Annotated in this window: 54 protein-coding genes (2 of these 54 only partly in view); 34 read left to right on the top strand and 20 right to left on the bottom strand. The window is 66.4% G+C overall.

Annotation, left to right across the window (positions count from 1 at the left end):
- Positions 1-917 carry the 3' portion of a polysaccharide deacetylase family protein gene (locus tag AC5JDC_RS22450; protein ID WP_495844734.1) on the top strand. 136 nt of this gene lie to the left of the window's left edge, so the window shows 917 of its 1,053 coding nt (coding positions 137-1,053); its start codon lies beyond the left edge, outside the window; it ends in the stop codon at positions 915-917.
- Between the two features lie 6 nt (positions 918-923).
- On the opposite strand, the gene AC5JDC_RS22445 is transcribed toward AC5JDC_RS22450, so the two are convergent.
- Positions 924-1,133: a DUF2842 domain-containing protein gene (locus tag AC5JDC_RS22445; RefSeq protein ID WP_106770254.1), complete on the bottom strand. Its 210-nt coding sequence runs from the start codon at positions 1,131-1,133 to the stop codon at positions 924-926.
- Positions 1,134-1,281: 148 nt separating this feature from the next.
- Here AC5JDC_RS22445 and AC5JDC_RS22440 point away from each other — a divergent pair, with 148 nt between their 5' ends.
- The gene (locus AC5JDC_RS22440; RefSeq protein ID WP_495844732.1) at positions 1,282-2,376 is read left to right on the top strand and encodes a COX15/CtaA family protein; all 1,095 of its coding nucleotides are present in this window, start codon (positions 1,282-1,284) and stop codon (positions 2,374-2,376) included.
- Here the strand turns inward: AC5JDC_RS22440 and AC5JDC_RS22435 are convergent.
- From AC5JDC_RS22435 to speB, 3 genes are all read right to left on the bottom strand, one after another.
- The gene (locus tag AC5JDC_RS22435) at positions 2,366-3,205 is read right to left on the bottom strand and encodes an aminoglycoside phosphotransferase family protein (RefSeq protein WP_495844729.1); all 840 of its coding nucleotides are present in this window, start codon (positions 3,203-3,205) and stop codon (positions 2,366-2,368) included. The two genes, AC5JDC_RS22440 and AC5JDC_RS22435, sit on opposite strands and share 11 nt — an antisense overlap.
- A gap of 105 nt (positions 3,206-3,310) precedes the next feature.
- A complete protein-coding gene (gene argC, locus AC5JDC_RS22430; RefSeq protein ID WP_495844727.1) occupies positions 3,311-4,237 on the bottom strand; it encodes an N-acetyl-gamma-glutamyl-phosphate reductase in 927 nt (308 codons plus the stop codon).
- Positions 4,238-4,272: 35 nt separating this feature from the next.
- A complete protein-coding gene (gene speB / locus AC5JDC_RS22425; RefSeq protein ID WP_495844725.1) occupies positions 4,273-5,274 on the bottom strand; it encodes an agmatinase in 1,002 nt (333 codons plus the stop codon).
- A gap of 172 nt (positions 5,275-5,446) precedes the next feature.
- Here speB and AC5JDC_RS22420 point away from each other — a divergent pair, with 172 nt between their 5' ends.
- The 4 genes from AC5JDC_RS22420 to AC5JDC_RS22405 all read left to right on the top strand — a co-directional run bounded on the left by AC5JDC_RS22420 (position 5,447) and on the right by AC5JDC_RS22405 (position 9,385).
- Positions 5,447-6,466, top strand: coding sequence for a glycerophosphodiester phosphodiesterase family protein (locus AC5JDC_RS22420; protein ID WP_495844723.1), 1,020 nt, complete (start codon positions 5,447-5,449; stop codon positions 6,464-6,466).
- A 196-nt stretch (positions 6,467-6,662) separates the two neighbouring features.
- Entirely contained in the window at positions 6,663-7,898 is a 1,236-nt protein-coding gene (locus AC5JDC_RS22415) for an acyltransferase family protein (RefSeq protein WP_495844721.1), read from the top strand.
- Between the two features lie 153 nt (positions 7,899-8,051).
- Entirely contained in the window at positions 8,052-8,525 is a 474-nt protein-coding gene (locus AC5JDC_RS22410; protein ID WP_495844719.1) for a carboxymuconolactone decarboxylase family protein, read from the top strand.
- Positions 8,525-9,385, top strand: a complete 861-nt coding sequence (locus AC5JDC_RS22405; protein WP_495844717.1) for a sigma-70 family RNA polymerase sigma factor — start codon at positions 8,525-8,527, stop codon at positions 9,383-9,385. The genes AC5JDC_RS22410 and AC5JDC_RS22405 overlap by 1 nt, the downstream gene beginning before the upstream one ends.
- 80 nt (positions 9,386-9,465) lie before the next feature.
- Here the strand turns inward: AC5JDC_RS22405 and AC5JDC_RS22400 are convergent, their stop codons facing one another.
- Positions 9,466-9,981, bottom strand: a complete 516-nt coding sequence (locus tag AC5JDC_RS22400; RefSeq protein WP_495844715.1) for a GNAT family N-acetyltransferase — start codon at positions 9,979-9,981, stop codon at positions 9,466-9,468.
- A gap of 105 nt (positions 9,982-10,086) precedes the next feature.
- On the opposite strand from AC5JDC_RS22400, the gene AC5JDC_RS22395 reads away from it, so the two are divergent.
- Positions 10,087-10,401, top strand: coding sequence for a DUF6916 family protein (locus AC5JDC_RS22395; RefSeq protein WP_106770244.1), 315 nt, complete (start codon positions 10,087-10,089; stop codon positions 10,399-10,401).
- Positions 10,402-10,562: 161 nt separating this feature from the next.
- Here AC5JDC_RS22395 and AC5JDC_RS22390 read toward each other — a convergent pair whose 3' ends face one another.
- The 3 genes from AC5JDC_RS22390 to AC5JDC_RS22380 form a co-directional block, all read right to left on the bottom strand.
- Entirely contained in the window at positions 10,563-11,108 is a 546-nt protein-coding gene (locus AC5JDC_RS22390) for a phage tail protein (protein ID WP_495844713.1), read from the bottom strand.
- Between the two features lie 155 nt (positions 11,109-11,263).
- A complete protein-coding gene (locus tag AC5JDC_RS22385; RefSeq protein ID WP_495844711.1) occupies positions 11,264-11,806 on the bottom strand; it encodes a phage tail protein in 543 nt (180 codons plus the stop codon).
- A gap of 50 nt (positions 11,807-11,856) precedes the next feature.
- Positions 11,857-12,390, bottom strand: a complete 534-nt coding sequence (locus AC5JDC_RS22380; protein WP_495844709.1) for a phage tail protein — start codon at positions 12,388-12,390, stop codon at positions 11,857-11,859.
- Between the two features lie 514 nt (positions 12,391-12,904).
- On the opposite strand from AC5JDC_RS22380, the gene AC5JDC_RS22375 reads away from it, so the two are divergent.
- Positions 12,905-17,386: a beta strand repeat-containing protein gene (locus AC5JDC_RS22375; protein WP_495844707.1), complete on the top strand. Its 4,482-nt coding sequence runs from the start codon at positions 12,905-12,907 to the stop codon at positions 17,384-17,386.
- 105 nt (positions 17,387-17,491) lie between these two features.
- On the opposite strand, the gene AC5JDC_RS22370 is transcribed toward AC5JDC_RS22375, so the two are convergent.
- The 5 genes from AC5JDC_RS22370 to AC5JDC_RS22350 all read right to left on the bottom strand — a co-directional run bounded on the left by AC5JDC_RS22370 (position 17,492) and on the right by AC5JDC_RS22350 (position 20,892).
- Positions 17,492-18,577, bottom strand: a complete 1,086-nt coding sequence (locus AC5JDC_RS22370; RefSeq protein WP_495844705.1) for a D-alanine--D-alanine ligase family protein — start codon at positions 18,575-18,577, stop codon at positions 17,492-17,494.
- A 157-nt stretch (positions 18,578-18,734) separates the two neighbouring features.
- Positions 18,735-19,211: a 30S ribosomal protein S9 gene (gene rpsI / locus AC5JDC_RS22365; RefSeq protein ID WP_106770239.1), complete on the bottom strand. Its 477-nt coding sequence runs from the start codon at positions 19,209-19,211 to the stop codon at positions 18,735-18,737.
- Positions 19,212-19,213: 2 nt separating this feature from the next.
- A complete protein-coding gene (rplM, locus tag AC5JDC_RS22360) occupies positions 19,214-19,678 on the bottom strand; it encodes a 50S ribosomal protein L13 (protein ID WP_106770238.1) in 465 nt (154 codons plus the stop codon).
- 201 nt (positions 19,679-19,879) lie between these two features.
- Positions 19,880-20,395, bottom strand: coding sequence for a 4-fold beta flower protein (locus AC5JDC_RS22355; protein WP_495844702.1), 516 nt, complete (start codon positions 20,393-20,395; stop codon positions 19,880-19,882).
- A gap of 56 nt (positions 20,396-20,451) precedes the next feature.
- Entirely contained in the window at positions 20,452-20,892 is a 441-nt protein-coding gene (locus AC5JDC_RS22350; RefSeq protein WP_495844700.1) for a PaaI family thioesterase, read from the bottom strand.
- Between the two features lie 139 nt (positions 20,893-21,031).
- On the opposite strand from AC5JDC_RS22350, the gene AC5JDC_RS22345 reads away from it, so the two are divergent.
- The 7 genes from AC5JDC_RS22345 to AC5JDC_RS22315 all read left to right on the top strand — a co-directional run bounded on the left by AC5JDC_RS22345 (position 21,032) and on the right by AC5JDC_RS22315 (position 25,694).
- Positions 21,032-21,853 carry an enoyl-CoA hydratase gene (locus AC5JDC_RS22345; protein WP_495844698.1) on the top strand — a complete coding sequence of 274 codons (822 nt, stop codon included), beginning with the start codon at positions 21,032-21,034 and terminating at the stop codon, positions 21,851-21,853.
- A gap of 2 nt (positions 21,854-21,855) precedes the next feature.
- Positions 21,856-22,275 carry a VOC family protein gene (locus AC5JDC_RS22340; RefSeq protein WP_495844696.1) on the top strand — a complete coding sequence of 140 codons (420 nt, stop codon included), beginning with the start codon at positions 21,856-21,858 and terminating at the stop codon, positions 22,273-22,275.
- Positions 22,276-22,292: 17 nt separating this feature from the next.
- Positions 22,293-23,069, top strand: coding sequence for an AAA family ATPase (locus AC5JDC_RS22335; protein WP_495844694.1), 777 nt, complete (start codon positions 22,293-22,295; stop codon positions 23,067-23,069).
- The gene (locus AC5JDC_RS22330; protein ID WP_495844692.1) at positions 23,066-23,587 is read left to right on the top strand and encodes a CoA-binding protein; all 522 of its coding nucleotides are present in this window, start codon (positions 23,066-23,068) and stop codon (positions 23,585-23,587) included. The genes AC5JDC_RS22335 and AC5JDC_RS22330 overlap by 4 nt, the downstream gene beginning before the upstream one ends.
- A 199-nt stretch (positions 23,588-23,786) precedes the next feature.
- Positions 23,787-25,070, top strand: coding sequence for an O-acetylhomoserine aminocarboxypropyltransferase (locus tag AC5JDC_RS22325; RefSeq protein WP_495844690.1), 1,284 nt, complete (start codon positions 23,787-23,789; stop codon positions 25,068-25,070).
- A 52-nt stretch (positions 25,071-25,122) separates the two neighbouring features.
- Entirely contained in the window at positions 25,123-25,470 is a 348-nt protein-coding gene (locus AC5JDC_RS22320) for a cupin domain-containing protein (protein WP_495844688.1), read from the top strand.
- A gap of 8 nt (positions 25,471-25,478) precedes the next feature.
- Positions 25,479-25,694, top strand: a complete 216-nt coding sequence (locus tag AC5JDC_RS22315) for a DUF2442 domain-containing protein (RefSeq protein WP_495844686.1) — start codon at positions 25,479-25,481, stop codon at positions 25,692-25,694.
- A gap of 3 nt (positions 25,695-25,697) precedes the next feature.
- Here the strand turns inward: AC5JDC_RS22315 and AC5JDC_RS22310 are convergent, their stop codons facing one another.
- The 3 genes from AC5JDC_RS22310 to AC5JDC_RS22300 all read right to left on the bottom strand — a co-directional run bounded on the left by AC5JDC_RS22310 (position 25,698) and on the right by AC5JDC_RS22300 (position 28,461).
- On the bottom strand, positions 25,698-26,438 hold the full coding sequence (locus tag AC5JDC_RS22310) for a transporter substrate-binding domain-containing protein (RefSeq protein WP_495844684.1): 741 nt from the start codon (positions 26,436-26,438) through the stop codon (positions 25,698-25,700).
- Positions 26,435-27,700 carry a cytochrome P450 gene (locus AC5JDC_RS22305; protein ID WP_495844681.1) on the bottom strand — a complete coding sequence of 422 codons (1,266 nt, stop codon included), beginning with the start codon at positions 27,698-27,700 and terminating at the stop codon, positions 26,435-26,437. Before AC5JDC_RS22305 ends, AC5JDC_RS22310 begins: the two co-directional genes overlap by 4 nt.
- A 173-nt stretch (positions 27,701-27,873) precedes the next feature.
- The gene (locus AC5JDC_RS22300) at positions 27,874-28,461 is read right to left on the bottom strand and encodes a hypothetical protein (RefSeq protein WP_495844679.1); all 588 of its coding nucleotides are present in this window, start codon (positions 28,459-28,461) and stop codon (positions 27,874-27,876) included.
- Positions 28,462-28,669: 208 nt separating this feature from the next.
- Between AC5JDC_RS22300 and AC5JDC_RS22295 the strand changes: the two genes are divergently transcribed.
- The 4 genes from AC5JDC_RS22295 to AC5JDC_RS22280 all read left to right on the top strand — a co-directional run bounded on the left by AC5JDC_RS22295 (position 28,670) and on the right by AC5JDC_RS22280 (position 32,620).
- Positions 28,670-29,305, top strand: coding sequence for an ATP-dependent Clp protease proteolytic subunit (locus AC5JDC_RS22295; protein WP_106770225.1), 636 nt, complete (start codon positions 28,670-28,672; stop codon positions 29,303-29,305).
- Positions 29,305-29,544: a hypothetical protein gene (locus AC5JDC_RS22290; protein WP_133170041.1), complete on the top strand. Its 240-nt coding sequence runs from the start codon at positions 29,305-29,307 to the stop codon at positions 29,542-29,544. Before AC5JDC_RS22295 ends, AC5JDC_RS22290 begins: the two co-directional genes overlap by 1 nt.
- A gap of 61 nt (positions 29,545-29,605) precedes the next feature.
- Entirely contained in the window at positions 29,606-30,877 is a 1,272-nt protein-coding gene (clpX, locus tag AC5JDC_RS22285) for an ATP-dependent Clp protease ATP-binding subunit ClpX (RefSeq protein ID WP_106770224.1), read from the top strand.
- Between the two features lie 264 nt (positions 30,878-31,141).
- Positions 31,142-32,620 carry a calcium-binding protein gene (locus AC5JDC_RS22280; protein ID WP_495844676.1) on the top strand — a complete coding sequence of 493 codons (1,479 nt, stop codon included), beginning with the start codon at positions 31,142-31,144 and terminating at the stop codon, positions 32,618-32,620.
- 298 nt (positions 32,621-32,918) lie between these two features.
- On the opposite strand, the gene AC5JDC_RS22275 is transcribed toward AC5JDC_RS22280, so the two are convergent.
- Complete coding sequence (locus AC5JDC_RS22275; protein WP_495844674.1) at positions 32,919-34,229, bottom strand: DUF1513 domain-containing protein; 1,311 nt, start codon at positions 34,227-34,229, stop codon at positions 32,919-32,921.
- A gap of 325 nt (positions 34,230-34,554) precedes the next feature.
- Between AC5JDC_RS22275 and lon the strand changes: the two genes are divergently transcribed.
- The 4 genes from lon to AC5JDC_RS22255 all read left to right on the top strand — a co-directional run bounded on the left by lon (position 34,555) and on the right by AC5JDC_RS22255 (position 39,059).
- Positions 34,555-36,969 carry an endopeptidase La gene (gene lon, locus AC5JDC_RS22270; RefSeq protein ID WP_106770222.1) on the top strand — a complete coding sequence of 805 codons (2,415 nt, stop codon included), beginning with the start codon at positions 34,555-34,557 and terminating at the stop codon, positions 36,967-36,969.
- Between the two features lie 199 nt (positions 36,970-37,168).
- Positions 37,169-37,441 (top strand): DNA-binding protein HupB, encoded by a 273-nt coding sequence (hupB, locus tag AC5JDC_RS22265; RefSeq protein WP_106770221.1) that lies wholly within the window; start codon positions 37,169-37,171, stop codon positions 37,439-37,441.
- Positions 37,442-38,035: 594 nt separating this feature from the next.
- Positions 38,036-38,251, top strand: a complete 216-nt coding sequence (locus tag AC5JDC_RS22260) for a hypothetical protein (protein WP_495844671.1) — start codon at positions 38,036-38,038, stop codon at positions 38,249-38,251.
- The gene (locus AC5JDC_RS22255) at positions 38,244-39,059 is read left to right on the top strand and encodes a tetratricopeptide repeat protein (RefSeq protein WP_495844669.1); all 816 of its coding nucleotides are present in this window, start codon (positions 38,244-38,246) and stop codon (positions 39,057-39,059) included. The genes AC5JDC_RS22260 and AC5JDC_RS22255 overlap by 8 nt, the downstream gene beginning before the upstream one ends.
- A gap of 62 nt (positions 39,060-39,121) precedes the next feature.
- On the opposite strand, the gene xth is transcribed toward AC5JDC_RS22255, so the two are convergent.
- The gene (gene xth, locus AC5JDC_RS22250; RefSeq protein WP_495844667.1) at positions 39,122-39,904 is read right to left on the bottom strand and encodes an exodeoxyribonuclease III; all 783 of its coding nucleotides are present in this window, start codon (positions 39,902-39,904) and stop codon (positions 39,122-39,124) included.
- Between the two features lie 138 nt (positions 39,905-40,042).
- Between xth and AC5JDC_RS22245 the strand changes: the two genes are divergently transcribed.
- Positions 40,043-41,530: a nucleobase:cation symporter-2 family protein gene (locus tag AC5JDC_RS22245; protein ID WP_495844665.1), complete on the top strand. Its 1,488-nt coding sequence runs from the start codon at positions 40,043-40,045 to the stop codon at positions 41,528-41,530.
- Positions 41,531-41,627: 97 nt separating this feature from the next.
- Here the strand turns inward: AC5JDC_RS22245 and AC5JDC_RS22240 are convergent, their stop codons facing one another.
- Together AC5JDC_RS22240 and erpA are read right to left on the bottom strand one after the other, a co-directional pair.
- Positions 41,628-43,082 carry an NCS1 family nucleobase:cation symporter-1 gene (locus AC5JDC_RS22240; protein WP_495844663.1) on the bottom strand — a complete coding sequence of 485 codons (1,455 nt, stop codon included), beginning with the start codon at positions 43,080-43,082 and terminating at the stop codon, positions 41,628-41,630.
- A gap of 364 nt (positions 43,083-43,446) precedes the next feature.
- Complete coding sequence (gene erpA / locus AC5JDC_RS22235; RefSeq protein WP_106770216.1) at positions 43,447-43,794, bottom strand: iron-sulfur cluster insertion protein ErpA; 348 nt, start codon at positions 43,792-43,794, stop codon at positions 43,447-43,449.
- Between the two features lie 157 nt (positions 43,795-43,951).
- On the opposite strand from erpA, the gene AC5JDC_RS22230 reads away from it, so the two are divergent.
- From AC5JDC_RS22230 to tatB, 10 genes are all read left to right on the top strand, one after another.
- Entirely contained in the window at positions 43,952-44,266 is a 315-nt protein-coding gene (locus AC5JDC_RS22230; RefSeq protein ID WP_495844660.1) for a hypothetical protein, read from the top strand.
- Between the two features lie 22 nt (positions 44,267-44,288).
- Positions 44,289-45,512, top strand: coding sequence for a deoxyguanosinetriphosphate triphosphohydrolase (locus AC5JDC_RS22225; protein ID WP_495844658.1), 1,224 nt, complete (start codon positions 44,289-44,291; stop codon positions 45,510-45,512).
- A 62-nt stretch (positions 45,513-45,574) separates the two neighbouring features.
- Positions 45,575-47,332, top strand: coding sequence for an arginine--tRNA ligase (argS, locus tag AC5JDC_RS22220; protein WP_495844656.1), 1,758 nt, complete (start codon positions 45,575-45,577; stop codon positions 47,330-47,332).
- Positions 47,333-47,439: 107 nt separating this feature from the next.
- Positions 47,440-50,697 (top strand): SPOR domain-containing protein, encoded by a 3,258-nt coding sequence (locus tag AC5JDC_RS22215; protein ID WP_495844654.1) that lies wholly within the window; start codon positions 47,440-47,442, stop codon positions 50,695-50,697.
- 97 nt (positions 50,698-50,794) lie between these two features.
- On the top strand, positions 50,795-51,814 hold the full coding sequence (gene nagZ, locus AC5JDC_RS22210) for a beta-N-acetylhexosaminidase (protein ID WP_495844652.1): 1,020 nt from the start codon (positions 50,795-50,797) through the stop codon (positions 51,812-51,814).
- A gap of 153 nt (positions 51,815-51,967) precedes the next feature.
- Positions 51,968-52,768, top strand: a complete 801-nt coding sequence (locus tag AC5JDC_RS22205) for a segregation and condensation protein A (RefSeq protein ID WP_495845056.1) — start codon at positions 51,968-51,970, stop codon at positions 52,766-52,768.
- Positions 52,765-53,493 (top strand): SMC-Scp complex subunit ScpB, encoded by a 729-nt coding sequence (scpB, locus tag AC5JDC_RS22200; RefSeq protein ID WP_495844651.1) that lies wholly within the window; start codon positions 52,765-52,767, stop codon positions 53,491-53,493. The genes AC5JDC_RS22205 and scpB overlap by 4 nt, the downstream gene beginning before the upstream one ends.
- Positions 53,494-53,526: 33 nt before the next feature.
- Positions 53,527-54,633, top strand: a complete 1,107-nt coding sequence (locus tag AC5JDC_RS22195; protein WP_495844649.1) for an ABC transporter ATP-binding protein — start codon at positions 53,527-53,529, stop codon at positions 54,631-54,633.
- Between the two features lie 37 nt (positions 54,634-54,670).
- Positions 54,671-54,904 (top strand): twin-arginine translocase TatA/TatE family subunit, encoded by a 234-nt coding sequence (locus AC5JDC_RS22190; protein ID WP_106770210.1) that lies wholly within the window; start codon positions 54,671-54,673, stop codon positions 54,902-54,904.
- 33 nt (positions 54,905-54,937) lie between these two features.
- Positions 54,938-55,484 carry the 5' portion of a Sec-independent protein translocase protein TatB gene (gene tatB, locus AC5JDC_RS22185; RefSeq protein WP_495844646.1) on the top strand. Its footprint extends 188 nt past the window's final position, so only the first 547 of its 735 coding nucleotides appear in the window; its start codon is at positions 54,938-54,940; its stop codon lies beyond the right edge, outside the window.

The following is a 55,484-nucleotide window of genomic DNA, read 5'->3' as shown; positions in this document are numbered from 1 at the left end:
CCCGGCCGCACGGGATGAACCGGCACCTCACCATCGCCCCGGACTTTCTGGACGAGCTGATTACCGGCATGAAGGCGGACGGCTACCGCTTCGTCACCCTGGACGACGCGCTCGGGCACATGGGTGCCGGCGGCGGCAATTTCGCCGTGATGACGGCGGACGACGGCTATCGCGACAATCTCGTCGAAGCCTTGCCGGTCCTGGAGCGCCATGGCGTGCCGATCGCCGTCTATGTCGCGCCGGCGCTGATCGACGGCACGGCATTCCTGTGGTGGGACGTCGTCGAGGAGATCGTCGAGCGCAATGCGCAGGTGAGGGTGCCGACTGCCGCCGGAGAGGTTGTCCTGGATTGCTCGACACCGGCCAAACGCCTGGCGTCGAATGCATGGCTGCACGACCATCTCGGACGGCGGGTGGCGGAAAGGGAAACCCCCGCCTTTCTGAGTGCCCTCGCCAAGCAGCATGGCGTCGATCCGCTCGAGCCGGGCCGCAGATCGCTGATGGACTGGCACGAGATCGGCGAGATGGCCCGGCATCCGCTGGTCACGATCGGCGCGCACACGCTCAATCATCACAATCTGCGTCGCCTCGACGAGGACGAGGCACGCCGCCAGATCGCCGGCGCCGCCGACGTGATCGAGGAGAAGATCGGGCAGCGGCCGCGGCACATGGCCTATCCCTACGGCTACGCCAGCGCGGTGGGCTGCCGCGAGGTGAAACTCGCGCAAGAGGCCGGCTTTGCCTCGGCGGTGACCACCCGGCACGGCGTGCTGCAGGCCGAGCATGCGCGCCACCTGCTTGCGCTGCCGCGCATTTCCGTCAACGGCCGCTACCAGCGCGTCGCGCATATCCGCACCATGCTGTCCGGCGTGACCACGCCGCTCGCCAATGCCGGCAAGATGGTGGTGACGGTCTGACCCGGCTCAGGGTTTCGGCGGCAGCATCATCCATTTGATGATGCCCATGGCCGGCAGGATCCACACCAGCCCCCCCAACAGGAAGAAGGCGAAATGCGCCAGCGGTCCGGATTGCGACAGCTGCGCCACAGCCACGATCGTCGCCACGATCGCATAGACGATGACGAGGGTGACCAGGAGCACGGTCCCGATGAGTTTCTTCAGGCGGATCGGCATTTTCTCTCCTTGCCCGTTCCGATAGTCTGGTGCGGCGGGCAGCGCAACCAGTAGCCGCCCGCGCGACGGCGTGTCGCGCGGCGCGGGCTTGCATGGCATTGACTGCTGGTCCACCACTCGCGGGTTTCTGGAAGCCGGACGTCGACCCATGGCCGCAATAACCGACAGCCGCCCGCCGCTCGCCGAGCGCGACCGCCTGCTGCGCAACCGGGCGCTGGTGCGCGGCTGGCTCTATGTCGTGCTGGTCGTGCTGTTCGCGCTGGTGATGGTGGGCGGCGCTACCCGCATGACCGGCTCGGGCCTGTCGATCACCGAATGGAAGCCGATCCACGGCGTCATCCCGCCTCTCAACCAGACCGAATGGCAGGAGGAGTTCCAGAAGTACCGGCAGATCCCGCAATACGAGCAGATCAACAAGGGCATGACGCTCGACGAGTTCAAGGGCATCTTCTGGTGGGAGTGGGCGCATCGGCTGCTGGCGCGCGGCGTCGGTTTCCTCGTCGCCATCCCGCTCGTCCTGTTCTGGATCTCCGGCCGGCTGGAAAGCCGGCTGAAGCCGCGCCTGTTAGGGCTGCTGGCGCTGGGCGGGCTGCAGGGCTTCATCGGCTGGTGGATGGTCGCCTCCGGCCTGGTCGAGCGCGTGTCCGTCAGCCAGTACCGGCTGGCGACGCATCTGACGCTCGCCTGCATCATCATCATGGCGGTCACCTGGATCGCCCGCGGGCTGGCCGTGCATTCCGAGGCGCCAGCCGGCAGGGGCGTGCGGCGCCTCGCCGGCATCATGGTGCTGCTCGTGCTGGTGCAGATCTATCTCGGCGCCCTGGTCGCCGGCCTGCATGCCGGGCTCTCCTACAACACTTGGCCGCTGATGGACGGCGCCGTCGTTCCCGGCGACCTCTTCGTCGTCGATCCGGCCTGGCGCAATTTCTTCGAGAATCCCAAGACCGTACAATTCGTGCACCGGATGTTCGCCTATGCCCTGCTGGCCGCCGCGCTCTGGCATGCCTTCGCCACGTCGAGGGCGCTGCCGGGGACGACGCATGCGCGGCGCGCCTGGGTTCTGGCGGCGCTCGTGCTCGGTCAGGCGGCGATCGGCGTCGGCACCTTGCTCGCCCAGGCGCACATGCATTGGGCGCTGCTGCACCAGGGGTTTGCCATGGTGGTGCTGATCTTCGCCACCGCCCATTGGCGCGGCTGCGCGGGCAGCTATCCGCTGCCGGGCGAGGCGAGGCTTACAGCCTGACCGCGACCTCGCGGATGGCCCGAGCGATCGCGAGCGTGCGCTGTTCCTCGACGGGTTGGCCGTCCTCCGCGTGCCAGGCGGCGGAGAGGCAGCCATAAGCGAAGGCGTGGTCGAGGATTGCGGCAGGATCCTGCTTCAGCGTCCTCGCGAAAACCGCGGCCATGCGGGCGATCCGCTCCGGATCGAGGCAGAGATCGTCCCTGTCCAGGGGGTTGTAGAAGACGTTGCTGGCGTCGAAGCCGGGGTCGCCGAGCACGCCCTTGGGGTCGATCGCCAGCCAGCCGCGCAGCCCGAACAGGACGTTTTGGTGGTGCAGGTCGCCATGCAGCGGCCGCACCTCCCGCGGATTGGACAAGAGCCGTTCGGCGATATTTGCCGCCTCGACATAGAGGCTCGGCTTGCCGGCGTCGTGATCGATCCTCGCATTCCTGAACAGGCTGCGGAAACGTTCCCTGAGCGGCTGCAGGTCGGCGGGATAGGGGATGTCCGACGGTGAGAGCAGCCGCTCCATCACGTCGGCCACTACCTCGGTGGCGAAGACATCGCCCTTTTCCGCGACATCCTGCGACAGCAGCCGGTCGCCGCCATGCTCGAGCAGCATGCGCTGGCCATCGCGCCCGAGCAGCCGGACCGCGCCTTCGCCGTCTCGCCATGACAGATAGTGAGCGCCGCGCAGCTCGTCCCACACGTCGTTGACCGGCTTCAGGTCCTTGACGATGGCCGGCGTGCCGTCTGCCAGCCGCACCGTCCAGATCCGGCTCGAAAACGTTTCGGTGAGGAGGACTGGCTCGCTGACGTTCCAGCGCAGTGGAAAGACGGGAGAATCCATTCGGTCGTCCATTCTGACAGACCGGCGCCTGCCCGCATCGCCTTGCACGGCGATGGGGCAACGAGCCGGTCGGATCAGCGCATGCTCCAGCGCGACGGGATAGCTCTAGCTTCTCAGCATCAGATCGAGATTCTGCACCGCCGCCCCCGATGCCCCCTTGCCGAGATTGTCGTAGACGGCGACCAGCACCGCCTGAGCCCTGGCATCGTTGGCGAAGACATAGAGCTTCATCTTGTTGGTGTCGTTGTAGCGCTCCGGCTCGAGCTCCGGCACGCGCTCCGTCGCAGCGAAGGGCGCGACCTCGACGTCGCCGCCGTCGATCCCGGCATAGTGGTCGGCGAGCGCGGCATGCAGCTCGGCGCCCGTGGGCACGCGGCCCAGCGTGCCGAGCTGCAGCGGCACCATGGTGATCATGCCTTGCGCGAAATTGCCGACCACCGGCTGCATCAGCGGATCGCGGGAAAGGCCGGCATATGTCTTCAGTTCCGGCACGTGCTTGTGCTGGAAGGTGAGGCCGTAGGGGAAGAATTCGGGCGCGTCCTCGCCCTTGCCCTCATAATCCTCTATCATGGCGCGGCCGCCGCCGGAATAGCCGGAGATGCCGTTCATCGAGACCGGCAGGTCGACCGGCAGCAGGCCGGCCTTGATCAGCGGCCTGAGCGTGGCGATCGGCCCTTGCGGCCAGCAGCCGGGGTTGGCGACGCGCTTCGCCGCGGCGATCGCTTTGCCCTGCTCCTTGTCCATCTCGGCAAAACCGTAAGTCCAGCCGTCGGCGACGCGGTGCGCGGTGGAGGCGTCGATGACGCGGGTGCGATCGTTGCCGATCAGCGACACGCTTTCCTTCGCCGCGTCGTCGGGCAGGCAGAGAATGGCGACGTCGGCGGCATTCAGGAACTCGGCGCGCGCCGACGCATCCTTGCGGCGCTCGAGCGGCACCGAGATGATCTCGAGATCGCCGCGACCTGCCAGCCGCGCGCGGATCTGCAGTCCGGTGGTGCCGTGTTCGCCGTCGATGAAGATTTTGGGTTTCATGCCGCGTCCGTTCAAAATTGTCCGAGAAACCAAGACTATATGCCGGTTCCGTGATTCAGCCCGGCAGCGCCGTTGTTGTTCATGTCGGCGAGCCGGGCTTTCCGCTCCGCCAGCAGGCCGAGATAGTGCTGCGCCACCGTGGAGCCGGCGATCGCCGTTATATCGGCATGGTCGTAGGCCGGTGCAACCTCGACCACATCGGCGCCGACGATGTCGAGTTGGCCGAGCTGGCGCAGAACCGAGAAGATTTTGGCGGAGGACGGCCCGCCGGCCACCGGCGTGCCGGTCCCGGGCGCGAAGGCCGGGTCGAGGCAGTCGATGTCGAAGGTGACATAGGTCTTGTGGCCGCCGGTACGTTCCACGATCGCATAGGCGATGTCGGAGGCGCGCATCTCCTCGACCTCGTGACCGTAGAGGATCTTTATGCCGCAATCCGCCGGCGCGTGGGTGCGGATGCCGATCTGGATGGAGCGGTCGGGGTCGATGATGCCGGCGCGTACCGCGCGCGCCACAAAGGAGCCGTGGTCGATGCGCTTGTCCTCGTCGAACCAGGTGTCCTGGTGCGCGTCGAACTGCACCAGCGCCAGCGGCCCGTGCACCGCCGCATGGGCCTGCAGGAGCGGCCAGGTGACATAATGGTCTCCGCCGAGCGTCAGCAGGAACGCGCCGGATTTCAGGATCTTCGCCGCCTCCCGCTCGATCGTCGCGGGTGTCTTCTGGTGGTTGCCGTAGTCCAGCCGGCAGTCGCCGTAGTCGACCACGGCGAGCTTCTCGAACAGGTCGAGATGGAACGGATATTGCGGGTCGTTGTCGAAGATGGCTGAGGCGCGGCGGATGGCCTGCGGCCCGAAGCGCGCGCCGGGCCGGTTGCTCACGGCCGCGTCGAACGGAATGCCCCAGATCACGGCGTCAGCGCCCTTCAGCGTCTTGGTATAGCGACGGCGCATGAAGGACAGCGCCCCGGCATAGGTCGGGTCGCTCGCCCGCTCGGTGTCGGAGCGGGCGGTGAAGGCGTGATCGATCGCGTTTGAAGGCATGCTTTCCATTCTCCCTCATGTTTCGCGGCGCAAGCTATTGGCGGAATGCGACGCACGCGCAACCGAAAAGATTGGCCGCCGCGCGGCCGGTCGTGCGCCGGCTTCGTTCACGCGGACGTCATGACCGGCAGCTATCTGCCGGGCCGAAAAGGGTCCGGACCGGAGCGAATCGATGCGCCGATCGATCTTTGCCAGCCTGGCGCTCGTCCTGGCTGCCATGACCACCCCGGTTGCCGCCGAAGGCGGCCGGACGCGGGAAATCCTCGAAAGGCTGGAGAAGGCCAACCGCTGGCGCGACCACGTGATGATCGTCGCCCATCGCGGCGGCTGGAAGGAGGACGGCGCCATCCGCTGGGCCGAGAATTCGCGCGCCGGCGTCCGCCATGCCATCGCGCTGGGCGTCGAGATGGTCGAGCTCGACGTCAGGGCCTCGAAGGACGGCGAATACGTGGTCATGCATGATGACGGCCTCGATCGCACCACGACATGCCGGGGCGAGGTCAAGCAACGCACGCTTGCCGAACTCAAGACCTGCCGGCTGGTGATCGAAGGCACCGGCCAGGCGACCGGCGAAGTTGTGCCGACGCTGGCCGAGATGCTGGCGCTGACCAGGGGCGATGTGCTCGTCAACATCGACAACAAGCTCGGCCCCGACCACATCGCCGGCATGATCGCGGTGGCGCGCGGCCTGGGCATGGCCGACGAGGTGATCGTCAAGGAGAACGTCTGGAGCGCCGAACGGCTCGCGGCGATCAGGGCGGCGGTCGGTGCTGCCGGGCCGGATACCCGCTTCATGCCGATCATCGCCGACGACGCGGTGCAGGATCCGCGCTTCATCGAGACCGCGACCGCGGCCTTCGCCGCCGACATCGTCGAAATGGTTGCCTGGCGCGGCGAGCGGCGCCAGCTGTCGGAGAATGCCGGCCCGCTGTTCGGCGCCCGAGCCCGCGCGGTCGCGGTGCGCGGCGACTGGCATCTGTGGGTGAACACCTATCCGATCGTCAACCTGCCGAGCGGCTTCGTCGCCCGCGGCCGCGGCGACGAGCTGGCCGTGCAGGCCGGTTTCCCCGAGGAAGTCTACGGCTACTGGGCTGAGCGCGGCGCCACCGTCATCCAGACCGACGAGCCGAAAGCAGCGATCGAGTGGCTGGAGAGCAACGGCTACCGCATTCCTTATGGCCTGACCAACTGAAGGGCGGGGCAGGGTTTTCGTTGCCGATCGCGACATGCCCGCCGGCTCGGGCCGGAAAGTGCTCGTAACCACGATGCGAAATTGCCGAGGGGCGCGCCCGCATGCGTGCCTGCATGGCCCGAGCCTTGCTTGTCCACTTGATGCCGGGCGGCGCGCGCCGGCCCTTGTGCAGGTATGGCACAGCGGAAGCAGGGTCTTGAATGTCCATTTGAAGGCATGGCCGCGCGATGCGGTCGCGACCTCGCCGGCCGGTGCGGGAGCGGTCCGCTTCGAGGCGCTGGACAGCTGGCGGGGCATCGCCGCCCTGCTGGTCGTGCTGTTCCACGGGCAGATCGTCAGCCATATCCGCGACTTTCCGCTGGTGCGGTCGGGCGAGGCGATGGTCGACTTCTTCTTCGTGCTGTCCGGCTTCGTCATCGCCCACGCCTATTGCGGCCGCATCCGCGACGGCGGCGATTTCGGCAAGTTCGTCTTTCTTCGCCTCGGCCGCCTCTATCCTCTGCATCTGTTCATGTTCGGCCTGTTTCTCGCCTTCGAGGGGATGAAGGCTTTCGTTCCCGGCCTGGGCAATCCGGTCGATCCCGCCTTTTCGGAAGGCAACGCACCGTCGACCATCCCCGCCAACCTGCTGCTCCTGCACGCTCTCAGGCCGGACGGCCTGCTCACCTGGAACACGCCGTCCTGGAGCATCTCGGCGGAGTTCATCGCCTATATCGCCTTCGGCACCGGGGTTCTGCTGCTGCGCCGGCGCGCCGGCTGGATATTCGCGGCGTTGCTCGTCGCCGCCCCGCTGCTGCTTGCCGCCTTCTCCGATCTCGGCATGGGGACGACGGCGCGGATGGGCGCGGTCCGGGCGCTCTACGGCTTTTCGGCCGGGGCACTGCTCTACGTGCTGGCAGGACAACGGATCCTCGCCTCGCGGGCTTCCGCCGGCGGCGCCTCGCGTCCGGACCCGCGCTGGACCTTTGTCGAGCTGGCGCTCGCCGTGGCCGCCCTGTGGATCGCGGTGACGGTGTGGACCACCCCGTTCGCCTACGCCATGCCCGCCGTCTATTGCGGCATCGTCGCCGTCTTCGCCGTCGAGGGCGGCCTCGTCAGCCGACTGCTGAGAATCCGGCCGCTGCTCTTCCTCGGCCTGATCTCCTATTCGCTCTACATGACGCACATGTTCGTGCAGTTGCGCTTTACCAACCTTGCCCGGCTGCTCGACATCGCGGCCGGCACGCATCTGATCACGCAGGTCGGCAAAACCGCGCGCTACGGTGCCGGCATAGACGCCGGCAATCCTTACCTCGGCGACCTGCTGATGCTGGCGATGGTCGCCGCGGTCATCGGCATGAGCTGGATGACCTACCGGCTGATCGAGATGCCGGGGCAAAGGCTGTTCCGCCACTACGCCCGCAAGCGGCGATCCGGGACGGCAGCCGCCTGAGCCGGTTCAAGGCGCGGCGGTTGCGCAGCGAACGGGATCACCCGTTCGGCCAGCGACGCCTGACGGCCTATAAGCATGGAAAAAAATCGGCGTCGATGTCACACTGCCGCTTCCCGTCTCGTCATGGTGTCGTAACCACGAAAGGAACCCACCATGACTGCCAAACTCGATCCTTTTGCCGTAGCCCCTTCGCTGATGAAGAGCTGGATGGGCACCTCGCTCGGCGTCGCCTCCAGCCTGGAGACGAGCCTCGTCCACCTGGTGGAAATCCGTGCCTCGCAGATCAACGGCTGCGCCAACTGCCTCAACATGCACACGGCCGCCGCGCGCGAGAAGGGCGAGACCGAGCAGCGCATCTACCTGCTGTCGGCCTGGCGCGACGCGCCCTGCTGCACCGATCGCGAGCGCGCCGCGCTCGGCTGGACCGAGGCACTGACGCGGCTGTCGGAAGGCCACACGCATGAAGCCGCCTACGAAGCGCTGAAGGCGCAGTTTTCGGAGGAGGAGCAGGTGAAGCTGACGCTGATGATCAACATCATCAACGGCTGGAACCGGCTCGCCATCGGCTTCGGCCTGTTCGTCGACCCGAAAGCGGTCAAGGCGATCCAGGCCAGGGTCGCCGCCTGATGGCGGAGATTGGGCACGCGGACGCGGCGGCGAGCTTCGACCCGCTGCGTCCGAAGCTCATACGCGTCGCCTACCGCATGCTCGGCTCGGTGGCCGACGCCGAGGACGTCGTGCAGGAGGCCTTCATCCGCTGGATGGGGGCCGAGCGCGGCGCGGTGCGCGAGCCGGAGGCGTTCCTGCGCCGCACGGTCACGCGGCTCTGCCTCGACCAGCTCAAGTCGGCGCGCCGCAAGCGCGAGACCTATGTCGGCCCCTGGCTTCCCGATCCCGTCGTCGAGGAGGAGGGAGAAGAGGAGGACGTCACCTTGCCGTTGATGCTGGCGCTGGAACGCCTGTCTCCGCTCGAGCGGGCGGCCTTCCTGCTGCACGATGTCTTCGGCCTGGAGTTCGAGGAGGTCGCCAAGACCATCCGGCGCGACCCGGCCGCCTGCCGGCAACTCGCGACCCGCGCCCGCACCCATGTGCGTGAGGCGCGGCCGCGCTACCAGGTGGACCGGCAGCACGGGACCGAGCTTGCCGAGGCCTTCTTCGCCGCCTCCCGCAGCGGCGACATGAAGGCGCTCGGCGCCATGCTGGCGGCCGATGTCAGCGTCCATGCCGACGGCGGCGGCAAGCGCGCGGCGGCCACGGCGCCGATCTTCGGCTTCGACGCGGTGATGAAGGTGCACGAAGGCCTGGCGGCTCTGTTCCGCGACAACGGCTCGAAGCTCGTCCGTGCGGGCTTCATCAACGGTCTGCCCGGTTTCGTCACGCTGGAGGCCGATGGCGAGCTCCAGACGACGGCGCTCGAAATCGAGAACGGAAAGGTCGCCGCCATCTATGTGGTGCGCAACCCCGACAAGCTGAGGCACCTGCATTAAGCACTTTCCTGCAGGAGTGTGCGGCTGCTTCGCGCCCGGACCGTCTGCGCCCCGCAACGGTCCGGCGCTGCCGACGGATTTCAGTCGCCCGCGGCTTTATCCCGCCATTCCATCTCCAGATAGGTCACGGTCGTGTCGATCACCGCGAAGCCGAGCCGGAGATAGAGCCGCATGGACGGATCGTTGTCGGAGGCGACCTTGAGGCGCACTGGAATGTCGTTGCGCCGGGCCTCCTGCATCAGCGCCGTCATGATGCCGGTGCCGATGCCGCGGCTGCGCAGTTCCGGCACGATCGCCTGGTCGACGATATGGATGACGTCGCCGGGCCGGTTGACGACGATGCGGCCGATCGGCGCCCCGTCGAGCTCGACGATGTCGAAGCGAGCGTTCGGAAACTGGGCGCGGTAGCTTACCGTCTGCGCGTGGAACTGATGGCGCATGATCTGCTGGAACAGGTTCGGATCGAGTGCGACCAGCCGCCATTCCGGCAGTCGCGAGTTGCAGAACAGGTCGAAGCGGAAGGCCTGATCGCCCTCCCGCTCGGGCCGCAATTGCAGTCTGCCCAGCGGGGAGGCGACATCGACGACGTCATGCATCGGAAAAATTCCTCAACGAAACCGGCCGCGGGCAGGCGGTCGTTTACAAGCGATCACACCTCCGATCATACTGCCCCCAGGCCGGGAGGAGGAGAGAAACGCGTCATGACAGAGCCGCTATCGCCCGCGGACATCACCGCCGACCACTTCCGGCCGCATATCGACAAGGATTTCCGCATTCCGGGCTGGCCTCACCCGATGACGCTGACCGCCGTCGAAGCCCGCCGGCTTGAGGAATGGGAGCGCAACATCGGGCTGCGCGAGCCGTTCAGCCTGGTGTTCCGGGGACCGCCGGGCACCGTCATCGGCGAGGGTTTCTATACGATCGGGCTGGAGGGCGGACCGTCGTTCAACCTTCATTTGATGCCGGTCCATACCGTCCAGTCCGGTCAGCAGAACTATCAGGCGGCTTTCAACTGACGGACCAGCCAGTTGCCGACAGCCGTGCCAAGACGGCCCGCAAAGCAATTCCGGTCCGCCCGTTCGATCTTCGCAGAGCCGCATCCGCACCGCATGTCGAAGACACCGGTCGTGCCGCGTGCCGCTCCTCCTTCCGGGCCGAACGGTCTTGCCCGGCAAACTCAGTTGCGTGATGGAAAGATGCCCTGCAGCGCGATGACGAAGTTGAGCACCAGGTAGGGCATCATGTTGGTGTGCGCCTGGCTGCCGCCGGCATTGCTGACGGCTTGCGGCGCCATCGCATTGAGCGAGGCAGGCGGCCCATAGAGGCTGACGGCGGCGGTCTGGCCGCTCTGCAGCGAGGCGTTGCCCTGGGCCAGCACCTTCGTGCTGGCCGGCGTCGCGTTGGCCGTCGTGGCTGCCGGCAGCTCGTTGCGGCCCATGAACGCGTGCGTATGCGCCGGCATTTGCTGCGGCGTCACCGTGACGCTCGTCGAGCCCGCCGCATCGCCGAGCGTGTGTCCGTCGCCCATGTGGATCGGCGACCGGCCCCTGAGATTCGGCAAGGCGAAAGTGACGCGTCCGTCGCCCCCATAGGTGGTGCCGAGCAGGGAGAACAGGGCCTGGTTCTGGTTGATCGGCAACAGCTGGCCGTTGCAGAACGCCCATCCCTTCGGCGGGAAGTTGAAGGAGACGATCTTGATCTCGGAGAGGAAGGGCTCGGCCATGACGCCTGGTTCCTTGGGTTGCGAGGCGGCGCGGCGCCTCGGTGCGATGTCACTAGGGCATTTCCGTTTTTCCTCGAATCAACGGATTTGCTCTATCTCCTTGTTTTTCCGCAATTCCGGACGCAAAACCGCTGCACGCTTTTGCTGGAATTGCCTTAGGGCCGCTGCGGGAAGATGCCTTGCAGGGCGATGCAGTAGTTCAGCGTCAGATAGGGCTGCATGTTCGGGTGCGGCAGGTTGCCCCCCGCGATGCTGAGCGCCTGGAACGCGAAGGTCGTATCCGGCGGATTGGTCGTGTAGGTCGCGATCCGTCCGCTTTCGCTGCCCGAATCCCAGGCGCCCTTGGCGAATTGCTGGCCGGTCGGAGTGCCCGACGCGGCGTCGTTGTTGCTCGTCATGAAATTATGCGAATGCGCCGGCATCTCCGACGACAGCAGGGTGATCGACTGGGTCCCGCCCTCTTCTCCCAGGAAGCGTTCGCTCAGGCCTGATCCCTGGCCCGGCTGCATCGCCGCGCAACCTTCCAGGTTCGGAAGCGCGAAAGTCGACTTGCCGTCGCCGCCATAGGTGGTGCCCAGCAGCGCGAACAGCGCCGTATTCTGCGAGATGGGCATCAGCTGCCCGTTGCAAAAGGCCCAGCCTTTCGGCGGAAAATTGAACGGAAAGATGCGGATTTCGGCGACGAACTGGTCTGACATTGCGGTCTCCGGAGAGAACAGGGATCGGATACGCAGGCCGCGCCGGCCCGCTATGTCTGGCTCGGAAACACCCCGTACATCGAGATGATGTAGTTGATGCACAGGTACGGTTGCATGTTCTCGTGCGGCTGGCTGCCTCCCGTCGGGGCGATGCTCGCCGGGCTCAGCGGCACCTGCGGGGGGTCGGTGCCGAACAGCAGCGGATTGACCACGCTCGGCGGAGCGGCCGGCAGCGCGATGACCTGGCCGGCGGGCGAGGGCGAGGTGGCGCTGCTCGTGCTGGCGACGGGAGGATGGGAATGGATCGGGATCTGCTGGGTTGTCAGGGTGACGCTTTCCACGCCGTCCATCTCGCCGAGCTGATAGGTGGTGCCGTCGGGACCTGTCCCCATGTGGATGGGCACCCGGCTCGCCAGGTTGGGCAGGTCGAAGGTTTCCTGGCCGTCGCCACCATAGGTCGTGCCGATCAGCTGGAACAGCACCTCGTATTCGCTGATCGACACGGTCTGGCCCTGGCAGAACAGCCATCCGGCTGGCGCGAAGTTGCCCGCGAAAATGCGGATTTCACCAACGTATGGTGCCATGACATCCCCCCACAGGCATTGTCGGCCGCACAAGCGAAGCTGTTGTCAACGTATAACAAGGCTCTTGCAGTGGTCAATCCACTCATTTCAGCGAAAGAAACATGCCGATAGATATAACTGGGGAGACAGGCCGAAACTTATCGGGATAAACTCTCGGTTTAGCTCGGTTGTTGATTGTCATTCGCAGGACGGTTTATCAAGCCATGGAAATCTCTGCCGATCTTGTGCCGTAAAGACTCGAATGGATCAATCCAAAAAAAAGAACGGCCCCGAGTAGATCGAACGCGATGCAAAATTACTCGAGCGAAAGCATTTCAGCGGATGTTTTACTTAATTGGATGTAGGCGCCGCGGAGCTGGGGCGACAACTTTTCCTTGTACACTCCTCCGGATGTGAATAGGATCGCTGTCGAATTGGCCGCCGGCGTCGCGCCGACATTGCATCATGGCCCAGACGACGCGGCAGGGGTAAGGGCGCCGCGCGCTCCCGCCGGCCTTTCAGGGGGGATACTCAGATGCCTGCTGGCGATATCGCCGTCATTGCCTATAACACCGGGCAGAGCGACGGCACGGGAAACCCGCCGACGGCCGACGCGCTGCGCTTCGTCGCGATGACCGACCTGGCGGCCGGCACCGTCATCCACTTCTCCGACCGCGCCTGGAACGGCTCTGCCTTCGTCGCCGGCGGCGGCGACGGCGTCGCCACCTACACCGTGCCCGCCGGCGGACTGGCCGCCGGCACCACGGTCAATCTGACCGGCGCGGCGCTCGGCTCGCTCAATCCCGAGGAGGCCGGCGACACGATCTATGCCTATCAGGGCACCGCCGACGCGCCGACCAGCTTCCTCTTCGCCATCGAGATCGGCGACGGCAACACCACCTTCAACGGCAACCTGACCGGCACCGGCCTGACGACTGGCCTCAACGCCGTGGCGGTCGGCCTCGACAGCGCCTCCTATCACGGCCCGACCACCGAGCCCTTCGCGCATTTCTTCAACGGCAAGTCGCTGATCCAGAACGTCGCCGATTTCAGCAACTGGGAGGGCGACAACCGGGGCGGCCAGAACCCGCTCGACCAGGTCGACAACACGGGCCCCTATTTCAAGGCGTCCGATCTCAGCATCTGGGGCACGGCCACGGGCGGCGGCGACGCGATCTGGAGCGTCCAGGGGGACTCGACCGTCAATTCGGGCACGACCGGCTTCAATCTCAACTTCCTGATGACGCTCGACAACGAGGACCTTGCCGACACCGTGGTCGCGCCGAGGGACATCCAGTTCGACACCGCCCGCGGCCTGTTCTTCATCATCGATTCCAACGTCAGCGGCACCAACCGCATCCTCCAGGGTAATATTTCCGACCTGCTCGGCAATCCCGGCACCGCGCCGGCGATGACCACGCTCTACACCAGCAACCAGGCGCCCGGGACCGAAGCGTTCATACGCGACATGGAGATCGACCCCGACAGCGGCATCATCTATTTCACCCACGGCCAGCGCTTCGAAAAGATCGTCTACAACACCGCCGGCCAGACCTCGACCGTCCTGGCGCAGCTCGGCGGCACCGGCAGCGGCAATCCCAACGGCACGGCCAACAGCGGCTTCGTCGACGACTTCGCCATCAACTTCGCCACCGGCGACGTCTACATGACCGTGCACCGGGTGGTGGCCGCCCAGGACGGCGACTCCGTCACGCGCAACTTCATCTACAAGATCAGCGGGCTCGATCCGTCCGACGGCACCAAGGCTTTTTCGTGGGGCGGGGGCAATATCACCACCCTGAACTTCAGCCCGGATGACGACGACGTCGTTCATCCGACGGACATTTTCGGCGAGGCGTTTCCGCAGGAGAAGGGCACGGTGGAGGGCGTGGCGCTCAGCGCCGACGGCAACACGCTCTACTTCACCACCGCCAGCATCCTGTGGGACCATGACGGCGACGGCGGCTTCGCCGGCGACGGCGATCCCGGCACCACCGATCCCCTGCTGCAGATGGGCGGCATCTACAGCTATGCGCTGACCGGCAACCCCACGGGTACCTATACCCTCATCTACCAGCAGGTCGCCGGCAGTGGCCCGCAGGGCCTGCTCGACGACTTGGAGGTCGATTCCGTCACCGGCTATCTCTACTTCACCGACTTCACGGGCAAGCAGATGGGCGCCACCAACCCGCCGGGCGACGAGGGCATCTGGCGGATCGCCACCAACGGAACGGGCCTGACCTTCTTCCAGGGCGTCAACAACGTGAATTCATTGGCGCCGGGCAATATCGTCCTCAACCGCGCGCCGATCGTCCTCAGTTCGAGCGAAGCGACGCCGACGGCGACCGAGGCCGCCGGCGCCGGCTCGGGGCTGTCCGCCACCGTGCAGCCCTTCCTCTCGCTCAACGTCAGCGACTTCGAGACCGCCGACCAGACCAACCAGCTGAACGGCGCGGTGATCCGCGTCTCCGGCAATTTCCTGGCGGGCGACCGGCTGTCGATCAACGGCTTGACCAGCGGCACGCTGGATTTCGGCGCCCAGGACATCACCTACAGCTACAACGCCGCGACCGGCGCCATGGTGCTTAGCGGCGCCAGCACTTTCGACAACTACGAAGCCGCGATCGCGCTCGTCCGCTATCAGGCCAGCGGCGACAACCCCACCGATTACGGCACCAAGGGATCGCGCACCATCGCCTGGTCGGTTAGCGACGGCCTCAACCAGAGCGAGGAGGTCGACACCACCGTCACCGTGGTAGGCGTCAACGACGCTCCGGTGAACACGCTGCCGGGCGTGGTCCCCGCGGCCGACGAGGACACAGGACTGTCTATCACCGGCATTTCGGTGGCGGATGTCGACGCCGATCCGGCCAGCCACAACGTCACCGTGACGCTCGACGTCGACAACGGCACGCTCGACATCCTGACCGACGTGGTCGGCGGCGTGACGGCCGGCCAGGTCAGCGGCGACAACAGTTCGACCATCACCATCACTGCCACCCAGAACCAGATCAACACCACGCTCGCCGCCCTCAATGGACTGGTTTACAAGGGCAACCTCAATTTCAACGGCGCCGACACGCTGACCGTCACCACCAACGACAACGGCAGCAGCGGCACCGATCCCGGCCTCACCGGGACCGGAACGTCGGAGCAGGACGGCGACCAGCGCGGCATCACCGTCAACGCCGTCAACGATGCGCCCGCGCTGACCGGGCTCGGCGGCACCGTCGCCACGGACGAGCAGACCGCCGTGTCGCTCGACACGGACGCGCTCATTGCCGACGTCGATCTCGACCCGCTCAACGGCGGCAATGGCAGCTATGCCGGGGCAAGCCTGGTGCTGGCGCGCCAGGGCGGCGCCAGCGGCGAGGACGATTTCGGCTTCGACACCGGCGGCGCGCTGTTCACCGTCAGCGGCAGCGACCTGCAGGCCGGCGGTCAGACCTTCGCCACCTTCGCCGTCAGCGGCGGCACGCTGACCGTCACCTTCACCGGTTCCGGCACCGCCGCCACCGGCGCGCTGGTGGACGACGTGCTGCGCCATATCACCTACACCAACACCAGCGACACGCCGCCGGCCAGCGTGGTGATCGACTACACCTTCAACGACGGCAGCCCGGGCAACGGCCAGGGCAGCGGCGCCACGGCGACCGCCACCGGCAGCACCACTGTCGACATCACGGCGGTCGACGACATCGGCGTCGCCCAGGACGACAGCTTCGCGACCGACGAAGCGACAGCGATCACCACCGGCAACGTGTTTTCCAGCAACGGCTCCGGCGCCGACACCGATCCGGATTCGACACTTGCGGTGGCCAAGGTGAACGGCGTCGCCCTCGATGTCGGCACGCAGATCACGCTGGCGTCCGGCGCGCTGCTGACGCTGAACGCCGACGGCACCTTCATCTACAATCCCAACGGCGCCTTCGACGACCTGCCGGCTTCCGGCTCGGGCGCCTCCAACCTCCTGCGCGACGACAGTTTCACCTATGAGTTGGCCGACGGCGACACCGCGACCGTCACCGTCACCGTCAGCGGGCTCGACAGTTCCGACACGCTGCTCGGCACGGCCGGCGCCGACAGTCTTTCCGGCGGCATCCTCGACGACATCCTCGACGGCGGGACGGGAGACGACGTGATGGACGGCGGCACCGGCGACGACCTGTTCAAGGTCGACAGCGCCGCCGACCAGGTTATCGAGCTTTCGGGCGGCGGCACCGACACCGTGCAGAGCACGGTCAGCTACGCGCTGGCCGCCGGCGGCGAGGTCGAGTTGCTGCAGACCGCCGACGCCGCCGGCACAACCGCCATCAACCTGCGCGGCAACGCACTGCAGCAAACCATCACCGGCAATGACGGCGCCAACATCCTGCACGACGGCGGCACCGGGCCGCTCCCCAACGACGGCGTGCCCGACACGCTGATCGGCAATGACGGCAACGACACCTACATCGTCTATGCCGCCGCCGCCCTGATCGTCGAGATCGCCGGCGAAGGCCACGACCGCCTCGCCGCCGGCGTCGATTTCGTGCTGGCCGCCGGCGTCAGCGTCGAATACCTCAACACCACCTCGCTCACAGCCACCTCCGCCGTCGACCTCACCGGCAACGAAATCCGCCAGTGGGTGCGCGGCAACAACGGCGACAACGTGCTCGACGGCGGCGGCGGCATCGACACGCTGTTCGGCATGGGCGGCGCCGACGCCTTCCGCTTCTCCACCGCGCTGGGAGCCGGCAATGTCGACCGCATCGCCGACTTCAGCGTTGCCGACGATTCCATCCATCTCGACGACGCCATCTTCACGGCGCTGACCACGCTGGGCACGCTCGACGCCTCGGCCTTCAAGGACATCGCGCTCGCAGCCAGGGACGCCGACGACCGCATCCTCTATAACTCCACCACCGGCTCGCTGTTCTACGACGCCGACGGCTCGGCCAGCGCCTTCGCCCCCGTGAAGTTCGCCGCGCTGTCGCCCGGCCTCGCGCTGTCGGCCGCCGACTTCGTGGTGGTCTGACGCGCATACCCCCATGGATCGATCCGCCTCGGCGGATCGACGGCGGCTGGTCGATGGAGAGATAAACGTAAGTGCCGGTTCTGGTGAAGATTTCGGCTGATCAGGTTAGCCCACCCGTTCCGACCGCTCGGCGCGCGCCAGCCCGTGGGCGACCAGCCGGTCGATGACCTCGCAATAGCCTATGCCGCTCGCCGCCATCGCCTTGGCATACATGCTGATGTCGGTGAAGCCGGGGATGGTGTTGAGCTCGTTGATGAGGAAGCGCATGTCGGGCGTCAGGAAGAAGTCGACGCGTGCCATGCCGTCGCAGCCGACCGCCCGGAAGGCCTGTGCAGCGGTGGCGCGGATCTCGCTTTCGACGTCTTCCGGCAGTTCGGCCGGCACCTTCAGGGCCGCGCCGTTCTCGTCGATATATTTGGCGTCGTAGCTGTAGAAGCCGTGGCTTTCCGCCGGCACTATCTCGCCGGGACGCGAGACGAACAGGCCGCCTTGCGGATCCTCCAGCACGCTGCATTCGATCTCGCGGCCACGGATGAACTCTTCGGCCAGAAGCTTGCGGTCGTGCCGAAAACCCTCGGCAAGTGCCGCCTCGTACTCCGCTTCGGTCGAGACCTTGCTGACGCCGACGGAAGAGCCCTGCCGTGCCGGCTTCACGAACAGCGGCAGCCCGAGCGCGCGCTCCAGCTCCGCGAAGGCCGGCGCGGCGCCCTGGCCGATGGTGACCGACCGTGCGGAGGGCAGGCCGGCCTCGTTCAGCAGCCGCTTGGCGATGTCCTTGTCGAGCGCTGTCGCCGAGCCGAGTATGCCGCAGCCGGCCAGCGGCACCATCGCCACTTCGGCCAGGCCCTGCACGGCGCCGTCCTCGCCATGCAGGCCGTGCAGCACGGGGAACAGGATGTCGATCTCGGGCAATTCGTAAGGCGCTCCGTCGGCCGGGATCGCCAGCGCACGTCCCCGACCGCCCGGCACCAGGCAGATTTCGGTCCCGCCCGACGGTTTTGCCGGAGCGCCATCCTCGAGGCTGCTCAGCAGCCATCGCCCGTCGCGAGTGACGAAGACCGGCACCGGATCGTATTTTCCGGGATCCAGTGCGCCCATGACATTGGTTGCCGAAAGCACCGAGACGTCATGCTCGGCGGAACGGCCGCCGAACAGCACGGCGATGCGCAGTCTGGTCGCAGAAGTGGTCATCGGAGCTCCGTGAATCGGCGGCGAAAGCGGGAAATTGCCTTCCATTTACAGCAAATGTCGCCGTAATCGTGTCTTTCAGCACGCGTTTCCAACAAAAAAGCCCCGGCGAACCGGGGCTTTTTGCGCAGCCGAAACGGCGTGCGTTTGTACGAAAAAATCAGCGCTTCGAGAACTGGAAGCTGCGGCGGGCCTTCGCCTTGCCGTACTTCTTGCGCTCGACCACGCGGCTGTCGCGGGTGAGGAAGCCGCCCTTCTTGAGCACGGGGCGCAGGCCCGGCTCGTAATAGGTCAGCGCCTTGGAGATGCCGTGGCGCACCGCGCCCGCCTGGCCCGACAGGCCGCCGCCGGAAACGGTGGCGATGACGTCGAACTGGCCGGCACGATTGGTGGCGACGATCGGCTGCTGCAGGATCATCTGCAGCACGGGCCGCGCGAAATAGGCGCCGAATTCCTTGTCGTTGACGGTGATCTTGCCGGAGCCGGGCTTCACCCAGACGCGGGCGATCGCGTCCTTGCGCTTGCCGGTGGCATAGGCGCGGCCCTGCTTGTCCAGCTTCTGGACGTGCACCGGAGCGGCGGGCTGCGGCGTTGCTGCCACCGTGCCGAGGTCTGCGAGCGAGTTGAGCTCAGCCATGATCAGGAAACCTTCTTGTTCTTGCTGTTCAGCGCGCCGACGTCGAGCGTCTCGGGCTGCTGGGCTGCGTGCGGGTGCTCGGCGCCACCATAGACGCGGAGGTTCTTCATCTGGCGACGGCCGAGCGGGCCGCGCGGGATCATGCGCTCGACGGCCTTTTCCAGCACGCGCTCGGGGAAGCGGCCTTCCAGGAGCTGGCGCGCGGTGCGCTCCTTGACGCCGCCGGGATGGCCGGTGTGCCAGTAATAGACCTTGTCGGTGTATTTCTTGCCGGTGAGCGCGACCTTGTCGGCATTGATGATGATGACGTTGTCGCCGTCATCGACATGCGGGGTGAAGGTCGGCTTGTGCTTGCCGCGCAGGCGGTTGGCGACGATGGAGGCGAGACGGCCGACGACGAGACCCTCGGCGTCGATCAGCACCCACTTCTTCACCACTTCCGCGGGCTTCTGCGAAAAGGTCTTCATTGTGTCTGCTTTCGTTTGGACCTTCCGGAGAAGGCGTTTCTTGTTGCTTGCTTTGGCGGCTTGCCGCCAAAAATGAAACGGCGGCCGCAAGGCCGCTGCTTTCGCCGTGGTCTATAGGCGAGGGACATCGCGCCGTCAAGCGATGCGATGCCGGCAATGCCGGGAAATTGCCAAGGAAATCAGAGCGATGGGCATATGGTATTATTTTACCGCGCCGCCTTCGGGTAAGCGGTTGCCGCTGGAAGCGCCGCCGCCAGGCTCGACCTCCTCGACGACATCCCTGGCGGCTTGCTCGCCGCTTGCCTCGATGGCTGCGGCCAGTTCGACGCTCTCCATCGGCTTCGGGTCGCTGGAGACGAGCCATTCGGCGAAGGACAAAGGCGACCAGCCGCCTGCCAGGACGGGGGGTGTCAGCGGCCGTGGCGGCGCCACCGGCTTCGGCGGCCGCACCGGGCTGACGGCACGCACCACGTTGACGGGCCGGAGCGGGCGGCCGAAACCGCGCAGCGGCTCGGCCGGGTTCCAGGCGACGGGCCTGCCGTCGACATCGAAGACATGCGCCCCGATCACCGGGCCGATCCAGCGGCCGGAGCGCGCCGACCGGGCATGGCCGCTCGCCAGGAAGGCGACATAGGTCATCTCGGCATCGAACAGGAATTTCCGCGGCTGCATCCAGCCGACGAGATCGCAGCCGGGGGAGAAGAGGGGCGTGAGCATGTCGGGTTTTCGCGATAGCGTCGGCCTGTCGTCCGGAACGGACCTTACCAGAAAAGTCACCGCTTCGGCGGAATCGAGTACGTTCCCGTCGCATGAGCCACCGTCTGGCCGCCGGCGACGATGTCGATGTCGAACACCATAAGGCTTTTTCCCAGCTTCAGGATGCGGCAGTGGCCGTCGACCAGCCCAGCCGGCGCCTTGCGCATGAAGTTGATATTGAGGCTGGTCGTCACCGACAGGGCGTCCGGTCCGGCATGCGACAGCACGCAGACATAGCCGCCTATGTCGGCCAGCGTGAACAGCGACGGTCCCGACACCGTGTTGCCCGGCCGCAGATGCCGCTCGTCTGCATTGAGCCGGACCGTGCAGCCGCCCGGAAAGACCTCGACCGCCTCGTAGAAGCGGTAATCCCGGTTGAGCTGCGGATAAGCCGAGGCGAGAAGGGCGTTCACGTCCTCCGTCGTCATCACCGGCTTGAGATCGTCCTGCGCCGGCATTTTTCCTCCCTCGTCCGACGTTTCCGCATCTGCCGTTTGGCCGCGGCGCCGCCAGAAAACACCGTCCACCCCTGTCATTCAACCCGCCACATGCTATCTGATGGCTGAGGCAGGTTGTTCGCCGAGGAGTGGAAAGCGCATGGCCGAGATCGTCGCCATCCGGCAGACCGTGGCAGAAGGCCCGGTTGCCGTCCATCTGGAGCAGGGCATCCTGCGGCTGACGCTGTGCAACCCTCCGGCCAATGCCCTGTCGCTTGCGCTCATGGCCGCGCTTCAGGCCGAGATCGACCGGGCCCGCGACGACGCGTCCGTCCGCGTGGTGGTGATCGCGGCGGGCGGAAAGGTGTTTTGCGCCGGCCACGACCTCAAGGAGATGACGGCGCGCCGCGCTGATCCGGACCGGGGCAGGGCCTTCTTCGAGAAGACCATGGCCGCCTGCGCCACGCTGATGCAGTCGATCGTGCGCTGCCCCAAGCCGGTGATCGCCGAGGTCGACGGCGTCGCCACCGCCGCCGGCTGCCAGTTCGTCGCCTCCTGCGACCTGGCGATCGCCACCGACCATGCCAGCTTCGCCACGCCGGGCGTCAACATCGGCCTGTTCTGCTCCACCCCGATGGTGGCGCTGTCGCGCAACGTGTCGCGCAAGCAGGCGATGGAGATGCTTCTGACCGGCGAGAGCATTGATGCGGCGACCGCTCGGGAGTTCGGGCTGGTGAACCGGGTGGTGCCGCGTGAGTACTTGACTCAGGTTGTGACCAAATACGCGCAAACCATTGCTTCCAAATCGCCTTTGACGCTGAAGATTGGCAAGGAGGCGTTTTATCAGCAGGCCGAGATGGGCCTGGCCGAGGCTTATGACCACACGGCCCGCGTCATGGTGGAGAACATGCTGGCGCGCGATGCCGAGGAGGGCATCGGCGCCTTCATCGGCAAACGTGAGCCGAAATGGACGGGGGACTAGGAATGGAACCACGCATCTCCATCATCACCATCGCGGTCGAGGATCTCGACCGTGAGGCGGCCTTCTACGAGGCGATGGGGCTGAAGCGGCATCGCATCCAGGACGGCGTCGCGTTCTTCCAGATGGGTGGAGCGATCCTCGGGCTGTTCCCACGGACCAGTGCCGAAGAGGACGCGGGCATCCGCTTCGGCAGCGGCGTCCCAAAAGTCTATCTCGCCTACAACACGCGCTCCGACGCGGAGGTGGATGCGGTGCTTGCCGAGGCCGAGAAGGCCGGCGGCAAAATCGTCAAGCCGGCCGGCCGCGCCTTCTGGGGCGGCTGGTACGGCTATTTCGCCGATCCGGAGGGCAATCTCTGGGAAGTCGCGCACAATCCCGACTTCCCGATTGACGCCGATGGGCGCATCTCGCTGCCGCAATAACGGAGCGCGCCGGTCGCATGGCCTACCGCAAGCAACTGACGCGGCTGAAGGCGCCTTATCTCAAACGCATCCTGCTGGAGCCGGAGCGGATCGGCGACAGGGAACGCTATCCGTTCGACCTGCCGATCTTCCGCGACGGCTTCGATCTGGAGTTCACAACCGCCATCACCATCGTCGTCGGCGAGAACGGCTCCGGGAAATCGACGCTGCTGGAGGCGATCGGCGCGCTCGCCGGTTATGACGAGGCGGGTGGTGGCAAGGGTTACATGCCCGTCGATCATTCGCACGCCATCGACCGCAGCGGCACGGCGCTGGCGGATGCGCTGCGCGCCCATTGGCTGCCGAAGGTGACGGCCGGCTGGTTTTTTCGCGCCGAATCCTTCTACGCGGTGGCGCGCTATCTCGACCGGGTTGCGCAGGAGCCGTTGGGCGGCCCGCCGCCCGACTATCTGTCATGGTCGCATGGCGAGGGTTTCATGCGCTTCTTCGAGGAGCGCCTGTCGCGCCAGGGTCTCTACATCCTCGACGAGCCGGAGAGCGCGCTGTCGCCGTCGCGCCAGATCGAGCTCTTGAAGCTGTTGCGGCGGATGGATGGGACTGGCTTCGCCCAGGTCGTCATGGCGACGCATTCGCCGCTGCTGATGGCCTGCCCCGGCGCGCGCCTGCTCAGGATCAACCGCTTCGGTCTCGACGAGGCCGATTTCCGCCAGACCGATCACTTCCGCATGATGCGCGAATTCTGCGGTGACCCGGATGCGTTTCTGGCCGAGGCGCTGTATGAGGACGATCGATGAACCACGATTCCTATTCCAACGACTACATCGCCGGCATACTGAACGCGGTGAAGACGATCGCCATCGTCGGCGCGTCGGCCAACGACGTACGGCCGAGCTTCTTCGTCACCAAATACCTGATCGACAAGGGTTACGCCGTCTTTCCGATCAATCCGGGCCATGCCGGCAAGGAGATCTGCGGCCGCATGACCTATGCGAAGCTGGCCGACGTGCCGGAGCCGATCGACATGGTCGACATTTTCCGCGCCTCCGCCGCCGTGCCGCCGATCGTCGACGAGGCGCTGGCGCTGAAGCCGCTGCCCAAGGTGATCTGGATGCAGCTCACCGTGCGCAACGACGAGGCAGCCGCCAAGGCCGAGGCCGCCGGCATCCAGGTGGTCATGAACCGCTGCCCGAAGATCGAATACGGCCGGCTCTCCGGCGAGATCGGCTGGAACGGCGTCAACAGCCGGGTGCTGTCGTCGAAGCGGCCGCTGATGCGGCAGGGGTTTCAGAGCTTTGGCGTCAGGGCGAAGTAGTGAATGGTGAATAGTGAATAGTGAATGGTGAATAGAAGGATTTTCTAAGGCGGCGGACGGGTCGGCATGGAAGCCGCTTGCAAACCCGGCGGGACTGTCCAACTCTGCCATTCACCATTCACCATTCACCATTCACCATTCACCATTCACCATTCACCACACGCCACCACGATAGACCAATGACCCGAGGGAGGTCTCGATGAACCAGCGCGCACCGGGCTTCAATACGCTTGCCGTCCATGCCGGCGCCAAGCCCGATCCGGCGACCGGCGCCCGCGCCACGCCCATCTATCAGACCACCTCCTACGTCTTCGACGATGCCGACCACGCCGCCTCGCTGTTCGGGCTGAAGGCGTTCGGCAACATCTACACCCGCATCATGAACCCGACCCAGGCGGTGCTGGAGGAGCGCGTCGCCGCGCTGGAGGGCGGCACGGCGGGGCTCGCGGTGGCCTCCGGCCATGCCGCGCAGATGCTGGTCTTCCACACCATCATGCGCCCGGGCGACAATTTCGTCGCGGCGCGCCGGCTCTATGGCGGCTCGATCAACCAGTTCGGCCATGCCTTCCGCAATTTCGGCTGGGAGGTGCGCTGGGCCGACACCCGCGAGGTGCCGAGCTTCGAGACCCAGATCGACGGCAGGACCCGCGCCATCTTCGTGGAAAGCCTCGCCAATCCCAACGGCGAGTTCGTCGATCTCGAGGCGATCTCCGCCATCGCCCGCAGGCACGGCCTGCCGCTCATCGTCGACAACACGCTGGCGACCCCCTACCTGGTGCGGCCGATCGAGCACGGCGCCGACATCGTCGTGCATTCGCTGACCAAGTTCATCGGCGGCCACGGCAATTCGATCGGCGGCATGCTGGTCGACGGCGGCACCTTCGACTGGTCGAAGTCGGGCAACTATCCGATGCTGTCGGAGCCGCGCCCCGAATATGGCGGCATCATTCTGCACGAGACCTTCGGCAATTTCGCCTTCGCCATCGCCGCGCGCGTGCTCGGCCTGCGCGACTTCGGCCCGGCGATCTCGCCCTTCAACGCCTTCCTGATCCTCACCGGCCTGGAAACGCTGCCGCTCAGGATGCAGCGCCATTGCGACAACGCCCAGGCGGTCGCCGAATGGCTGTCGAGGCATCCCAAGATCGGCTGGGTATCCTATCCCGGCCTGCCGGACGACCCCAATGGGGCGTTGGCCAAACAATACTCGCCGAAGGGAGCGGGAGCGGTTTTCACCTTCGGTCTCAAGGGTGGCTATGACGCCGGCGTGAAGTTCGTGGAAGGGCTGGAGCTGTTCTCGCACCTCGCCAATATCGGCGACACCAAGTCGCTGGTGATCCACCCCGCCTCCACGACCCATCGCCAGCTTACCGACGAGCAGAAGACGGCGGCCGGCGCCGGGCCGGACACGGTGCGCCTGTCGATCGGCATCGAGGACGTCGCCGACATCATCGCCGATCTGGAGCAGTCGCTGGCGAAGGTGTAGCCTGGCCGGCAGGAGAGGTCGCCGCGCAGGCGGCGGGTTGGAGCTACGGGCGATGCCTTCCAGATATGTCGAAATCTCGGTGAAGGGCGTTGCGGCCGAGGACGGTGCGCCGGCGCCGGACCGCATCATCGCGGGTGACCCGAAATTCCGCACCTGGAACGTCGATGAGCAGCCGAATGGGCTCTATTCCGGCATCTGGGAATCGACGCCGGGAAAGTGGCGGATATTCTACGACGAATGGGAGTTCTGCCACATCCTGTCGGGCGTCTCGGTGATAACAGAGGACGGCGGGGCGAAGCGCACCGTCTCCGCCGGCGACAGCTTTGTCCTGCAGCCCGGCTTCAGCGGCACCTGGGAAGTGGTCGAGACCACGCGCAAGGCCTATGTGATCAGGGTTTGAGGCATGGGATGCTGGCGACCGAAGTACGTGTGACCGAGCACGCCCTGCATGTGATCCTTCAGGACGGCCGCGAAATATCGGCGCCGCTGGCCTGGTATCCTCGGCTGCGGGATGCGGCGGCGGCCGAACGCAAGAACTGGCGCCTCATCGGGCATGGCGAGGGAATTCACTGGCCGGATGTGGACGAGGACATTTCCGTGATCGGCCTTTTGTCCGGCCGCTAGTTGTTACGTGGCCGTCTGCAACGGCCCGCGTTCCCCGCCTCGCAAAATCCGCTCGACATCCGCATCGGCAAAGCCGTAGCGGCCCATCATCTCATGATGCCATGAAGTGCCAAGGACTTCGCCAAGGCAGGCATCGATGTCCCGGCGCAAGGCGGCATCGGACTTGGCCAGCGCGAACGCGCCGAAGGTCGGCCCTTTCTCCGCAAGCGGGACCTCGATGACGGCAAGGGCGGCGCCGGGATGCCGGGCGATGTAGCCGCGATGGGCCATGGCTACGCTCGCATAGGCGTGGACAGCACCGGCGAGGGCGGCGTCCGCCGCTTCGGCCTGGGTCGTGAATATTCTGATACGGTCCGGCGGGACGCCGTTCTCCAGCGCCGTTCGGTGCTGGATCTGGTCGGTGATGACGCCGAGGAGGGCGTTCGGGTCCATAGCGACAGAGCGGTAACCGGTGAGGCCGCGTGGATTGCCATCGGCCACGAGCAGGCCGTCGCTCAGCGACCAGATCGGCCGTGAAAAGTCCACCAGCTGTTGGCGATCCTGCGAGACGAAGAGCCCGGTAGTCATGCTCCACCGCCCTTCGGCCAGTCCTGGCAGCAGATCGGCGAACTCCGTCTCGATAGGATCGAACGGCCGGCCGAGCCGGTCGCACACCACGCGCGCAAGCTCGACGTCGCAGCCCTCGACCGCGCCGGCAGCGTTGGTGAAGCAGAAAGGCGGCTCCTGGAGGAAGGCGAACTTCATCGGGTTGCTCCCCGCCCGAACGCCACGTCCAGTCGCCGGAGCCCGTGGAAATGGTAGATGTCGCTGTAGGCGGGCGTCTCCGCGAGCCGCAGGTCGGGCAGGCGGTCGAGCAGCGTTTTCAGCGCGACCTGCAGCTCCAGCCGCGCCAGCGGCGCGCCGATGCAGAAATGGATGCCGGCGCCGAAGGACACGTTCTTCTGGTCGGGGCGGCCGGGGCGGAACGCGTCCGGTTCGGCAAAAACGAGGGGATCGCGGTTGGCCGCGCCGAGCAGCAGCCCGACCTGCTCGCCGGGCCTCAGCACGACGCCTTCGGCGATCTCCGCCTCCTGATAGACGTAACGCGTGAACATGTGCAGCGGCGCGTCGAAACGCAGGCATTCCTCGACCGTCGCGGCGGTTGCCTCCGGCGTCTCGAAGAAGCGGCCGGGATCGCCGCCCTGCGCAAGAATCGTGCGCACGGCATTGCCGGTCTGGTGCACCGTAGCCTCGTGGCCGGCGTTGAGCAGCAGGATCGCCGAGGAGACGAGCTCGTCCTCGGTGAGCTTCTGGCCGTCCTCGGCTGCTGCCGTCAGCAGGCTGAGCAGGTCGTCGCCGGGGCTTTTGCGCTTCTCGGCGGCGTGACGGCGGATGAAGTCGGCGAAGGCACGGGCCGAGGCATTGGCCTGATGTTCCTCGGCTGGGCCCGGCTTGTGCATGTACATGCGCACCATGTCGTTCGACCAGGCGACGAGCTGCAGCCCGCTTGCCGTCGGCAGGCCCATCATCTCGGCGATGACGGCGGCGGGCAGCGGCGTGGCGAAGTCGCGGATCAGCTCGGCGCGGCCGGAATTCCCGAAGCCGTCGATCAGCCGGTGGGCCAGCGCCTCGACTTTCGGCCTGAGCCGTTCCACCTGGCGCGAGACGAAGGCGCGGTTGACCAGCGTGCGCAGCCGCGTGTGCGCGGGCGGCTCCAGCTCCAGCAGCGACCCCGCCTCGACCGCGTCGAAATCGGCGAGATGACGACGCTCGCCGGTGGCCGCGACCGCCGCGCGATAGCCGCCGGGCCGCTCGCGTCCGAACCGCTTGTCACGGAACAGCCGGTTGACGTCGTCATAGCCAGCCAGGCACCACAGCCCGAAGTCCTCCCAGAAGACGCAGCGCGCCTTTGCCTGCATCCAGCGATAGGCGGGGTAGGGGTCCTGCACGAACGCGGGCTCGTGCGGATCGAGACGGAGCCGCCGGGTAGCGGCATCGAAGGCGAGGTAGGCGGGCGGCGCGTCCATCGTGAACCAATAGACCGGCTTGCCCGCCGCTTGCCAGTCCCCGGTGCGCGCTCCTCGCCGGACGTGACGTATTTTGTCGGGAGTGGCGCGTGAGCGGCCGCCCTGTCGATCAGGGCGGTCCCGCCTGGCCGGGCCTGAGGTCGATAAGCCGCGAGGTGCTGCTTTCCCGCCCGTCAGCAATGCCGCCGGATCTTCACCCGCCGCCAGCCGGCCTCGCCTTCGCTGACCAGCACCTGGCGCGCCACCGTCTGGTAGCTCGCCGGCACGACGACGACGCGCCGCTGCTCCGGCTGGATGACGACCTGCTCGACCTCGTAGCCGTATTCGGCCGGAATGACGACGCGTCGCTTGTATTCCGGCTGCACCACCACGGTTTCCGCAACCTGCCTGTAGCGCGGCTTGTGCTTGACCTTGCACAGCACCTTGCGACCGTTGATCCAGCGCCATTCCCAGGAATAGCCGCCGTCCGAAACCTGCACGGTGCGGTATTGCGTCCGCACGACGGCCGGGATGATCTCGTAGCTCACCCGTTCCGGCGCAACCAGGACGGGCCGCTTGCGCGTGCCGTAGATCGGCGGGACGTATTCCACCCGCTCCGTCGCCGGGTGCACCATCACGTTTTCGTAGACGGTGTCGTAGATCGGCGCGGTCTGGTACCGCTCGTAGCATTCGACCGGCTTGCCGCCGGCTGTCGTCGGTGAAGCCGCGGCGAGCAGGAACGAAGACGCCACCGCGGCGCAGACTATTGGCTTCACGGCCATCACTTACCCCCGATACGCTGGACCGCACCCGATGCTACCATAGCGGGTGCCGCGGCCGGGGAAAGCGGAATCGTTAAGCTTCGTTAACGCCGGTCCTTGCTCAGGCCGGCCTTGCGCAAGGCGAAGCCGGCATCCTATTTACAGAGGCAACGAAGCAACGCACGATTCCGCCGTCGCAGGCGCCGGATCCCCAACCAAGGGACTGTCGATGAAGAACCCCGTCGAAACCTACATGAATCTCGTGCCGATGGTGGTCGAGCAGACCAACCGCGGCGAGCGGGCCTACGACATCTTCTCGCGGCTCCTCAAGGAACGCATCATCTTCATCACAGGGCCGGTCGAGGACGGCATGGCGACGCTTGTCTGCGCGCAACTTCTCTTCCTCGAAGCCGAGAACCCGAAGAAGGAGATCTCGCTCTACATCAATTCGCCCGGCGGCGTGGTCACGTCCGGCATGGCGATCTACGACACCATGCAGTTCATCAAGCCGGCGGTGTCGACGCTGTGCGTCGGCCAGGCGGCCTCCATGGGCTCGCTGCTCTTGTGCGCCGGCCACAAGGACATGCGCTTCGCCACGCCCAACGCGCGCATCATGGTCCACCAGCCGTCCGGCGGCTTCCAGGGCCAGGCCTCCGACATCGAGCGCCACGCCCAGGACATCATCAAGCTGAAGCGCCGCCTCAACGAGGTTTATGTCAAGCACACCGGCAAGAGCTACGACGAGATCGAGCGCACGCTCGACCGCGACCACTTCATGACCTCGGACGAGGCCAGGGAGTTCGGCCTGATCGACAAGGTCATCTCGAGCCGCGAGGCGATCGAGGCAGCCGCGCAGCAGGGATGATGGCGGAGAATCCGAAGCTTGCCTTTGTTGACGCGTTTTTGACGTGGTCTGCGGCATTTCGGACACAATTTGCTGTTTCCTCGGCCGACCGGGCGACCTACGTTAAGCCTATCTTGATTTTCGACGGCTTAGCTTCGCAAGGGATCATCGGGATTGCAGCCGCGCTTTCTGGTCGTGTTATTGCGTGCGGAAAACGTCGTTGTGCCAAATCGCTGGCATCGCAGCGTGTCCGCGGCTAAATAGTGGGTGCCGACGTCTCGTCGCCGTGCCGGTGAGGCGCACTAAAAGGACTTGGATACTATGAGCAAGGTCAGTTCCGGCGGCGGCGACTCCAAGAACACGCTGTACTGCTCGTTCTGCGGCAAGAGCCAGCATGAAGTACGCAAGCTGATCGCCGGCCCGACGGTCTTCATCTGCGACGAGTGCGTCGAACTGTGCATGGACATCATCCGCGAGGAAAACAAGACCTCGATGGTGAAGTCGCGCGAGGGCGTGCCGACACCGCAGGAGATCCTGAAGGTTCTCGACGACTACGTGATCGGCCAGCCCTACGCCAAGCGCGTGCTGTCGGTCGCTGTTCACAACCACTACAAGCGGCTGGCCCATGCCACCAAGAACAACGACGTGGAGCTGTCCAAGTCGAACATCCTGCTGATCGGCCCGACCGGCTGCGGCAAGACGCTGCTCGCCCAAACGCTGGCGCGCATCATCGACGTGCCCTTCACCATGGCCGACGCGACCACCCTCACCGAGGCCGGCTATGTCGGCGAGGACGTCGAGAACATCATCCTCAAGCTCCTGCAGGCGGCCGACTACAATGTCGAGCGGGCGCAGCGCGGCATCGTCTACATCGACGAGATCGACAAGATCAGCCGCAAGTCCGACAATCCGTCGATCACCCGCGACGTGTCGGGCGAGGGCGTGCAGCAGGCGCTGCTGAAGATCATGGAAGGCACCGTCGCCTCTGTGCCGCCACAGGGCGGCAGAAAGCATCCGCAGCAGGAGTTCCTGCAGGTCGACACCGCCAACATCCTGTTCATCTGCGGCGGCGCCTTCGCCGGGCTGGACAAGATCATCTCGGACCGCGGCCGCAAGACCTCGATCGGCTTCGGCGCCACCGTGGCCTCGCCGGAGGACCGCCGCACCGGCGACGTGTTCCGCCTGGTCGAGCCGGAGGATCTGCTGAAGTTCGGCCTGATCCCGGAGTTCGTCGGCCGTCTGCCGATCCTGGCGACGCTGGAGGATCTCGACGAAGCCGCGCTGATCCAGATTCTGACGGAGCCGAAGAACGCGCTGGTCAAGCAGTACCAGCGCCTGTTCGAGATGGAGAATGTCGAGCTCACCTTCCACGAGAATGCGCTGTCGGCCATCGCCAGGCGCGCCATCGAGCGCAAGACCGGCGCGCGCGGGCTGCGCTCCATCATGGAGGCGATCCTGCTCGACACCATGTTCGAGCTGCCGGCGCTGGAAGGCGTGCAGGAAGTCGTGATCTCGGAGGAAGTGGTCACCGGCAGCGCCCGGCCGCTCTACATCTACTCCGAGCAGAAGGAAAAGAAGGGTGTCAGCGCCTGAGGCGCCGCCGCTCTGACGATCGCAACGGCGCCCTCGTGGCGCCGTTTTGCTGTCTGGCCGTTGGCAGGCGCGAGCAGTCCAGGCTGCGGTGACGGTCACATGATGGCGTTGCGCCGCCATCGTCCCGAAACAATCGCCATCGAGACTTCCGGCATTCGATGACCGAGTTCCAGATCGTGGGGCCGGGCTCGCCGTCCGCCGCCACGACGATTGGAAGGTCTGAGCCGCGCTCCCCTGACCGCACTCACAAAGCCGGAGGAAAGCATGGCCGTCGTCGTTCAAGCAGCCGATTCCGACACCCTTGGCCTCGGCGGAAAACTCAGTTTCCAACTTACCCAGGCCGCTCAGATCGAGGAAAACAGCGAAATCCTGTTCAAGACCGCGACCGGCTTCGTCTGGGGCGTCGCCGACCCCGTGTCGGGGTCGCCAGGCGAATTCACGCTGCGCCCAGGCGCCATCGTCGTCACCGGAAACAACCTGACCTACGGCGCTGATGGCAAGCCCAATGGCGGGACCGTCACCGGCGTCCGCATCGCGCTGGAAGGAACCGTGGCCGAGCAGGGCGCCGGCTTCGATATCGACAGCACGCCGATGCTCGACATCACCGGCCTTGCCATAGGCGGCACCGCGTTCACCCAGGCCTTCATCCTCGCCTTCGAAACCGGCAACTCGGTGCCGATCGAAAACATCTTCTTCGGTCTGCCGTGGAACTACAACGGCAGCGCCTTCAGCGATTTCTTCCATGGCTTTTCAAAGAACGACACGCTGTTCGGCAATGACGATCGCGACGAGCTTTTCGGCGGCGGCGGCGACAACAAGCTCTATGGGGGCGCCGGCGACGACTTCCTCAGAGGCGGTGGCCCGGGCAAGGACTATCTGAGCGGCGGCACGGGACGCGACGTCGCCGACTACTCGGACTCCGGAACCGGGCTGACCGTCAGCCTGAACAATCCGGCGCTCAACACGGGCAACGCCGCCGGCGACACCTACAATTCGATCGAGAACCTGCGCGGCTCCACGTTGAATGACACGGTGGAAGGCAACGCCGGCGCCAACGTCCTCGACGGCAATCTCGGCAACGACACGCTACGCGGCCTCGCCGGCGGCGACCGGCTTGCCGGAAGCTCCGGCAACGACACTCTGATCGGCGGGACCGGCGGCGACGAGTTGCAAGGCTCGGCCGGCATCGACACCGCCTCCTACAAGGACGCGACCACCGGCGTGACGGCGAGCCTGGCAAATGCCTCCCTGAACAAGGGCGAGGCGGCGGGTGACAGCTATGCAGAGGTCGAGAATCTGATCGGCTCGGCGTTCGATGACCTGCTTTTTGCCGACAATGGCGTCAACGTGGTCAGCGCCGGCAACGGCGACGATCAGATCAGGGGCTATCGCGGCAACGACACCCTGGCCGGCGGCAGCGGCAAGGACACCTTCGTCTTCAACTCCAGCCTCAGCGCCGCCACCAATGTCGACACGATCGTCGACTATCTCGCGGCGGCCGACACGATCCACCTCGACAACGCCGTGTTCACCGCGCTGACGACAGTCGGGCCGCTCTCGGCGGCCGCTTTCCGGGCCAACACCACCGGCCTGGCCGGCGATGCCACGGACCGCATCATCTACGAGACGGACACGGGAAAGCTGTTCTACGACTTCAACGGCAACGCCGCCGGCGGCGGCGTCCATTTCGCCACGCTCTCCGGCGCGCCGACCATCACGGCCGCCGATTTCGTGGTGGTCTGAGGAGATGCCGCGGCTGCTCCTCCAGTCAGGAGCAGGGCAATCGGATAGGGGATTTCAGGAACTGCCGGCCCTGTACCCCCGCCCCTGACCCTTCCCCACAAGGGGGACTTTGCGGCCGCTATGCAATGCAAGACCGTCTATGATTAGTGCTCGGCCGAGACGCCAGCCGGTCCCCCTCCCCCTTGTGGGGAGGGGTTAGGGGTGGGGGTGAACCCCCCTATGAAATTGCCCCACGGCCGAGAAGGGCAGCCGCAGGCTTCTGGCTGCGCGGCCAGCGCTTACTCGTGTGAGCGCGAGCCTATGCCGACGTGATGTGGCTGTGGCCGAAGAACAGGGGATAACGGCAGAGCTCGCGCACCAGCCGGTGCGAGCCGCGCTCGAACACGAACATGTTCTCCCAGTAGCCGGTCACGGCATAGTGCCGGCCGTCCGGCAGCATCGCGATCCCGCAGGGATAGCGCAGCCCCTGCGAGCGCGTGTCGAGGCGCTTGACCATGCCGCCGCTCGCCCCGTCGAACACCATGAGCTGGTGCGAGCTCGGATAGCTGGCCAGCACCTGGTCGTGGCGCTCGTCGTAGCGGATCGACAGCCCGTGCTGCATCAGCCTGGTGGCCTGCCGATCGCCCATCCTCGACAGCTTCTTCCTGAGCGCGTCGTATTTCAGCGTCGCGGCGCTGAGATAGTTGTGGCCGGGCTCACTGCTCTGGTCGGAATCGTAAGCCACGCCATCGGCGCTGCGCTGGCGGGCGTCCTCGCTGGCGCTGCCGTAGGTCGACTGGATCGCGAAGATGCGGTCGAGGCTGCCGGCGGCGAGATGGCGCAGTTCGGTGCGTCCGGCCCCGGTCTTCCTCTTGTCGACCAGCTTGCCGCTCGATACCTCGACCACGGTGATCGAAGCCTCGACCACCGTGCGCGGCACGGTATGTTCGCCGGTCTTCGGCGAAATGACCGACCCGTAATTGGCGGCCACGATGTATCGGTCGTTGTCGATCAGCCGGATGTCGTGCGGATCGACCCCGTAGGTGGAATAGCTCTCGCGGATCTTCAGCGTCTCGGGGTCGCGGATGGTGAGCCGGCCGTGGAGATGCTCCAGCCCGCCCCGTGCCTGCTGCTTGGGCGAACGCTCGGAGATGATGACGGTCTTGCCGCCGTCGAGGTAGACGGCGTGGCCGCCGCCGCGCCAGCCCTCGCGGAAGGAGGGCGCCATGCCAGACATTTCCAGCGTCTCGGGGTCGAAGGAGCAGTGCTCGGCGCCCTCGAAGCCGCACAATACGCCGATGGACCGGTCCGGTGCGATCTCGACGTCATGGGCGTTGACCGGCAGCAGGGTCTGGCGGATCGAACCGTCCATGCCGACGCGGGTGATCATGCGCTTGATGCCGTCGGCCTGCCGGATCGAGCGGGTGAAGCGGCGGTTCTGGTCGACCGGCTTGCCGTTGGCGAAGGCGTATTCCGGCATGTAGCCCGGCACGTAGACGGCCGCTTTTTTAAGCGCCGCCGACGGCGTTCGCGGCGGCTTGGCGTCCGGCGCCGCCTCGGCCGGCACCGTCGCCGCGGCGAGGCCGAGCAGGGCGCCGCCGGTCAGCAGGTTACGGCGATCTATCTTCATGCTGGAACCGTTTCGGCGCGACGAAGGCTGCGCGCGGCACGGGAGAAGGACATGTCTTCGAACCCGAAGGTACTTTGTGGCTGCGCGGAGTGTCGCGGAAGTCGTCGCGCCGATCAAGCCGAATCGCCGCGAATTGTCGACGGCACGGGACAGCCGCCGTCGCTGCCCTTGACCTTTGGCCGGTGCGACGCCAACTAACAGCTTAGGTCAGGGGCTTCCTTCCGTGCTAACCAAGCCGCACCTTTCGGCAATAGGCGGAGAGGCTTGTGCCCGCTAAGATGAGATTCGCGGTTGGCTGAGGCGACTGCGGAAGAAAGGTACTGAAATGGCCAGACTCCCCCGTACATCCGGCAACGGCACCTACGCGGTCCTCCCGCTGCGTGACATCGTGGTGTTCCCCCACATGATCGTGCCGCTCTTCGTCGGCCGCGAGAAGTCGATCAAGGCGCTGGAAGACGTGATGGGTGCGGAAAAGCAGATCCTGCTCGCCACCCAGATGAATGCGGCCGACGACGATCCGGAGGCCGACGCCATCTACGACGTCGGCACGCTCGCCAACGTCCTGCAGCTGCTGAAGCTGCCCGACGGCACCGTCAAGGTGCTGGTCGAGGGCACGGCGCGCGCCCGGATCGAGAGCTTCACCGATCGCGCCGACTTCCACGAGGCCAAGGCGGTCGTGCTCACCGAGCCGGCGGAAGAGGAGATCGAGATCGAGGCGCTCTCGCGCTCCGTCGTCTCCGACTTCGAGAACTATGTGAAGCTGAACAAGAAGATATCGCCCGAAGTGGTCGGCGCCGCCAGCCAGATCGACGATTTCTCCAAGCTCGCCGACACCGTCGCTTCGCATCTCGCCATCAAGATCCCCGAGAAGCAGGAAATGCTCGCCACGCTTTCCGTCAAGGAGCGGCTGGAGAAGGCGATGGGCTTCATGGAAGCCGAGATCTCCGTGCTCCAGGTCGAAAAGCGCATCCGCTCGCGCGTCAAGCGCCAGATGGAGAAGACCCAGCGCGAGTACTACCTCAACGAGCAGATGAAGGCGATCCAGAAGGAGCTCGGCGAGGGCGAGGACGGCCGCGACGAGGCCGCCGAGATCGAGGCGCGTATCAAGAAGACGAAGCTCTCCAAGGAGGCCCGCGAGAAGGCGGAAGCCGAATTGAAGAAGCTGCGCTCGATGTCGCCGATGTCGGCCGAATCGACGGTGGTTCGCAACTACCTCGACTGGCTGCTGTCGATCCCGTGGCAGAAGAACTCCAAGGTCAAGCAGGACCTGAATTTCGCCCAGGAGGTGCTCGACGCCGACCATTTCGGCCTGGACAAGGTCAAGGACCGCATCGTCGAGTACCTGGCCGTGCAGAGCCGCCAGAAGAAGCTGAAGGGGCCGATCCTGTGCCTCGTCGGCCCTCCCGGCGTCGGCAAGACCTCGCTCGGCAAGTCGATCGCCAAGGCGACCGGCCGCGAGTTCGTGCGCATGGCGCTGGGCGGCGTGCGTGACGAGGCCGAGATCCGCGGCCACCGCCGCACCTATATCGGCTCGATGCCCGGCAAGGTCATCCAGTCGATGAAGAAGGCCAAGAAGTCCAATCCGCTCTTCCTGCTCGACGAGATCGACAAGATGGGCCAGGATTTCCGCGGCGACCCGTCGTCGGCTCTGCTGGAGGTCTTGGATCCCGAGCAGAACGCAACGTTCATGGACCACTATCTGGAGGTCGAGTACGATCTGTCGAGCGTGATGTTCGTGACCACGGCCAATACGCTGAACATCCCTGCGCCCCTGATGGACCGCATGGAGATCATCCGTATCGCCGGCTACACCGAGGACGAGAAGGTCGAGATCGCCAAGCGGCACCTGATGCCGAAGGTGGTGCGCGACCACGCGCTCCAGCCGAAGGAGTTTTCGGTCGCCGACGAGGCCATCCGCGGCATCATCCAGACCTACACCCGGGAAGCCGGCGTGCGCAGCCTCGAGCGCGAGCTGATGAAGCTCGGCCGCAAGGCGGTGACCGAGATCATCAAGACCAAGAAGAAGTCTGTGAAGATCACGGCGAAGAACCTCGAGGACTATCTCGGCGTGCCGCGTTTCCGCTTCGGCTCGGCCGAGACGGACGATCAGGTCGGCGTCGTCACCGGCCTGGCCTGGACCGAGGTCGGCGGCGAGCTGCTGACGATCGAGGGTGTCATGATGCCCGGCAAGGGCAGGATGACCGTCACCGGCAACCTGAAGGACGTGATGAAGGAATCGATCTCCGCGGCGGCGTCCTACGTCCGCTCCCGGGCGCTCGATTTCGGCGTGGAGCCGCCGCTCTTCGACAAGCGCGACATCCACGTGCACGTGCCGGAAGGCGCCACGCCCAAGGACGGTCCGTCGGCCGGCGTGGCCATGGCCACCTCGATCGTCTCGATCCTCACCGGCATCCCGGTGCGGGCTGATGTCGCCATGACCGGCGAGATCACGCTGCGCGGCCGCGTGCTGCCGATCGGCGGGTTGAAGGAGAAGCTCCTGGCGGCGCTCAGGGGCGGCATCAAGAAGGTGCTGATCCCCGAGGAGAACGCCAAGGATCTGGCCGAGATCCCCGACAACGTGAAGAGCGGCATGGAGATCGTGCCGGTCTCGAGGGTGGGCGAAGTGCTGCGGCATGCGCTGGTGCGCATGCCCGAGCCGATCGAGTGGACGGAGCCGGCGCAGCCGGTTCCAGCCGCCGCCGACGCCGGCGACGAGGCCGGCAAGGGGCTTGCCCACTGATTTTGGGTGGAATGCGCCATTATCGACGAAGCCGGGCCTTGCGCCCGGCTTTTTCATGTGACAAACGGCGGAACTCCGGGATTTTTCGTCGCGTCTGCGTGACACCCCGGCAGGGAGAGTTGGAACTGTAGACTCCGAAAAAGTCCGTTATCCGGCGGTTGCGTCCCTGGTCCCGGATTTCTCAAGGAAGGAAATATTGATGAACAAGAATGAACTGGTTTCTGCGGTTGCAGATTCTGCCAAGCTCTCGAAGGCCGACGCCCAGTCCGCCGTCGAGGCGGTGTTCTCGGTGATCACCGGCGAGTTGAAGAAGGGCGGAGACGTTCGCCTGGTCGGCTTCGGCAATTTCAGCGTGTCGAAGCGCGCCGCCTCGACCGGCCGCAACCCGCAGACCGGCGCGGAAGTGAAGATCCCGGCCCGCACGGTGCCCAAGTTCAGCGCCGGCAAGGGCCTCAAGGACGCCGTGAACTGATTGTTCGATCGACGGAGCCGGCTCCCCCGCGCCGGCCCCGGACTTCCCGAACCCCGCCACTCGCTGGCGGGGTTTTTGTTTGCGCATATGTCCGCCGGCGGTCGGGCAGCACCGACGCCCTGACGCGTCGATCTTGACCAGGACGTCGCCCGACCCGTCAGATCCCACGGCAGTGCGGCTTGTGATGATTCCGCAACAGTTTCAGTAGAAGGATTGGGCTAGGAATGGGGGCGGCGGATTTGCCAACTTCCCGCCATAAACCCGGCGCACGCCGGATACGTCCAAGGCGGGACCAGAATACGATCGCTGCGGAACAACGCAGCAAGGAAGCGAATGCGCGGTTTTCTACCCTCTCGATCCGACCGGAACGGCGGTGCCGCGGCAGCGGCCCGCGGTCGCGGCACGGTCGAGGGTTGGCGTCGTGCGACGCACCCGTCGGGGCGGCGGCCGCTTGCCGCCAAACGCCCCACTTTGGTCCAAATGGACCGGCATCATCAGCGGACAGGTCGGGTCGAGGCCCGTTTTTCATGCGCGACGGCTATCCGCGCGGGGCATTCGCCACAAGGCGGACGCGACTTTTCCGGGGACCATGGCATGCAGCCGAAGGCTGCCGGGCGTTCGATCGCTCGCGCGGGCGGCATCTCGTGGTCTCGTGAAATCGGCCCTGCGGCCGGGATGAAGCAAGCGCAGGCGGCAGCCGGGCATCGGTCGGCGGCCGTAATGTGGAACAAAATGCCGGTGATGAACACTTTCTTCGTGAAAATCACGAATACTCTCGCCGGGAGTGCAGAAAAAGACTGCGATGCGTAGCGTTTCGTTTGTCAAGAAGTCGGGAGTTGCCTCGGCGTTGTTCGCCGCTTCGCTGGCTGTTGCCGGCCCGGCGCGCGCCTTCGATCAGCACATCTTCGACGACAAGGGCGAGGTCAAGGAGCAGTCCAATCCCTGGGCGGTGTTCCAGTTCGGCTTCAGCGCCTACAAGAGCGGCCACAAGGAGCAGGCGGTCGAGGCCTATCGCTACGCCGCCGAGAAGGGGCAGATCGGCGCGACCTGGAAGCTGGCTCGCATGTATGCCGAAGGCGACGGCGTCGACCGCGACGACTACGAGGCCTTCAAGTTCTTCAACGAGATCGCCGCGCAGGACGTGGAGCCGGGCAGTCCCGAGGAAAGCTACATGTCCGACGCGCTGGTGGCGCTCGGGACCTACCTGAAGACCGGTATCCCCGGCAGCCCGGTCCAGGCCAATCCGGCCGCGGCCCAGCAGTACTACATGCGCGCGGCCGCGAACTACCGCAATCCCAGCGCTCAGTTCGAGATGGGCAAGATGTTCCTCAACGGCGACGGCGTGAAGCGAAGCGTCCGCCAGGCCGGCCGCTGGCTGCAGCTCGCCGCCGAGAAGGGCCATGCCGGCGCGCAGGCGACGCTGGGCAACCTTCTGTTCGAGAGTGGCAAGGTCGTTCGCGGGCTGGCGATGATGACGGCCGCGCTGGAGCGCGCCGCGCCCGGCGACAAGAGCTGGATCCGCAGCATGCAGGAGGAGGCCTTCGCGCTCGCGCCCGAAGCCGACCGCCGCACCGCGATCGCGCTCGCCGAGGACTACCTGACCAAGGGCGCGCAGTAAGGATAGCCCGTTCGGGCTGTTGTCCGGGCGAGCCTCGAAGGACGCACCGCTGGATCCAAGCCCTACGCCGCCAGCTCGATCGCCACCGGCACGTGGTCGGACGGCTTTTCCCACGCGCGCACATGTTTCTCGACCGATGCTGACGTGAGCAGGTTCGCCGCCTCCGGCGACAGCATCTGGAAATCGATGCGGATGCCATTGTTCTTCTGCCAGGCGCCCGCCTGGTAGTCCCAGAAGGTGAAGACGTCCTTTGCATCGGTCGCGGCGCGGGTGGCATCGGTGAAGCCGAGATTGACCAGCCGGCGCAGCGCGTGCCGGCTTTCCGGCTGGAACAGCGCGTCGTTCACCCAGACTTCCGGGTTCTTTGCGTCGCCGTTCTCCGGAATGACATTGTAGTCGCCGCCCATCACCAGCGGCTCCTCCAGGGCCAGCCGCTCCGTCGCCCAGCGCTCCAGCCGCGCCATCCATCCGAGCTTGTAGGAAAATTTCTCGGTGCCGATCGGATTGCCGTTGGGCAGGTAGAGCGAGACGACACGCAGCGCACCGCGCGGCGTGGAGAACACCCCTTCGATGAAGCGGGCATGCTCGTCGGCGTCGTCGCCCGGCAGGCCCCTGTGGACCTCGTCGAACTTCAGCTTCGACAGGATGGCGACGCCGTTGAAGCCCTTCTGGCCGTTGGTCTCGACATGGTAGCCGAGCGCCTCGATCTCCAGCCGCGGAAACTGCTCGTCGGCCGACTTGATCTCCTGCAGGCAGACGATGTCGGGATCGCTCTCCTTCAGCCAGGCGATCAGGTTGCCGATGCGGGCGCGCACGCCGTTGATGTTCCAGGTAGCGATCTTCATGAAAATCACGCAAGAATTTCAAATTATTCTGCATGGCGCTGTCGGCCATGCGAGTCGATCCTGCACCATCCTTCCGCGGAAGGAAACCGGTCCTCTTCGGCATTTCTCAGGACTGGTGACAACAGGGGAACGAATGCCATGTCTTCAACTCCGCATCCCGTGGACGAGGTGCTGCCGGCACCGCGTCTGTTCGCTCTCGGCATTCAGCATGTGCTGGTCATGTATGCCGGCGCCATCGCCGTCCCGCTCATCATCGGCCGGGCGCTGAAGCTCGATCCGGAGCAGGTGGCCTTCCTGATCTCGGCCGACCTGTTCGTCTGCGGCCTGGTCACGCTGATCCAGTCGCTCGGCGCGACCCAGTGGTTCGGCATCAAGCTGCCGGTCATGATGGGCGTCACCTTCGCCTCGGTCGGACCCATGGTGGCGATGGCCGCCGCCAACCCGGGGCCGGACGGCGCGCGCATGATCTTCGGCGCCATCATCGGCGCCGGCGTGATCGGCATCCTGATCGCGCCGCTGGTCAGCCGCATGCTGCGCTTCTTCCCGCCGGTGGTGACGGGCACCATCATCGTGGTGATAGGCGCCTCGCTGATGCGCATCGGCATCAACTGGATTTTCGGCAACCCGGTCGGGCCGACGGCGCCGCGGCTGGTCGCGCCCGAGCATGCCGACTGGCTGAAGTCGGTCGCCGACCTCGCATCAGCGCCAGGCGCGACACTGCCCGCCGTGCCCGACAAGCTGGCGCTTGCCGCGACCCTGCCCAATCCGGCCTATGCGCCGATCTCCGGCATCGTCGTCTCGGCGGTCGTGCTCGCCTCGATCCTGCTGATCGCCCGCTTCGGCAAGGGATTTTTGGCCAACATCGCCGTGCTGCTCGGCATCGTCGTCGGCGGCGTCCTGACTGCGTCGCTCGGCATGATGCATTTCGACAAGGTAGCGGACGCGCACTGGTTCGCGCTGATCACGCCGTTCCGCTTCGGCATGCCGATCTTCGATCCGGTGCTGATCCTCACCATGACGCTGGTGATGATCGTGGTGATGATCGAATCGACCGGCATGTTCCTGGCGCTGGGCGACATGACCGGCAGGAAGGTGAGCCAGCCCATGCTGTCGGCCGGCCTGCGCACCGACGGCCTCGGCACCGTCATCGGCGGCATCTTCAACACCTTTCCCTACACCAGCTTCTCGCAGAATGTCGGCCTGGTCGGCGTCACCGGCGTGAAGAGCCGCTTCGTCTGCGTGGCCGGCGGCGTGATGCTGATGGTGCTGGGGCTGGTGCCGAAGATGGGCGCGCTGGTCGAGGCGCTGCCGACCGTGGTGCTGGGCGGGGCCGGGCTGGTGATGTTCGGCATGGTCGCCGCCACCGGCATCCGTATCCTGTCGCAGGTCGATTTCAAGACCAACCGCAACAATTTGTTCGTGGTCGCCGTGTCGATCGGCTTCGGCATGATCCCGCTGGTGGCGCCGGATTTCAAGCTGTGGCTGCCGCACGGCATCCATCCGCTGATCGAGTCCGGCATCCTACTCGCCTCGGTCTCGGCGGTCGTGCTCAACGCCTTCTTCAACGGCACCTCCGCGGCGACGGAGGACGAGGCCCGCGAAGCGGCGATGGCGGCGGAGGCGTGAACGATGGGGGTGCCGCCATCCGGCGCGGCACCCATGCGGTCGCTGCGGCAAGGAAAGAGGGGCGGCGAGGGGCAACCCGCCGCCCTTTCTTGTGACCTCAGGCCGGCTTCGGCAGGGCCCCGCTGCGCGCCGTGCGCAGCCCGTAATAGATCACACCGGCGATGGCGACACCGAAGAACCAGCCATAGACGCCCCACCAGGACGGCAGCAGGTTGGTGAAGTTGGGCAGGATCGACGAGAACAGGATGCCGATGCCGGCCGCGATCAGCGCATTGACGTGCCAGCCGTTCTGGAAGCGGTACTCGCCGTTCTCGTGGTAGAGCGCGTCGACGTTCAGCCAGCCTTTGCGGATCAGGTAGTAGTCGACCATCATCACGCCGAAGATCGGTCCCATGGTGGCGCCGACCATGTTGACGAAATGCGCCGCCCCGCCTTCCCACGGCGCGAAGGGATAGAGCACCAGCGCGATGAGGGCCGCGATGTAGCCGCCCCGCTTGAAGGTGATGTGTTTCGGGAAGACGTTGGCGAAGTCGAAGGCCGGCGACACGAAGTTGGCGACCACGTTGATGCCGAGCGTCGCAACCGCGAAGGTGAGTGCGGCCAGCAGCGCCAGGAACCAGCTGTCGAACTTCGCCGAGATCTGGTCGGGATGCAGCAGCACCTCGCCATAGACCTGGAAGGCGGCGATGGTGGTGATGCCGGCGACCAGCGAGAACAGGATGAGGTTGACCGGCAGGCCCCAGATATTGCCGATCCGCAGCGACCGCTCGTCGGGCGAATAGCGCGAGAAATCGCAGAAGTTGAGGTAGAGCGCGGCGAAATAGGTCACCCAGATCGCCGCGACCGCCATCAGCGCCTCGAACGAGCCGGGCACGCCCGGAACGCCGGCATCCTTGGTCTTTTCGAGCAGCACGTCCATCGGGATGTCGCCGGTAAGCGATATGCCACCGGCCTTGACGACCAGGTAGATCGCCAGGATCAGCATCATCACCCACACCGCGGGCCCGGCCCAGTCCTGGAATCTCCGCACCGTCTCCATGCCGCGCTGGATGATCAGCAGCTGCAGCGCCCAGATGACGACGTAGCAGATCACCTCCAGCGTCGAGTGGCCGAGCATATGGCTCGACTGATGGAAGGCGAGCATGCCCTCGTCGCGGATGAGCAGCGCGACGATCGCGCCGGACGCGGCCGCCGTCTGCGCGCCGTACCAGAAGCAGGCGACGATCGCCCGCACGATGGCCGGGAAATTGGCGCCCCAGATGCCGAAGGAGGCGCGCGCCAGGACGGGAAAGGGCACGCCGGTGCGCACGCCGGCTATGCCGACCAGGTTCATCAGGAAGTAGATGATCAGCGAGCCGATGCCGATGGCGATCAGGAAATTGACGAAGCTGCCGCAGAACAGGAACAGGCTGGCGGCGAGATAGTATCCCCACAGGCTGTGGACGTCGGAGGTCCACACGTTGAAGATCGAGAACGGGCCCCAGTTGCGTTCTTTGGCTGGAGCGAGATCCTCGTTGTAGAGCAAGGGCGATGCGTTGGGTGGCAGGTTCATGTCGTTGTTCCCCATGACGGCGTGCGAGAGTCCCTCCCGGTTTACGCAGCGTGAGACCGATCACGAGGATGTGTCAACGAAGGTGGCGCGGCGCGGCGGAACCGCGGCGGTCAAGTGGCCCCGGCACGGCCAAGAGGGCGTCGCCCGACGCCATCAACTCATGAATGAAAACAGTTCCTTGCGGCGATTCGCTGCGGCCGCGCGTCGCGCCGAACCGCAGAAAACCAGACAAGTCATTCAAGATAATCTTGAAAATCGGCGGGCGTCTTCTCTGCCGGTTTGAGAGCGATGCCCCAGACTCGCCCTCGGGCAGCCGTCGTCGCCGCCTTTTCGTGGCGACGATTCCGGCACGGGCCGCTTGCCGTCAGATCGAAAAACTGGTGCCACAGCCGCAGGAGGCGACGGCGTTGGGGTTCCTGATCTGGAAGGACTGGCCCATCAGATCGTCGACGAAGTCGATCACCGAGCCGCCCATATAGACCAGCGACAGGTCGTCGATGAGCACTGTCGCGCCGTTTCTCTCGACGGCGACATCGTCGTCGTTGCGGGCTTCGGTCAGGTCGAACTTGTAGGAGAAGCCGGAGCAGCCGCCGCCTTCGACGGTGACGCGCAGCGCCGTCTTGCCCGGCTCCTTCGCCACGATCGCGGCGATGCGCTTGGCGGCGGCGTCGGTCATCTCGACTTTCATGGCAGACTTGGCATCCGCGTTCATGGGCGTCACCTTGCGTTCGCTCTCGCACAATAGGTATGAAGCGGACGGGGGCAAGTCAACCGGCGGCGGTGCGAAGCGTCTGAAGCCGCCGGCGTGCCGACATGCTGCATTCATGTGGGCGGATGCATGCTAAGCTTGGACATTGGAGGTGCGTGAGATGGGCGACCAGGAGACTCGGGAAGCACGTTCACCACAAGCAGATAAGGCGCTCTCTTACGAGCGCGACTGCCGCGATGGTTATGGCGAGAACAACAAGTCGAAGCGAAAGGCGATTCCGAAATTCAAGGCTGCCTCAAATCGCGAGGGCCGCCATCTGTCCAAGGTCATCGTCGACCGGATGACAGGCGACGAAAATTCGGACGAGGAAGCAGGGCTTCTGGGTGCCGATCGCAAGTCGTTGCAGCCTTGGAAAACCAAATCTCCGGACATGCCCTTGGGCGAGATGTTGGTTCGGCGCAACAAGCTCCGCTAGACCCAGGTAGAGCGGTATTCGCATGGAGAACAATCACGCTGGCCTCGGCGACATCGGCTTCGGCTACCGGCCGCGCGCGCCTTATGCCTGCGATCCGGCGAAAAGCCGCGGCCGGCTGTTCGACGAGGTGGAAAGCCCGACCCGCACGCCGTTCCAGCGCGACCGCGACCGCATCATCCATTCCACCGCCTTCCGCCGGCTGAAGCACAAGACGCAGGTATTCGTCGCCCACGAGGGCGATCATTTCCGTACCCGGCTTACCCACACCATCGAGGTGGCGCAGATCGCCCGCGCGCTGGCGCGGGCGCTGCGGCTCGACGAGGATCTGGCCGAGGCGCTGGCGCTGGTCCACGATTTCGGCCACACGCCCTTCGGCCACACCGGCGAGGAGGCGCTGAACGACAAGATGGCGGCGTGGGGTGGCTTCGACCACAACGCCCAGTCGCTGCGCGTGGTGACGCGGCTGGAGCGTCGCTACGCCGAGTTCGACGGTCTGAACCTCGCCTGGGAGACGCTGGAGGGGCTGGTCAAGCACAATGGCCCGCTGATCGGTCCTGGCGGACAGGGGCTGAAGGGCCAGGTGCCGCGCACGATCCTCGACTACAACGAGCTGCACGACCTCGAGCTCGGACGCTACGCCAGCCTGGAGGCGCAATGCGCGGCGATCGCCGACGACATCGCCTACAACACCCATGACATCGACGACGGCCTGCGCGCCGGGCTGCTCACCATCGGCATGCTGTCCGAGGCGACGCTGCCGGCGCGGCTGCTGGAGGAGGTGAGGGCGCTCTATCCGGCGCTCGATCCGGTCCGCACCGGGCACGAGCTGATGCGCCGCCAGATCACCCGCATGGTCGAGGACGTGATCGCCACCGCCGGCCGCAACCTGGACGGCGTGCGGCCGCAAAGCGTCGACGACGTGCGCGCGGCCGGCCGGCCGATCGTCACCTTCTCCGCCGGGATGGCGGCCGAGGAGAAGCAGCTGAAGGCCTTCCTGTTCGCCCATATCTACCGCCACGAGGAGGTGATGCGCGTGCGCGCCGAGGCCGACCGCATCGTGCGCGAGCTGTTCGACGCCTACTACGCCGATCCGCGCGCCATGCCCGACGGCTGGCGCGAGGGGCTGGACCGTGCCGAACCGCGCATCAAGGCGCGGCATGTCGCCGATTTCCTGGCGGGGATGACAGACACCTACGCCATCAAGGAATATGCGCGTCTGTTTGACCGGACGCCGGATTTGCGTTAGGCAACGGGCGCATTTCCGGCCGCAGCAGCATGCCCCGAGCCGCAATTTCCAGGAACAGCATCATGAACGTGTTCGCCGACTTCAACGAGCGGATCAGGAAAGTCGTTGAAGGCCTTGAACTGAAGACCGCAACCGGAGCGCCGCTCGACCTCGGCCGCGTCTCCGTCGAGCCGCCGCGCGACGCCAGCCATGGCGACCTGGCGACCAATGCCGCCATGGTTCTGGCCAAGGCGGCCGGGCAGAACCCGCGGGCGCTGGCCGAGACGATCGCCGCCGCGCTCGAGGCCGATCCCGACGTCGCCGAGACGGCGGTGGCCGGCCCCGGCTTCGTCAATCTGCGCCTCAAGGACGCCTACTGGCAGGCCTATCTCGTCCGCCTCGTCCATCTCGGCCCGGACTTCGGCCGCTCGCGGATGGGCAGGGGCGCCAAGGTCAATGTCGAATATGTCTCGGCCAACCCGACCGGGCCGATGCATGTCGGCCACTGCCGCGGCGCCGTGGTCGGCGACACGCTCGCCAACCTCCTCGCCTTCACCGGCCACGACGTTACCAAGGAATATCTGATCAACGACGCCGGCGCGCAGATCGACGTGCTCGCGCGCTCCGTGCTGCTGCGCTACCGCGAGGCGCTGGGCGAGGACATCGGCGAGATCCCCGCCGGCCTCTATCCCGGCGACTATCTCGTCCCGCTCGGCAAGCAGCTCGCCGCCGACTATGGCGACGGCCTCCTGAAGATGCCGGACCAGGAGGCGATGGCCATCCTCAAGGATCGCTCGATCGACGCCATGATGGCGATGATCCGCGAGGATCTGGCGCTGCTCAACGTGCATCACGAGGTGTTCTTCTCCGAGCGCTCGCTGCATGCCGACAATGCCAAGGCGATCCGCGCGGCGGTCGCCGAGCTGACGCTGGCCGGCCACATCTACAAGGGCAAGCTGCCGCCGCCCAAGGGCGAGAAGCCGGACGACTGGGAGGACCGCGAGCAGACGCTGTTCCGTTCGACCGCTGTCGGCGACGACATCGACCGGCCGCTGGTGAAGTCCGACGGCCAGTTCACCTATTTCGCCGCCGACGTCGCCTATCTGAAGGACAAGGTGCGGCGCGGCTTCGAGCACACCGTCTTCGTGCTCGGCGCCGACCATGGCGGCTACGTCAAGCGCATGGAGGCGCTGGCGCGCGCCGTCGGCGGCAACAGCCTCAAGCTCACCGTGCTGCTGTGCCAGCTCGTAAAGCTCTACCGCAATGGCGAGCCGGTGCGCATGTCCAAGCGGTCGGGCGACTTCGTCACGCTGCGCGAGGTGGTTGAGGAGGTCGGCCGCGACCCCATCCGCTTCATGATGCTCTACCGCAAGAACGACGCGCCGCTCGACTTCGACTTCGCCAAGGTGACGGAGCAGTCGAAGGACAATCCGGTGTTCTACGTGCAGTACGCCTCGGCGCGCTGCCATTCGGTGTTCCGGCAGGCGAGGGAGCAGCTCGGCGACGTCGCCACGGACCGCGCGGCGCTCACCGCGGATGCCGTGCTGCTGACGGAGGAGAGCGAGATCGCGCTGATCCGCAAGCTCGCCGAATACCCGCGCCTGATCGAATCCGCAGCCCAGTCGCTGGAGCCGCACAGGCTCGCCTTCTACCTCTACGACCTCGCCAGCGCCTTCCATGCGCAGTGGAACCGCGGCACCGAAAATCCGGACTTACGGTTTGTTAAGGTTACCGACCGACAATTGACGCATGCCAGGCTCGGCTTGGTCCAGGCGGTTTTGGACGTGATCACGTCCGGGCTCGGACTGATCGGAGCTGAAGCGCCAAGCGAGATGCGCTAGGCCGAAGCGACCTTAGCCGGTCACCTTTTGCCCACATTGCGCTGGTACGGCGCGGCCCATGCGTGGCGCTGTTCGCGTCGAATTGTGTCCAGGTTCGGAAAAGCACAATGGCAGAAAAAGCAAACCTCAAGATTGCCGACCAGGCCGCGGTCGCGGAAGACGATCCGTTCGCGGAACTGACTCGGATCATGGGTTTCGACCCGCGCCAGCCGGTGAAGCCGGCGGCTGCCGTGGCGAAGCCGGCGGAGGTGAAGCCTGCCGAGCCGCAGATCGACGAGGCCGATTTCGGCATCGATCTCGAGCGTGAGCTGATGGGTGACTTCGCCGCGGAAGAGGCGCCTGTCGCAGCTTATTCCCCGCCCGCGGCTGCCGAGGAGCCGGTTCAGGCCTACGCTCCCAAAACCGCCGATACGACGGTTGCGGAAGTCACGCCGCAGGCCGAAGCCGTGGCCGAAGAGCCCGGGCAGCAGTGGTCTGCTCCGGCCGAGGAAGCGCCGGCGGTCGAAGCCGAGGGCGTCGCGGAAGCTGCCGCCGAGGCCGAGGAAATCCGGGTCGAGGACGATGCGCCGGTCGAGGCGCCCATCGGCTTTCAGGCTGAAGGCCATGAGGCTGACTCAGCGGACCAGCCTGCCGTGCAGTGGCCTGGGGTCGAGGAACTGCCTTTGGCGGAAGCCGAGATGACGGCACCCGAGCCGGAGCTTCATGCGGCTGCCCCGGCAGAGGCCGACGAGCCGGCCGCGGAGGCCGCTGGCGAGCCGGTGGCCGAAGCGGATCATGCCCCGCTGGCGTTCGCGGATGAAGGCGAGCCGGAGGCGGTCGAGGATGCGGCCGCCGAGCCCGGCCTTGTCGAGACGGCCGCCACCGAGCGTTGCGACGAGTCCGTCGCGCGGCCGGAAATCGACGAGCCTGTCGCGCAGGCGGAAGTCCCGGAGCAGGACGGTACGCGAGCGGAAGCATCAGTGTCCTCGGAGTGGGAACTCGACCAGCATTTCGACATCGCATTCGCCGACCAACCCGAGCACCGGCCGCTTGCGGCGGTCCATCACGCGGACGAGGCCGACGCCAGTCGTTCGCCCGTGACCGACGATGTCGCCGAAGCGGCGGAAGAGACGGCTTACAGGCTGCCGCTGGGTGCCGCCTTCTCGCCGCAGCCCTGGGATGACGGACAGGTCGATCGTCAGCCGGAAACGGTTGTCCCCGAAGCGTCATTGGAGACGAGCCTCGAAGAGGAGCTGAACGCGTTGCTCGGCAACGAGCCGGTGGCGGCGGCTGACCATCATGTGTCCGGCGGACATGACCATGCGGAGCCCGTCCAGGCGGCTGCACCGGTGGCCGAGCCGCAGCCGCACTGGCACGACGAACCCGCGATGCAGGCATATGACGACGGCAATGCCGCCGCCGTCGACGAGGAGTGGCTCGAGCCCGTTGACGTGGCGGAAGTCGCCCGGCACGATCAGGCGTGGGGTTCCGTCGCGGCCCCGCGCCATGCGGAGGCGGACGACGAGCTCGACGGGCTATTCGACGACCAGGCTTTTGATGCGGCGATTTCCGACGCGGTAGCTCAGGCGGGCGACGATACGGGGCAAGGCGAGCCTGCCGCCGCGCAGACATGGGAACCGGAGGAATCCATGCCTCGGGACGGACATGACCCTTATGCGGCGCTGGCAGCCATGTCTGCCGACCTGCAGGTGAGCCGCTCGTGGCAGCATGCGCCCGAGCCGGAGCAGACGTTCGAGCCGCCGGCGCAGGCAGCCGCCGTCGCGGCGGCGCGCCAGGAGGTGCCGGACATCGAGACCGTCGAGGTTCCCGAGCAGGCCGTGGCGCTGGCCGACGACCTCGACCTGCCGGTGCTCGCCTATGAGGACGAGCCTGCGCCGGTGCGGCCCTACGACGATCTCGACGCCGAGTTTTCGAACCTTCTCCAGGGCATGAACGCCGGCGTGGCCGAGCAGGCGGTGCAGTCGCAGCAGCCTGCGGATCGCCGCGAGATCCGCATCGAGCAGCCGGCGAGTGTCGGCTATTTCGACGATCCGGCCGTACCGGCCGTTGCTGGAGCGGCCGTCGCGGGAGCGATTGCCGCGCGCGCCGCCGCGGGCGGCGACTACGGCTATGCGTATCAGGAGGCGCCCCGTGCCGCGGCAGCCGGCGCAGCAGGTAGCCGGCAGGATGCCGGGTCGGACGCGCAGTTCGCCTACGATCCCGACTTTGACGAGGAGATCGCCGGGCCTGCCTACACCCAGCTTGCGGAGCGGCCGTCGCGTCGCCGCGGGCTGGTGATCGCCGCGGTGGTCGGCGGCGTGGCGCTGCTTGGCGGTGTCGCCGCCTTCGCCCTGTCCTACGGCGAGGGCCCGGGATCTGGCGAGCTTGCCCTGGTCAAGGCCGATCCATCGCCGGTGAAGATAAAGCCGGAGAATCCGGGTGGCGCGACCATCCCGAACCAGGACGCCAAGGTCTACGATTCCGTTGCGGGTGCCGGCGGTTCCGGCGAGCCGACGCAGGAAAAGCTGCTGAACAGCGCCGAAGAGCCGGTCCAAATGCCGATGCCGGATGACGAGCCGGTCGATCTGGCGATGCAGGACGACGAGGCGGCCGCCGGACAGCCGGCTGAGACTGCCGCGGCAGGCCCGCAGGCGCCGGCCGGGCAGCCGATGCCCAAGGGCGCGGACCGGATCGAGCAGGTCATCCAGGATCCGGGCGTCGACGACAGCGTCGAGGTCGCCGCCGTGGCACCGCGCAAGGTCCGTACCATGATCGTCAAGGCCGACGGCACGCTGGTCGCCCGCGAGGAGCCGGCGCCGGCCGCCGCGCCGGCGCTGGATTCGGCCTCCGAGGGCATCGTCGATCCCGTCGCATCGTCGCCGACGCCGGCCGGCGAGGGTGCCGAGACCACGGCGACGGTGCCGAGTGCTCCGCAGCCGGCGGCCGCTGCCGCGCCGCAGCAGCCCGCGGCCACGGCACCGCAGCAGCCGGCGGCCGCCGCACCGCAGGCGCGCGCCGCCGGAACGACGCCGGACCGCGTGCCCGTGGCGCCGGCCCGTCCGTCCGACCAGCCGGTGGATATCGTCGGCGAGGTCAAGGCCGAACGCGTCGCCGCGCTCGATCCCGCCGCTGCCCCGGCTCCGGGTTCGTGGTCGATGCAGATCGCGTCCCAGCCGACCGAAGCCGCCGCGCAGTCGAGCTACCAGGATCTGCAGCGCCGCTACGGCAGCGTGCTCGAAGGCAAGCAGGCGACCATCGTCAAGGCCGAGATCGCCGGCAAGGGCACCTTCTGGCGCGTCCGCGTGCCGGCCGGCAGCCGCAACGATGCGGTCAAGCTGTGCGAGACCTACAAGGCCGCCGGCGGCAGCTGCTTCGTATCGAGATAGTTCCCTGCCCAACAATCCAGTGGGTTCGAACCGGCGCGGGACCATCCCGCGCCGGTTTTTCGTTCAATCCCGGCCTTGCACGGGGTAAAACGCTGACATGACCGAATCAAAAGCCATGATCCTGGGTTGCGCCGGCAAGGCGCTCAACGAGGACGAGATCCGCTTCTATCGCGACGAGCGGCCCTGGGGGTTCATCCTTTTCGCGCGCAACATCGGTGAGCCCTCGCAGATATCCGATCTGGTCGCCTCGATGCGCGACGCGGTCGGCCGCCCCGAGGCCCCGGTCTTCATCGACCAGGAGGGCGGGCGGGTGCAGCGCCTGCGCCCGCCGATCGCGCCGAACTATCCGGCCGGCGCCGCCGTCGGCGCGCTCTACCGCGAGGATCGCGAGGCCGGCTTGCGGGCCGCGTGGCTGCTCGCCAGGCTGCATGCCTTCGACCTGCTGAAGTTCGGCATCACCGCCGACTGCCTGCCCGTGCTCGACGTGCCCATCGAGGGCGCCAGCGACGTGATTGGCAGCCGCGCCTACGGCAAGGATCCCGCGACCGTCACCGCGCTCGGCCGTGCGGCCGCCGAGGGACTGCTGTCGGGCGGCGTGCTGCCGGTCATGAAGCACATGCCGGGCCACGGCCGCGCCTTTTCCGATACGCATTTCGAGCTGCCGACGGTGGATACCTCGCTGGACGAGCTGCGCCGCCACGACTTCGCCCCCTTCAGGGCGCTCAGCCACCTGCCGATCGGCATGACCGCGCATGTCGTCTACGCCGCCGTCGACCCCTCCGCCCCGGCGACCACGTCGGAAAAGGTGGTACGCGAGATCATCCGCGGCGAGATCGGCTTCGACGGGCTGCTGGTCAGCGACGACACCTCGATGAAGGCGCTTTCTGGGGATTTCCCTGAGAAGGCCGCCGCCATCCTTGCGGCCGGCGTCGACATCGTTCTCCACTGCAACGGCGTCATGGACGAGATGGCGGGCATCGCCTCGCGCACGCTGCCGCTCGCCGGCAGCTCGCTGCAGCGGGCCGAGCGGGCGCTGGCCGCCGTCAAGGGCGGGGACGCGACCGCCGAGGTGCAAGCGCGTGCCGAGTTCGCGCGGTATTTCGAGGCGGTGGCGTAAGGCATGATCCCGGAAAAGTGCAGGCTTTTCGGATAAGATCATGCGGTAAAACAAAGAGTTGGAACGGGATGATGACTCTTTTCATCCGGTTTTGACACGGAAGGGACGGCATTGGCCGCGACCGGAGAGCAGAAAGCCGCGAAGGCCATTCCGATGGACCGCCTGTGGGCGGACCAGCCGGAGGAGCGCGCGACCACCGATCCGGCGCTGGTCGTCGACGTCGACGGCTTCGAGGGGCCGCTCGACCTGTTGCTGCATCTGGCGCGCAACCAGCGGGTCGATCTGGCGCGCATCTCCATCCTGGCGCTCGCCGAGCAGTATCTTGCCTTCATCGACAAGGCGCGCACCGTTCGGCTGGAGCTCGCCGCCGACTATCTCGTCATGGCGGCGTGGCTGGCCTATCTGAAGTCGCGGCTCCTGATCCCCAAGCAGCCGGACGACGCCGGCGACAGCGGCGAGGAGATGGCGGCGGTGCTGCAGTTCCGCCTGAAGCGGCTGGAGGCGATGCGCGACGCCGCCGCCCGCCTCGTCAACCGCAACCGGCTCGGCCGCGACGTCTTCGCGCGCGGCGCGCCGGAACTCGTCATCGTCGAGAAGCGCAACCGGTACGCGGCGAGCCTCTACGACCTGCTCACCGCCTATGCCATCCAGCGCCAGCGCCAGGCGGTGACCAATGTGCGCATCGCCAAGCGCGGCGTCTGGTCGCTGAAGGAGGCGCGCGACATCCTCGCCCGGCTGATCGGCGTGGCGAAGGACTGGACGGCGCTCGACCGCTTCCTCGTCGACTATCTCGCCGGGCCGGAGGAACGCGCCACCGCCATCGCCAGCTCCTTCGCCGCCACGCTCGAAATGGTCCGCGAGGGCCAGCTCGAGATGCGGCAGGACGGCGCCTTCTCCCCGCTCTACCTGCGCGGCCGCCAGGCGGCCGCATCAACCGCCGGGACAGCATCATGAGCGAAGCCGCCAACGCCCGCGTGATCCCCTTCGCCGCCGACGGCGAGCCGGCCCGCAACCCGGCCGAGCGCCTGCATCTGGCCGAGGCCGCGCGCATGGCCGAGGCCATCGTCTTCGCCAGCGCCGAGCCGGTCAGCGAGGCGCAGCTCGCCCAGCGCCTGCCGGACGGCATCGCCGTGCCCGAGGTCATGGCCGAGCTGCAGGCGATCTATTCGCGGCGCGGCGTCAACCTGGTTCGGGTCGGCTCGGGATGGGCCTTCCGCACCGCGCCCGATCTCGCCTTCATGATGACGCGCGACGCCGTGCAGCAGAAGAAGCTGTCGCGCGCCGCCCTCGAAGTGCTCGCCATCATCGCCTACCACCAGCCGGTGACGCGCGCCGAGATCGAGGACATCCGCGGCGTCGAGACCTCGAAGGGCACGCTCGACACGCTGCTGGAGACCGAATGGGTGCGCCTGCGCGGCCGCCGCCGCACGCCGGGACGTCCGGTCACCTATGGCACCACCGAAGGGTTCCTTGACCATTTCGGCCTGGAGGAGATCCGCGACCTGCCCGGCGTCGAAGAGCTGAAGGGCGCCGGCCTGCTGGCCGCGCGCATGCCCGCCAATTTCTCCGTGCCGCTGCCGCCGGCCAGCACCGACGAGCTCACCGAGGACGAGGATCCGCTGACCGACGTCGACCTGGAGGAGCTCGGCCTGTTGACACCGCGCGTGGCGGATGATTGAGCCTCCGCGCGTAAACGCGGAAGGCCGGACGCATTGACCATCGACGAGGCGAGCACGGGCAAGCGCACGACGGCGGGCGTGACCTTCGCCGCGCGGCTTGTCTTCGACGACATCAGCCATTCCTTCGCGCCGGGCACCGAGACGCTGCGCAACGTATCGCTCGCGGCCGAACCCGGCGAGGTGCTGTGCCTGCTCGGCCCCTCCGGCTCGGGCAAGACCACGCTGCTCAGGATCGCCGCCGGCATCGAGCCGCAGAGCACCGGCCGCGTCCTGCTCAACGGCCGCGAGATCGCCGGTCCGGCCGTGTTCCTGCCGCCGGAGAAGCGCTCCATCGGCCTGGTCTTCCAGGATTTCGCGCTGTTCCCGCACATGACCATCCTCGACAATGTGCGCTTCGGCCTGACCGAGCTGTCGCGCGAGGAGGCCCGCCGCGAGGCGATGATCGCGCTCTCCAGGGTCGGGCTCGAGGCTTACGCCGCCGCCTATCCGCATGTGCTCTCGGGCGGCGAGCAGCAGCGCGTCGCGCTCGCCCGGGCGCTGGCGCCGCGGCCGGCGGTGCTGTTGATGGACGAGCCGTTTTCCGGGCTGGACTCGCGGCTGAAGGATTCGGTGCGCGCCGAGACGCTGGCGATCCTGCGCGAGAGCCGCGCTACCGCGATCGTGGTGACCCATGACGCGGAAGAGGCGATGCGCATGGGCGACCGCATCGCGCTCCTGAAGGACGGAAGGCTGGTACAGGCGGGCAGGGCCGAGGAGCTCTATCTCAACCCGAACGACCTGTTCGTCGCCGGCTTCTTCTCTGAGCTCAACATTTTCGGCGGGCGGGTGCGCGGCGGCTTGGTCGAGACGTCGGTCGGCCGGATCGCCGCGCCGGGGCTCGCCGATGGCACTGAGACCACCGTCGCCGTGCGCACCACCGGCTTCGACGTGAGCGAAACCGAGGGGCAGGTGGAGGCGCGAATCCTGTCGCGACGCTATCTCGGCGTCATCGAATTGCTGGAGCTGGCGGTTCCCGGGGCCGAAACTCCGGTGCGGGCGCGGGTCCGCTGCGGCATCTTGTCCGCCCGTTCACGCGATATTTGGTTCTCGTTGCGCGAATCGGACGTTCTTCTGTTTGAAACGCGGCGCGAAAACGCATAGATCAGTCACGAGAAACGATCTCTGAGAGAGTTTGGATATGGGTTCCTTTTCGATATGGCACTGGCTGATCGTGCTGGTGGTCGTGCTGCTGCTGTTCGGTCGCGGCAAGATCCCCGAGCTGATGGGCGACATGGCCAAGGGCATCAAGAGCTTCAAGAAGGGCATGTCGGACGAGGACGCCGAGGAGGCGAAGGCGGCCGCCGACGCCAAGACGGTCGAGCATCGCGCCGACGAAACCATGGCGGCCCGCGAGAAGGCCAGCAAGAGCTGAGCCTTTTCCTCGGCAAAGCCGGATTGATGCAGCATGTTTGAGATCGGCTGGACCGAAATGCTCGTGATCGCGGTCGTCATGATCGTGGTCGTGGGACCGAAGGATTTGCCGAAGATGCTGCGCACCATCGGCAAGATGACCGCCAAGATGCGGTCGATGGCGGGCGACTTCCAGAAGCAGTTCAACGAGGCCTTGAAGGAGGCCGAGCTGGACGAGGTCAAGAAGTCGGTCGATTCGCTGCGCAGCATGAACCCGGCTTCCGAGATCAAGAAGCAGCTCAACCCGTTCGAGAAGGCCGCGGCCGATGTTCGTGCGGGATTGCAGTCGCTCAATCCGGGCGCGCAGCCGGCCCAGCCGGCCGACGAGCAGAAGCCGGCCGAGCCCGATGCGCACGCGGCCGAGCCGCTGAAGAACGGCGCGACCGCCATGCCGGGCGTCGCCGGGCCGGAGGCCATGCCGTCGCCGCCCGCGGCGCTCGCCACGCCGGCGCCTTCGCCGGAGCCGGCGAAGCCTGCTGCGGCCCCGGCGCCCATGGCTGCCCCGCAGGCGGCCAAGGCGAATGGCACGGCCGCGCCAGAGG

Source organism: Kumtagia sp. (genome assembly GCF_059502445.1).
The sequence above is the reverse complement of the archived record's forward strand: the minus strand, read 5'-3'. Positions and strand labels throughout refer to the sequence as shown.

Coding starts and splice junctions, on each gene's coding strand:
- AC5JDC_RS22335 (WP_495844694.1), top strand. CDS start 22,293: ATGGCCTACCGCAAGCAACTGACGCGGCTGAAGGCGCCTTATCTCAAA.
- AC5JDC_RS22440 (WP_495844732.1), top strand. CDS start 1,282: ATGGCCGCAATAACCGACAGCCGCCCGCCGCTCGCCGAGCGCGACCGC.
- AC5JDC_RS22320 (WP_495844688.1), top strand. CDS start 25,123: ATGCCTTCCAGATATGTCGAAATCTCGGTGAAGGGCGTTGCGGCCGAG.
- AC5JDC_RS22205 (WP_495845056.1), top strand. CDS start 51,968: ATGGACCGCCTGTGGGCGGACCAGCCGGAGGAGCGCGCGACCACCGAT.
- hupB (WP_106770221.1), top strand. CDS start 37,169: ATGAACAAGAATGAACTGGTTTCTGCGGTTGCAGATTCTGCCAAGCTC.
- AC5JDC_RS22410 (WP_495844719.1), top strand. CDS start 8,052: ATGACTGCCAAACTCGATCCTTTTGCCGTAGCCCCTTCGCTGATGAAG.
- AC5JDC_RS22380 (WP_495844709.1), bottom strand. CDS start 12,390: ATGGCACCATACGTTGGTGAAATCCGCATTTTCGCGGGCAACTTCGCG.
- AC5JDC_RS22310 (WP_495844684.1), bottom strand. CDS start 26,438: ATGAAGTTCGCCTTCCTCCAGGAGCCGCCTTTCTGCTTCACCAACGCT.
- AC5JDC_RS22395 (WP_106770244.1), top strand. CDS start 10,087: ATGACAGAGCCGCTATCGCCCGCGGACATCACCGCCGACCACTTCCGG.
- AC5JDC_RS22355 (WP_495844702.1), bottom strand. CDS start 20,395: ATGCTCACGCCCCTCTTCTCCCCCGGCTGCGATCTCGTCGGCTGGATG.
- AC5JDC_RS22330 (WP_495844692.1), top strand. CDS start 23,066: ATGAACCACGATTCCTATTCCAACGACTACATCGCCGGCATACTGAAC.
- nagZ (WP_495844652.1), top strand. CDS start 50,795: ATGACCGAATCAAAAGCCATGATCCTGGGTTGCGCCGGCAAGGCGCTC.
- speB (WP_495844725.1), bottom strand. CDS start 5,274: ATGCCTTCAAACGCGATCGATCACGCCTTCACCGCCCGCTCCGACACC.
- AC5JDC_RS22300 (WP_495844679.1), bottom strand. CDS start 28,461: ATGGCCGTGAAGCCAATAGTCTGCGCCGCGGTGGCGTCTTCGTTCCTG.
- AC5JDC_RS22350 (WP_495844700.1), bottom strand. CDS start 20,892: ATGCCGGCGCAGGACGATCTCAAGCCGGTGATGACGACGGAGGACGTG.
- AC5JDC_RS22305 (WP_495844681.1), bottom strand. CDS start 27,700: ATGGACGCGCCGCCCGCCTACCTCGCCTTCGATGCCGCTACCCGGCGG.
- AC5JDC_RS22215 (WP_495844654.1), top strand. CDS start 47,440: ATGGCAGAAAAAGCAAACCTCAAGATTGCCGACCAGGCCGCGGTCGCG.
- AC5JDC_RS22345 (WP_495844698.1), top strand. CDS start 21,032: ATGGCCGAGATCGTCGCCATCCGGCAGACCGTGGCAGAAGGCCCGGTT.
- clpX (WP_106770224.1), top strand. CDS start 29,606: ATGAGCAAGGTCAGTTCCGGCGGCGGCGACTCCAAGAACACGCTGTAC.
- AC5JDC_RS22390 (WP_495844713.1), bottom strand. CDS start 11,108: ATGGCCGAGCCCTTCCTCTCCGAGATCAAGATCGTCTCCTTCAACTTC.
- AC5JDC_RS22405 (WP_495844717.1), top strand. CDS start 8,525: ATGGCGGAGATTGGGCACGCGGACGCGGCGGCGAGCTTCGACCCGCTG.
- AC5JDC_RS22325 (WP_495844690.1), top strand. CDS start 23,787: ATGAACCAGCGCGCACCGGGCTTCAATACGCTTGCCGTCCATGCCGGC.
- AC5JDC_RS22260 (WP_495844671.1), top strand. CDS start 38,036: ATGCAGCCGAAGGCTGCCGGGCGTTCGATCGCTCGCGCGGGCGGCATC.
- AC5JDC_RS22435 (WP_495844729.1), bottom strand. CDS start 3,205: ATGGATTCTCCCGTCTTTCCACTGCGCTGGAACGTCAGCGAGCCAGTC.
- AC5JDC_RS22230 (WP_495844660.1), top strand. CDS start 43,952: ATGGGCGACCAGGAGACTCGGGAAGCACGTTCACCACAAGCAGATAAG.
- AC5JDC_RS22190 (WP_106770210.1), top strand. CDS start 54,671: ATGGGTTCCTTTTCGATATGGCACTGGCTGATCGTGCTGGTGGTCGTG.
- AC5JDC_RS22375 (WP_495844707.1), top strand. CDS start 12,905: ATGCCTGCTGGCGATATCGCCGTCATTGCCTATAACACCGGGCAGAGC.
- AC5JDC_RS22295 (WP_106770225.1), top strand. CDS start 28,670: ATGAAGAACCCCGTCGAAACCTACATGAATCTCGTGCCGATGGTGGTC.
- xth (WP_495844667.1), bottom strand. CDS start 39,904: ATGAAGATCGCTACCTGGAACATCAACGGCGTGCGCGCCCGCATCGGC.
- AC5JDC_RS22370 (WP_495844705.1), bottom strand. CDS start 18,577: ATGACCACTTCTGCGACCAGACTGCGCATCGCCGTGCTGTTCGGCGGC.
- AC5JDC_RS22245 (WP_495844665.1), top strand. CDS start 40,043: ATGTCTTCAACTCCGCATCCCGTGGACGAGGTGCTGCCGGCACCGCGT.
- scpB (WP_495844651.1), top strand. CDS start 52,765: ATGAGCGAAGCCGCCAACGCCCGCGTGATCCCCTTCGCCGCCGACGGC.
- AC5JDC_RS22255 (WP_495844669.1), top strand. CDS start 38,244: ATGCGTAGCGTTTCGTTTGTCAAGAAGTCGGGAGTTGCCTCGGCGTTG.
- rpsI (WP_106770239.1), bottom strand. CDS start 19,211: ATGGCTGAGCTCAACTCGCTCGCAGACCTCGGCACGGTGGCAGCAACG.
- rplM (WP_106770238.1), bottom strand. CDS start 19,678: ATGAAGACCTTTTCGCAGAAGCCCGCGGAAGTGGTGAAGAAGTGGGTG.
- AC5JDC_RS22225 (WP_495844658.1), top strand. CDS start 44,289: ATGGAGAACAATCACGCTGGCCTCGGCGACATCGGCTTCGGCTACCGG.
- lon (WP_106770222.1), top strand. CDS start 34,555: ATGGCCAGACTCCCCCGTACATCCGGCAACGGCACCTACGCGGTCCTC.
- AC5JDC_RS22290 (WP_133170041.1), top strand. CDS start 29,305: ATGGCGGAGAATCCGAAGCTTGCCTTTGTTGACGCGTTTTTGACGTGG.
- AC5JDC_RS22275 (WP_495844674.1), bottom strand. CDS start 34,229: ATGAAGATAGATCGCCGTAACCTGCTGACCGGCGGCGCCCTGCTCGGC.
- argC (WP_495844727.1), bottom strand. CDS start 4,237: ATGAAACCCAAAATCTTCATCGACGGCGAACACGGCACCACCGGACTG.
- AC5JDC_RS22340 (WP_495844696.1), top strand. CDS start 21,856: ATGGAACCACGCATCTCCATCATCACCATCGCGGTCGAGGATCTCGAC.
- AC5JDC_RS22400 (WP_495844715.1), bottom strand. CDS start 9,981: ATGCATGACGTCGTCGATGTCGCCTCCCCGCTGGGCAGACTGCAATTG.
- AC5JDC_RS22280 (WP_495844676.1), top strand. CDS start 31,142: ATGGCCGTCGTCGTTCAAGCAGCCGATTCCGACACCCTTGGCCTCGGC.
- AC5JDC_RS22445 (WP_106770254.1), bottom strand. CDS start 1,133: ATGCCGATCCGCCTGAAGAAACTCATCGGGACCGTGCTCCTGGTCACC.
- argS (WP_495844656.1), top strand. CDS start 45,575: ATGAACGTGTTCGCCGACTTCAACGAGCGGATCAGGAAAGTCGTTGAA.
- AC5JDC_RS22240 (WP_495844663.1), bottom strand. CDS start 43,082: ATGAACCTGCCACCCAACGCATCGCCCTTGCTCTACAACGAGGATCTC.
- erpA (WP_106770216.1), bottom strand. CDS start 43,794: ATGAACGCGGATGCCAAGTCTGCCATGAAAGTCGAGATGACCGACGCC.
- AC5JDC_RS22315 (WP_495844686.1), top strand. CDS start 25,479: ATGCTGGCGACCGAAGTACGTGTGACCGAGCACGCCCTGCATGTGATC.
- AC5JDC_RS22420 (WP_495844723.1), top strand. CDS start 5,447: ATGCGCCGATCGATCTTTGCCAGCCTGGCGCTCGTCCTGGCTGCCATG.
- AC5JDC_RS22385 (WP_495844711.1), bottom strand. CDS start 11,806: ATGTCAGACCAGTTCGTCGCCGAAATCCGCATCTTTCCGTTCAATTTT.